A 56567-nucleotide genomic window follows, 5' to 3' on the forward strand; every position below is an offset into this window, starting at 1 on the left:
GATCCTGCCAATCAGTGGAAATACGTGCAGCTCAAGCGAGCGCAGGGCTTTGGCGGCGTGTGCCTCAGTCCAACGGATATTGCCTGCCACCCATTTACGGGCGATCTCTTCAAAGGTATTACCGCTTTTCTTTGCCTGCTTCTCCTGCTGCTTTTTTACCCCCGGATCGTCACCTGCGCTGAGCACGGCGCGAGCCTCTTCACGTAGCTTACGGGCATTCGCCAGCGAAACGACAGGGTAAGCACCAAATGCCAGCTTTTTCTCTTTACCGCCGAAACGGTACTTGAGTTGCCAGAGTTTAGAGCCGTTGGGTTTAATCAACAGGTACAGGCCTTGAGCATCGGTAAGCTTGTAAGGTTTATCGAGAGGTTTTGCGTTGCGGATAGCGGTATCGGAGAGAGGCATGGTGGGGCTCCATAGTTTATCGAACCGACAGACCCCTAATTAAGCCCCCAAAAACTATGGATGTCAAAAGACCCGCTGGCATTCAATGATACCATCGGGTCTCTTTAACTTACTGATTTTTATATGTCCTCGGACTTACTGAGACATCCCAGGACAAAAATATGGTGCCCGGACTCGGAATCGAACCAAGGACACGGGGATTTTCAATCCCCTGCTCTACCGACTGAGCTATCCGGGCAACGGGGCGCATTAAACCGTAATCGCCTCGTTTCGTCAACGAAATTTCTTCAAATCAACGTAGACTGCACAATCTATCACCACTTTGTTGTTATTGCACGCAGAATCAGGCAAAAAACATCGCCCATGCGGCGGAAATCGGCATCGCCAGCAACAGCGCCGGGAGCATATTCACTACCGGAAACATTTTGATTCCACATACACGCAAGCCGGTCGCCACCAGCAGCAGTCCGCCTACAGCGCTAAAGTCGCCCATCATTGCCGGCGTGGTCAGCGGAAGAATGAGAGTGGCGCAGGCGGCAAGCGTTAACTGGATAATCAACATCGGCGCGCAAATCACCGAAACGGCGATGCCAAGCGAACAGGCGAAAATAATGGCAGTGAAAAAATCCAGAAAAGATTTAGCGATCAAAATGTTTGGATCGCCGGTCATCCCTTCATGCATCGCGCCGAAAATACCGGTACCGCTGGCGCAAAAAAGTACAATGATAGCGACGTAACTTTGAATAAATGACTCGTGTGTCGGCTTCTTACCCGATGCCATAAATAATTGTTGGATTTTCGCGACTGCGCCATTAATGCCTTTTTCCAGCAAACAAAACTCGCCGATAAGCGCGCCGACCAGCGTCGCCAGCACCATCACCGGAAGATTAGCGCATTTCATCACCAGCAGAATGCCAATTCCCAGAGAGCACAGACCAAAAATAGACGTCATTGAGACGCGAATCCGTTCTGGCAGACGCTGACTTAACAGCGCGCCAATAACGCCGCCGAATAAAATTGCGCCAGCGTTAATAAAAGGTCCAATTACCACAATGACTCCTGTTATTTGTCTTTCAAATTGCCTTATTATCACGCGATTAAGCTGTTAATAGCTTGATTATCTGTGACGTATAGAGCGCTGATTTTACCTTGCGCCGCCTGGTGAAAGGTGCCATGATTGCGCGAAATTTCTCCTGCCAGCATGGGGCTCGCTGGGATGAACATAGCGCCTTTATATTGTCTTCACTGTCGCCTGGCTGCGCGAGGTTTGCCCCTTTCTTTCCTTTTTTTTGTCGTCCCCGCTATGCGGTGAAGGCAGCGCACGCTCACTGCAGGACAACAGTAAAATCAGAAACAGTCTGTTTTTACTGATGTCTGGCGGTCGGAGCTGGTATCCAGTTTGACCCGGCATCTCGTTGGGCAAGGCATCGGCCTTGTCCGGGGTTACTCTACTCCCGAAACGGGTATTTGCGCTTATGAAATCAATGAATATTGCCGCCAGCGGTGAACTCATCCCCCGTCTCTCCACCCACCGAAACGTAGTGGCGCTGGACAGTACCGACTTTACCGATGTGGCCGCAGTCGTCATTACCACTGCCGACAGCCGTAGCGGTATTCTGGCGTTGCTTGAACGCACCGGTTTTCACTTGCCGGTGTTTATGCTTACGGATGAACCCGTCAGCGCGCCTGTCGGCGTTACGGCGGTAATAGGTGGGAGCGCGCAGGAATGGCTGGAGCTGGAAAACGCTGCCTGTCGCTACGAAGCGGAACTTCTGCCGCCCTTTTATGACACCCTGACCCAGTATGTCGACATGGGGAATAGTACCTTTGCTTGCCCGGGGCACCAGCATGGCGAGTTTTTTAGAAAACATCCCGCAGGCCGCCATTTTTATGACTTTTTTGGTGAAAACCTGTTTCGTGCGGATATGTGTAACGCCGATGTGAAACTTGGCGATCTGCTCATACATGAAGGTTCTGCCAAACACGCGCAGAAATTTGCGGCAAAAGTGTTTAATGCGGATAAAACCTACTTTGTGCTGAATGGAACTTCGGCGGCGAATAAAGTGGTCACCAACGCCCTGCTGACGCGCGGCGATCTGGTGCTGTTTGATCGTAATAATCACAAATCCAACCACCACGGTGCCCTGATTCAGGCCGGGGCGACGCCGGTCTATCTTGAAGCGGCGCGTAACCCGTTTGGTTTTATCGGTGGCATTGATGCGCACTGTTTTGATGAAACGTACCTGCGCGACCAGATTCGTGACGTGATGCCGGAAAGCGCCGATGCATCGCGTCCGTTCCGCCTGGCGATCATTCAGCTGGGTACCTATGACGGCACTATTTACAACGCCCGTCAGGTGGTGGATAAAATCGGGCATCTCTGCGATTACATTCTGTTTGACTCCGCGTGGGTAGGCTATGAGCAGTTTATCAATATGATGGCGGATACCTCGCCGTTGCGGCTGGAGCTTAATGAAAACGACCCAGGGATCTTTGTGACCCAATCGGTACATAAGCAACAGGCGGGGTTCTCACAAACCTCGCAGATCCACAAAAAAGATAACCATATTCGCGACCAGGCGCGTTTTTGCCCGCACAAACGCCTGAACAACGCCTTCATGTTGCACGCCTCGACCAGTCCGTTCTACCCGCTGTTTGCGGCGCTGGATATCAATGCCAAAATCCACGAAGGGGAGAGCGGTCGCCGCCTGTGGGCGGAGTGCGTTGCGCTGGGCATTGACGCGCGTAAAGCCATTCTCGCCCGTTGCAAACTGCTTCAGCCCTTTATTCCACTGGAGGTTGACGGCAAGCCGTGGCAGGCATATCCGACGGAGACCATTGCCAGCAATCGTCGTTTCTTCAGTTTTGAACCTGGGGCGAAATGGCATGGCTTTGAGGGTTATGCGGATGACCAGTATTTTGTCGACCCCTGTAAACTGTTACTGACCACGCCAGGTATTGATGCCGATAGTGGGCAGTACACCGAATTCGGCATCCCGGCGACCATTCTCGCCCACTATCTGCGTGAGAACGGTATTGTGCCTGAGAAGTGCGATCTCAACTCGATTCTATTCTTGCTGACACCCGCCGAGAGCGAAGAGAAACTGGCGCGGCTGGTCGCGATACTGGCGCAATTTGAACGACACATTGAAGACGATACGCCGCTTGCGGATGTATTGCCGACGGTTTTTCAGAAATACCCGGTGCGCTACCGCGATTACACCCTGCGTGAGCTATGTCAGGAGATGCACAACCTGTACGTTAGCTTTGACGTTAAGGATCTGCAAAAAGCGATGTTCCGCAAAGAAAGCCTGCCGCATGTGGCGATGAACCCACAGGACGCCAACAGCGCCTTTATTCGCGGCGATGTAGAGCTGGTGCGTATCAGCGAGGCGGGCGGGCGTATTGCTGCCGAGGGGGCATTGCCATACCCGCCGGGCGTACTGTGCGTGGTGCCGGGGGAGATTTGGGGCGGCGCGGCGCAGCGTTATTTTTTGGCGCTGGAAGAGGGCATCAATCTGTTGCCCGGTTTTTCGCCGGAATTGCAGGGGGTATATAGCGAGACCGATGCCGATGGAATTCAACGCTTGTACGGATATGTTTTAAAGTAACGTTGTCTGCAGGCCGGATAAGGCATTTACGCCTTATCCGGCCTGCGAAACAGGGCAAGAATTAATGTGCAACGGGTTGCGAACCTGCCGGAACGCGAACGTGTTTGTATTTGAACAAGGCTACGAACGCAAAGGCCAGCACCAGCGAGTAGCCTGCGAAGATGAGCCACACGGTCTGCCAGTCGGTAATGCCGTTTTGAGTGTAATACTCCACCACTTTACCGCTCACAATGCCGCCCAGGATACAGCCGAAGCCATTGGTCATCATCAGGAACATCCCCTGCGCGCTGGCGCGGATTTCCGGGCGTACTTCTTTTTCGACAAACACCGAGCCAGAAATGTTGAAGAAGTCGAAGGCGCAGCCGTACACAATCATCGACAGTACCAGCAGAACGGTACCGAACGGCGTCGGGTCGCCATAAGCGAACAGGCCGAAACGCAGCATCCACGCCACAATACTGATAAGCATAACGTTCTTAATACCATAACGGCTCAGGAAGAACGGAATGGTCAGGATGAATAACGTTTCAGAAATCTGCGAAATCGACATCATCACCGAGGCGTGCTGCACGATAAAGCTACTGGCGAATAGCGGATCTTTATCAAAGCTATGCAGGAAGGTGTTGCCAAACATGTTGGTGATCTGCAGTTCCGCGCCCAGCATCATGGAGAAGATGAAGAAAATCGCCATCCGCTTATTTTTAAACAGCGCAAAAGCGTCAAGGCCCAGCATTGATGTCCAGCTCTGGTTTTTCTGTTGGTTCGCCACCGGAATGTGCGGCAGGGTAAAGGTAAACAGTACCAGCAGAACGGAAAGCGTCGCGCCGATATAAAGCTGCATATGGCTCAGCTCGAAACCGGAGAAACTCACGCCCCACATCGCCAGAATAAAGCCAATGGTGCCCCAGATACGGATAGGCGGAAAGTCAGTCACAATATCCATGCCGGCAGACTGCAGGCGGTAATACGATATGGTATTGATCAAGCCCAACGTCGGCATATAGGCCAACGAGTTAAGCAGGATCACAAAGAACATCGCCCCAGGCGTAGTGACTTCCGCGGCCATGAATAGCGTGATGGCGCCGACAACATGACACAGGGCATAGACCCATTTCGCACTCAGCCATTTGTCAGCCACAATGCCTAGCAAGGTCGGCATAAAGACGGCGGCAATCCCCAGTGAACTATAAACTGCGCCAATAGATGCGCCGTCAAATTTTAAGGTGACGAACATATACGAGCCCAGGGTAGTGAGCCAGCTTCCCCACAGACAGAACTGCAGAAAAGAGAGTATTTTAAGCTGCAGCTTAAGATTCATGTTAATTTCCTCACACCTGAGAGCGGATGAATGTTTTAAAAGGCACATTTGCCGTTGTGATTTGGTGTGATTCTATCAATGAGAGGCGGGCTTTTTTTGTTACCTGTGACAAATATTTGCAAACAATTTCTGATTGCAAAGCAAAAGGGTGACGGAGTTAACACTTTTGTCTTTCCCGCCTCTGTCATTTGCCGGCCAGAGACGGGATGCGATGGTTTATCGGCGGCGATACGATCGCTGGGCGGAATTCACCTTATACAGATAGCGGCGCGACTCCGCAGATGGATGCCGGGTGGTTAATATCTGGTACACATCCCCCGGCGACATGCGGTTAATCATATTCGCAGCCTGAATCTTATCGTTCGAGAATACGCGTAATACGCTGCCTGCGCCGCCATTGTAGGCGGTAATGACCGCATAGCGCCGCGACGTCGGATTCTCAATACCGCTCAGATAGACATTATTTAACATCGCCAGATACGCTGTGCCGGTATCGATATTGCTGGCGGGGTCGAACAGGAAGTTACGACCTGGCGTGCCGGACTTACCCTGAGAACGGAAAACATCTTTCCCAGCGCTGTGTTGCACCACCTGCATCAGGCCCAGCGCATCCGCATGGCTGACCGCATACGGGTTAAACGAGGACTCCGTTTGCATAATCGCCAGAATCAGCGACTCGTCAACGCCGTATTTACGGGAGGCCTGGCGTACCATGCCAATGTATTTATGCGCGCGTTTATCAAGGTGGTTCGGCACCAGATTAATGGTGACGCTGTAAATAATACGCAGGCCGTTACTGCGGCTTTTGAGCCGCGTTTTCAGCAAGTAATCCGCGAATGTCGTGGCGCGGCCTTCCCAGCGAATAGGCTGACCGGTATTGTCGAGGACCTGACCATACAGGAAGGGTTCTTTAGAAATTTTTATGTCATCGACATCGGAGTAAAGATCGACGGAGGTTGGGTCGTCACCCATGAGCAACGTTTTAATAATGGCCCGGCGCAGATGTGCGGTAGGTTCCGTCCCTGCGATGGTTTCAACGGTAATGGTCCCATCATCAAAGTTGATGTGGCTGCGGGTCTGGAACTGATCGGTATATTTGACGTAGTCTTTCGGCCCGGCGATCAGGACTTCCTTATATCCCCACAGATTTTCAATATTGTTGGCAAATTGCCCCATCAAAATATCAAAGCCGTTGGTATCCTTGACCCAGGCTTCATTATACGTCTCGCCTTTTTTGGTCGAACTGGAGCAGGAGATGAGCAACGGCGCAATAACAGCAAGCGCGAGTAATTTTTTCATCATTCCGGGAGTGCATGTTGTGTTGTCGTTATGCCATGTTGCCGGGCAGCGGCGCTAAGGGCTTATCCGGCATAATTCACAGGCCGAATAAGCGCAGCGTCATTCAGCAACGGGCCTATTTTTTATCTTCCGGCGTATAACCTTCGATATGAACGTCTTTGCCTTCGAACAGGAAGCTCACCATCTCCTGTTCCAGCAGCTTACGGTGCTCGGCGTTCATCATGTTGAGCTTTTTCTCGTTAATCAACATGGTCTGCTTATGCTGCCACTGCGCCCACGCGTCCTTAGAGATCTCGTTATAGATACGTTTTCCCAGTTCGCCAGGGTAGAGCTGAAAATCTTGCCCTTCAGCGTCGCGTTGCAGGTAAGTACAAAAAATCGTTCTGCTCATAAGTCATCCTCTTCATCGACCGGGGCGTTAAACTGGCGCTCCGGTACGTAACTGCTGTAACAAGCGCTCCACGGGGGCCGCCAGTCCGACTGACGGCGGTTGCGCTAAGTTATACCAGAGCGCGCTGCCTTCATCCATGCAGGCGTCCAGTGACGACACGGGAAGCCACATAGGCACAATATCCAGGTGGAAATGGCTAAATGTATGGCGAAACGCATTAAGCTGGGTCAAATTATCAGCGTTAACATGCCGTTGCGCCAGCCATTCACGTAATTCATCTTCGCTGGCGAACTGCGGAAAGCAGTAGAGTCCGCCCCATAAACCGCTGGGAGGGCGCTGCGCCAGGAAAATCTCCTGATTATGCTGTAACAATAAAAAGTAACCCGTCCGCTCCGGCAACGTCTGTTTCGGTTTCTTGCCCGGATAGCGTGACCAGCTTTCATGCGCAGCGGCGATACAACCGTTTTGTAGCGGACACAGAGTGCACTTGGGCTTTGAACGCGTACAAACCATCGCGCCCAGATCCATCATCGCCTGATTAAAACGCTCCACGCCGCGTGCGGGCGTCACTTGCTCGCTCAACGTCCACAGCGTATTCTCCACCTCTTTTTTTCCAGGCCAGCCGCTAACAGCATAACAGCGAGCCAGCACACGTTTAACGTTTCCATCAAGAATCGGATAATGTTTACCTAACGCGAGGGAGAGAATTGCGCCGGCGGTTGAACGTCCGACGCCGGGTAGCGCGGCGATTTCGGCAAAAGTTTGCGGGAATTCTCCTCCGTGAAGCGTCGCTACCTGTTGCGCCGCTTTATGCAAATTACGCGCGCGGGCGTAATAGCCGAGCCCGGTCCATAAATGGAGCACTTCATCCAGCGGCGCATTCGCTAAATCCGTTACCGTCGGAAAGCGCGCCATAAATCGCTCAAAGTAAGGAATCACCGTCGTCACCTGCGTTTGTTGCAACATGACTTCCGAGAGCCATACTTTGTAAGGCGTCTTGTTAATTTGCCAGGGCAGCGTTTTCCGCCCGTATTTGTCGTACCAGTCCAGAACCTGGGCTGAAAATTGAGACGCTTGCATGGAAACTCATTCATTATTGCCGGGGGCAAGATTGCAGCACAGAGGCCGCAGGGTGTAAACCGGAACTTTCCGCAGTGCGCTTCATGCTTGCATCCGGCAACTAACTTTGGATAATGCCCGTTTTCAGAACTCAAACACAGCAGACTACACTTTTATGAAAAACGACGTCATTTCACCGGAATTTGATGAAAACGGTCGCCCGCTGCGCCGTATTCGTAGTTTTGTTCGTCGCCAGGGGCGACTGACAAAGGGGCAAGAGCACGCGCTGGAAAACTACTGGCCGGTGATGGGCGTCGAGTTCAGCGAAGCGCCGGTAGATTTCGCCACGTTGTTTGGTCGCGAAGCGCCGGTGACGCTGGAGATTGGTTTTGGCATGGGGGCGTCTCTCGTGGCGATGGCGAAAGCGCGCCCGGAGCAGAATTTCCTCGGCATTGAAGTGCATTCACCCGGTGTCGGCGCGTGTCTGGCGTCCGCTCATGAAGAGGGCGTTAAAAACCTGCGCGTCATGTGCCACGACGCGGTAGAAGTGTTGCATAAAATGATTCCTGACAATTCTTTATCGATGGTTCAGCTCTTTTTCCCTGACCCGTGGCATAAAGCGCGTCATAATAAACGCCGTATCGTTCAGGTGCCGTTTGCTGAACTGGTATTGAGCAAGCTGAAATTGGGCGGCGTTTTCCATATGGCGACCGACTGGGAAGCGTATGCGGAACACATGCTTGAAGTCATGTCTTCTATCGACGGGTACAAAAATCTGTCAGAGAGCAATGATTATGTACCGCGCCCGGAATCGCGCCCGGTAACGAAATTTGAACAACGTGGCCATCGTCTTGGTCATGGCGTATGGGACTTAATGTTCGAGAGGGTGAAATAATGGCAAAGAACCGTAGTCGTCGTCTGCGTAAAAAAATGCACATTGACGAATTCCAGGAATTAGGATTTTCGGTGGCATGGCGTTTTCCGGAAGGTACATCTGAAGAGCAGGTCGATAAGACTGTCGATGACTTTATTAATGACGTTATTGAGCCCAATAAACTGGCGTTTGACGGCAGCGGCTACCTGGCCTGGGAAGGGCTGATTTGTATGCAGGAAATCGGTAAATGTACCGAAGAACATCAGGCGATTGTGCGTAAGTGGCTGGAAGCGCGCAACCTTGAAGAAGTCCGAACCAGCGAACTTTTCGACGTTTGGTGGGACTAATGAGTACAGGGTCGGCAAATGCCGGCCCGCTTTGTCTTGAGGGAAAGTTATGATGCGCAAAACGCTGCTGGCGGCAGTGCTAACGTTGACGGCGATGGCCGCTCATGCAGATTACAAATGCAGCGTCACGCCGCGTGACGATGTGATCCTGAGTCCACAAACGGTGCAGGTGAAAGGTGAAAACGGCAACCTGATGATCACGCCGGACGGCAATGTGATGTACAACGGTAAGCAGTACACCCTTAGCGCCGCGCAGCGCGAGCAGGCGAAAGATTACCAGGCGGAACTGCGAAGCGCGCTGCCGTGGATTGATGAGGGCGCCCGATCGCGCGTCGAAAAAGGCCGCGTGGCGCTGGATAAAATCATCGCTAAAGAGGTAGGCGAAAGCAGCAACATGCGTAGCCGTCTGACGAAGCTTGATGCGCAATTAAAAGCGCAAATGAACCGTATTATCGAACATCGTACGGACGGCCTGACGTTCCACTATAAGGCTATCGACCAGGTGCGTGCCGACGGTCAGCAGTTGGTGAATCAGGCGATGGGCGGTATTTTGCAGGACAGCATTAACGAAATGGGCGCCAAAGCGGTGCTTAAAGGCGGCGGCAATCCTTTACAGGGTGTGATGGGCAGCCTCGGCGGTTTGCAAACCGCTATCCAGAACGAATGGAAAAACCAGGAGAAAGATTTCCAGCAGTTTGGCAAAGATGTCTGTAGCCGCGTAGTGACCTTAGAAGATAGCCGCAAAGCGCTGGTTGGCAGCCTGAAGTAATCTTTCCTTTTTAAACAATGGCGTAGATCGTATCTGCGCCTTTTTATTCTGTTTTTTCCTGTATTTTGTTATCCATCTCTAAAAAAATACTCTCTGTCGGATGTATATCTCTGGTTAATTGTATGGCGTCACATTATTCGTCTGCAATATAGGGATAATGCGACCAGTTGACATAACTGGAGATATAACATGGAGTTTTTCAGGAAAACGGCATTAGCTGCTCTGGTAATGGGTTTCAGCGGCGCAGCGTTCGCTTTACCGAATATCACCATCTTAGCGACCGGCGGAACGATCGCTGGTGGCGGTGATTCAGCAACAAAATCAAATTATACGGCAGGTAAAGTCGGCGTCGAAAATCTGGTGGATGCCGTTCCTCAATTGAAGGACATTGCGGTAGTGAAAGGCGAGCAGGTCGTTAACATTGGCTCGCAGGATATGAACGATGAAGTCTGGCTCACGCTGGCGAAAAAAATCAATACCGAGTGCGACAGCACCGACGGTTTCGTGATCACCCACGGTACTGATACGATGGAAGAGACCGCTTATTTCCTCGATCTGACTGTGAAATGCAATAAACCGGTGGTACTGGTCGGCGCGATGCGTCCTTCCACGTCAATGAGCGCAGATGGCCCGTTCAACCTCTATAATGCGGTAGTAACAGCGGCTGATAAACAGTCTGCCAATCGCGGCGTGCTGGTGGTAATGAATGATACCGTCATGGACGGACGCGACGTCACTAAGACCAATACGACTGACGTGGCGACGTTTAAAGCGGTTAACTACGGCCCGCTGGGTTATATCCACAACGGTAAAATTGACTACCAGCGTACGCCAGAGCGTAAACATACCACCTCCACCCCGTTCGACGTGTCGAAGCTGACCGCATTGCCGAAAGTCGGTATCGTTTATAACTATGCGAATGCGTCCGATCTGCCGGCAAAAGCGCTGGTAGACGCGGGTTATGACGGGATCGTGAGCGCAGGCGTGGGTAACGGCAACCTGTATAAAACGGTCTTTGATACCCTGGCGACCGCCGCGCACAACGGTACGGTAGTGGTGCGTTCTTCACGTGTGCCGACTGGCGCAACCACGCAGGATGCGGAAGTTGACGATGCAAAATACGGCTTTGTCGCCTCCGGCACGCTGAACCCGCAAAAAGCGCGTGTCTTACTGCAACTGGCGTTAACCCAGACTAAAGATCCAAAACAGATCCAGACGATGTTTAATCAGTATTAAAGATAATGCCCCGGTCGGAAGGCCGGGGCTATCTTTGGAAGACCTCTCGCACAACCAACACTATTACCTTGCTAATTATCATCCTGGTTATGATAATCGTGGGCGTCATGTTTCTGGACGGGAGGTCCACAAGTGGTTCGACAATGGATTGCTGGCGCAGCGCTGTTTGTCCTGATTTCAGGCTATAGTTGGGCAGAGGTTGCTCAACCCTCCGATAACATCTTAAAAGAACAGTTTAGTAAGCAGTACCACGGCATACTTAAACTGGATTCCATTACCTTAAAAAATCTTGATTCGACGGGCAATCAGGCCACCTGGTCTGCCGAAGGGGATATTTCTTCCCGTGAAGATATGTATACCGGCGTTGGTATGGCGGCGGATTATTATTTTGTTGAAAAAACCTGGACCAAAGATCGTCCCGTTAAATTTTCTGCCATGTTAACCAGCAAAGGGACGCCAGCCTCTGGCTGGACGGTGAGCTATTACTCATTACAAATGGCAGCCAGCGATCAGGGCCGGGCTATTGACGACATTAAAACGAATGATAAATACCTGATCGTCAACAGTGATGACTTTAACTATCGGTTTGGCAACATTGAAGCCTCCTGGCGTGCGCAGAAAGCGTCGATCCCCGGTCTTGAAGAACAACTCTCTGCCCTGGATAAGAAAATAGCGGCAGCTAAAAAAGAAGCGGACGCGTATTGGGGAAAAGGCGCTGATGGGAAACCGTTGACCCGCGCCGAGGCGTTTAAAAAGACGTTAAAAGAGCGCGATGATTATGTAAAAGCCAACGATAGCAGCGTATATGCCGAGAAATACGAAAAAGAGGTCTATCAACCGGCATTAGACGCGTGCCGTAAGCAGAGTGAGCCGTGCAATGAAGCGGCTATTCAGCAGAAAAGAGATTTAGACATACACGAGCAACGGCGGCAGGTATTTTTGAAATCAGAAGAGCTGCGTCGAAAAGCGCAGAATGACTGGATAACGTTAGAGAAAGGACAATATCCGCTGAATATAGCGGTACAGAAACTTCAGATGCAACAGAGTGATATCCGCATGAAAATCATGGATATTAATGACGGTTACGAGCGCTGGAAAAAAGATACGGACGATTTACGTCGTAAAGGGGTTATTAAATAATGTGCTTGCCGGCGGCGCATTAACCGCCACAGGTTGGTAAGCGTCGCGCCATCAGGTATTTTACCCGCTGGCGCGACAGGCTTATTCCTTGTTATTCCGCGAGAAACAACTCAAGAAGAGAGTTTAAAAATAGTTTACCGTGCCGGGTAATCTGCCAGTATTGCTCGCATTCGGTCAGGTAGCCCTGGGCAATAGCCTCGTCGATTGGCTGACGAATAACCGCTTCCGTAAGCCCGGTGTAGTCGACAAATTCGGCGCGAGGCGCGCGCTCCAGCAACCGAAAACGATTCATAAAGAACTCAAAGGGTTTATCGTCATCACTCACGTCACGCTGGCTTTCCAGGTAACGTCCCTGCATATAACCGCGTGGGTGACGGGTTTTGGTGGTGCGCAGGATCCTGCCGCCCGGGAAGGTGACTTTACCGTGGGCGCCGCAGCCAATACCCAGATAGTCGCCAAAGCGCCAGTAGTTCAGATTATGCTGGCACTGATAACCGGGTTTGGCATAGGCCGACGTTTCGTATTGCTGATAGCCCGCGGCGGTTAATAACTGGTGGCCCTGCTCAAAGATATCCCACAGAGCGTCATCGTCCGGTAAAACCGGCGGACGCGAACCGAACAGAGTGTTGGGTTCAATCGTCAATTGATACCATGAGAGATGCGGCGGATTAAGCGCAATCGCCTGTCGCAAATCGTTCAGCGCCTCTTCCAGCGTTTGGTCCGGCAATCCATGCATCAAGTCGAGGTTAAAGCTGCGTAGCCCAAGCCCATTTGCCAGTCTTGCTGCCCGCATCGCCTCTTGTGGACCGTGAATACGGCCAAGACGTTTCAGCTTAGGCTCACTAAAGCTTTGCACGCCAATGGAGATCCGGTTTACGCCAGCGCGCTGATAGTCGATGAAGCGGTCGGCTTCGACCGTGCCGGGGTTCGCTTCCATGGTAATTTCCGCATCCGCCGCCAGATTCAGGCGCGTACGCACGCCGTCCAGCAGCGTTTGCATCGCCGGTCCGGAAAGCAGGCTTGGCGTACCGCCGCCAATAAAAATGGTCTTTACTTCACGCCCTTGCGCCCAGGCGACGTCGGCATCCAGATCGCTTAACAGATGCTGGACGTAGTCGTCATGCGGTACCTCGCCCTTCAACGCATGGGAATTGAAGTCGCAATATGGACATTTTTGTACACACCAGGGAATATGAATATAAAGACTGAGCGGCGGTAGTTTAGCCATTGCGTAACGCATCCAGCAGCAGCTTGAGCGCTTGTCCACGGTGGGAAATCGCGCTTTTTTCTTCACGGGTCAGTTCTGCGGCGGTTTTGCCTTCAGACGGTACGAAGAAAATGGGATCATAGCCAAATCCGCCATTTCCGGCCGCCTGCCGAGTAATGACGCCTGGCCAGCTACCGTGACAGACTATCGGTGTGGGATCTTCGGCATGACGCAAATAAACCAGCACACAATGGAATCGCGCCTGGCGTTTGTCGTCCGGAACATCTCGTAGAGTATGCAGCAGTTTTTCCAGATTTTGCTGATCTGTCGCGTTTTCGCCAGAATAGCGCGCGGAATAGATACCCGGCGCGCCGCCTAAAACGTCAACGGCCAGACCGGAGTCATCGGCAATGGCGGGCAGACCGGTCATTTTAGCGGCATGGCGGGCTTTGAGAATCGCGTTTTCAATAAACGTCAGGCCGGTTTCTTCCGCGGAATCGACGCCCAGTTCCGTTTGCGCTACCACATCAAGCCCAAAATCGCTTAACAGCGACGCGAGCTCGCGCACTTTACCGGCGTTGCCGGTTGCGAGAACAATTTTTTGCATGGAATACCTACTCAGTTAACGCCGCAATTTCCGGCGGGATCTGTTGCGGGTGAATAATTTTTACCTGTTTGTGACGGCCCAGCTCGCCTTTTTCGATGACGATCTGACTTTTCGCCACGCGAAACTGCTTACCGAGAAACTTGATCAGATGGCTGTTTGCCTGACCGTCAACCGGCGGGGCGGTAATGGCGACTTTCACCTCGTCGCCATGTAAGCCCACAATACTGTCGCGGCTGGCTTTCGGCTGAATATAAAGCCGTAACACCAGACCGTCTTCGCAGCGAGTCACAGCACTCATAGCGCCATCCACAGCCCCGGCAGCAACATGTTGCCTGTCGCTTGTAAGACTTCAGCGATCCCCATATTAACGACATACAGCAGCAGCACCAGAACCATTGGCGAGAAGTCGATGCCGCCCATCGCAGGCAGTATACGGCGAATCGGGCTGAGCAGCGGCTCGGCAAGCTGAATCAATACATATTCAATCGGGCTACGACCCTGGCTCACCCAGCTCATGATAGCCATGACCAGCAGCACCCAGAAGATCAGCAGGCCGATTGTTTTAAGTAAGATAAGCACCGCGGCAATCCAGATAATCGCCTGAAACGTAATTACCTTAAACAGCACTATCGCCTTAATAACGCTAAGAATAAACGCCACCAGCAGGGAAGCGCTGTCGATCGGCCCCATTGGCGGGATAATACGACGCAGCGGTCCGATGATGGGCTGCGTAATTTTCACCACGAACTGGGAGAAAGGGTTGTAAAAGTCACAGCGGGCCCACTGCATCCACACGCGCAATAATAGCACCATGGTATACAGCTCAATTACCGTTGAGAGCAGGAAGGTCAACGTATTCATGGCGTTCCTCAGTTTTCCTTAATTTTTTGTGTAATCACGAGCACCAAAGATAGCGGTGCCGATGCGCACCATTGTGCTACCTGCCGCAATCGCGGCTTCCATATCGTCGCTCATACCCAGAGATAAGGTATCAACGTCAGGGTAGCGCGCTTTCAGCCCGGCAAATGCTACAGCCATTTGACGTGCGACTTCAAACTGCCTTACATAATCTGACTCTGGCGCCGGGATCGCCATCAGTCCGCGAAGCCGCAGGCGCGGCAGTGTAGCCACCGCAGCGGCCAGCTCATCCAGTTCCGCCAGCGGAATGCCTGATTTGCTGTTTTCATCGCTGATATTAATTTGGATCAGAACATTTAGCGCTGGCAGATTATCCGGACGCTGTTCGCTCAGGCGCGAGGCGATACGCAGGCGATCGATGGTATGACACCAGTCAAAATGCTCGGCCACCAGCCGACTTTTGTTGGACTGTAAAGGGCCTATAAAGTGCCAGTGCAGGCCTTCCACTTTCGCTTCCTGAAAGTGGCGGATTTTTTCCACCCCCTCTTGTACATAATTTTCACCAAATGCCCGTTGTCCGGCGGCAATGGCTTCTGCGATGTCGCTCGCAGGTTTGGTTTTACTCACTGCAAGCAACGTAACTTCTTCTGAAGAGCGGCCGCAACGCGTTGCCGCGGCGGAGATTTTGTCCCGGATGTGTGCCAGGTTATGCGCGATATCGTTCATTTTCCGAGGATGTTTATATGAATATGGAAGAAATTGTGACGCTTAGTGTAAAGCATAACGTCTCGGATCTACACCTGTGTAACGCCTGGCCTGCGCGATGGCGCAAACAAGGACGCATGGAGATCGCGCCTTTTACCGCGCCAGATGTCGACAGGCTTCTGCTTGATTGGCTTAATGACGCGCAACAATATCAGTGGCGAACGCACGGCCAGCTTGATTTCGCCGTCTCGCTGGCCAGCACGCGGCGCCTGCGCGCCAGTGCGTTCACACATCAACAGGGAACGTCGCTGGCGCTACGGCTATTGCCCGAGCGTTGTCCTGATCTGGCGGAAATCCAGACGCCGCCGATAGTACCCGCACTGCTTGCCAGCGAGAACGGACTGATTCTGGTCACTGGCGCTACTGGCTGCGGGAAGTCCACCACGCTGGCGGCGATGGTGGGATATCTTAATCAACATGCCGATAAACATATCCTGACGCTGGAAGATCCTATTGAGTACCGTTACACCAGCAAGCGTTGCCTGATACAGCAGCGGGAAATCGGCCAGCATTGCGCCACTTTTGCCGCCGGGCTGCGCGCGGCGTTGCGTGAAGATCCCGATGTCATTTTGCTGGGAGAGCTGCGTGACAGCGAGACCATTCGCCTGGCGCTGACGGCGGCGGAAACGGGGCATCTGGTACTGGCAACCCTGCATACTCGCGGTGCGGCGCAGGCGGTGGAAAGATTAGTGGATAGTTTTCCGGCGCAGGAAAAAGAACCGATACGCAGTCAACTGGCGGGTAGTCTGCGCGCCGTACTATCGCAAAAACTGGAGGTCGACAGGCAGGATGGGCGCGTGGCGTTGTTTGAATTACTGATTAATACGCCAGCCACAGGGAATTTGATCCGTGAAGGCAAACACCATCAGTTGGCCCACGTGATACAAACCGGGCAGCAGCAGGGGATGATGACATTCGCCCAGAGCGCGCAATGGCGTCAGGCGCAGGGACGGCTGTAGCGAACATGGCGGCGTAGGGGGGGGTAAAGTGTTGACTGGCGCGGTGGATTGAACGGCATACAGGCTTGTATCCTGGCGAACCGGCGTTAAAATCGCAGCTTTGTTAAAACCACAGCGAAGCCATTTAACGATGTCATCACAACCGAATCAAAGCCTGATAGATGGCATTCGCTGTCTGCAATATCTGGTCTCCAGCGACCGTGCTATCGGATGTCGCGAGCTTGCCCGGCTGATGGATGTTAATACCACGCGCGTTAATCGCCTGTTAATGACGATGGCCTCTATTGGACTCACGATGCAGGATGAGCACCGACGCTATTTACCCGGGCCAGGCATTCATGCTTTGGCGGCGCAGGCGATTCGCGGTTCAGCGCTGTTCTCCCATGCGTTGCCTATCCTTGAGCGCCATGCGCCCAGAGACATCGTGGTGGCATTAGGCGTGCTATGGGAGGACCAGATTATCTATATTTATCACTCTACGCCGGGTTCGCAGGGAAGTCAGGCGCTGGCGGGGTTTCGCATGTGCCCGGCCTGGCAGTCGGTAACAGGAGTGGCGTTACTGGCGGCAGAAAGCGATGAGGCGCTAATGCAGCGTTTTACTCCGGAGCAGTGGCGTAATCTGGCGCCGCATGTGGCGCAGCAGCGCCAGCGGGGATACGTGCTGTGGCATCACGCTGATGGTGAAGTTTCTATGGCGCAACCGCTAGACAAGCACGCCGCAGCGCTGGCCTTTGCGGGAATGTGGCGGATTGATGAGGCGGAGGCGGCTGCACGTTTACAGGCGTTGAAGGCATTAAACCAGCTTATTGCCCACTAAGCCTGGCAACCGTGACCGCGTTATCCGCCTGCTGACAAAAACGGCTTTAATACCCCTGTTCAAAATAGCTTTCGAGGATAATCACGGCGGAGGCCGAGTCCACTTTGCCTTTGTTCAGCGCGCGATACCCACCTCGTTCAAACAGACCGGAGCGTGCTTCAACGGTGCTGAGTCGTTCATCGTGCAGCGTGACAGTTACCCCGAAACGCCCATGAATACGGTTGGCGAATTTACGTGCGCGCGCCGTCAGCGGTTGTTCAGTGCCATCCATATTAAGCGGTAGCCCGACAATAATTTCGTCTGGCTGCCACTCTTTCAGCAAACGTTCAATGAGCGTCCAGTCGGGCGTGCCGTCCTGTGCTTTGATTGCCGGAAGCGGACGGGCGGTGCCGGTAATGCGTTGTCCTATTGCAACGCCGATGCTTTTTGTGCCGAAGTCAAAGGCCAGTAAGGTGCCGCTCATCAGGCGTGCCCCGCAACGCCAGGCATGGTCAGAATATCAATGCCAATAAGTTTTGCCGCTTCGCGCCAGCGCTCGGCAATGGGCGTTTTGAACAAAATATTGAGATCGGCGGGCGCGGTAAGCCAGGCGTTATCAAGCAACTCTTGTTCAAGCTGGCCTTTATCCCAGGAGGCGTAGCCCAGCGCGACCAGCACATCGGAAGGCTGTTGTTGGGTTCCTAACGTTTCCAGCACATCGCGGGAGGTGGTAATCACGGTATTGTCTGAGATACGAATGCTGGAGGCGAAACGTGACGGCGGAGTATGGAGAATAAATCCGCGATCTTCCGCCAGCGGGCCGCCGAGCATCACGGCTTTATCAAGACGAATTGCCGAATCGCGCGGTTCCGGCGTAATTTTTAGTTTTTCCAGAATCCCTTCAATTTGCAGATTTTCCAAAGGCTTATTAACAATAATCCCCATAGCGCCGTCCTGGTTGTGCTCGCAAATATACACCACGGAACGGCGGAAAATCGGGTCCTGGAGCGCAGGCATGGCAATAAGAAAGTGATGCTGTAAATTCATTGTCAGAGGTTCTGTTTCCTGGTTCAAAAAAACGACAGCGTTCAGTATGTGGGGAAAGCGGACGGTTGTCACTCATATAAGCCGTCTTTTGCCAAAGGACGGCGGCCTTATCGGGCAATAGATTGCCGGATGGCGATGCTGATGCGCCGCCTTATCCGAGCGGGGCGGCGTGATTGCTCAGGCCCGGTAAGCGCACGCCACCGGGCAATAAACCTTTACTTCGCCAGACGCGCTTCGATGGCGTCCATCAACATCCCGGTGATAGAGATCGGGTATTCCGCTTCAATTTCACGCACGCAGGTTGGGCTGGTCACGTTAATTTCCGTTAAGCGGTCGCCGATAATATCCAGACCGACGAAAATAAGCCCTTTGGCTTTAAGCGTCGGCCCAACGCGGCGGGCGATTTCCCAGTCGCTTTCGCTCAGCGGACGGGGTTCGCCGCGACCACCAGCCGCCAGGTTGCCGCGGGTTTCGCCGCCCTGCGGAATACGCGCCAGGCAGTAAGGCACCGGCTCGCCGTCGACGACCAGTACGCGCTTATCGCCATCTTTGATCGCGGGCAAATAGTTCTGCGCCATGCAGTAGCGGTTGCCCAGCTCGGTCAGCGTTTCGGCAATAACGCCTATGTTAGGATCGCCTTCCTTAACGCGGAAAATGGACGCGCCGCCCATACCGTCCAGCGGTTTCATAATGATATCGCCGTGCTTTTCCCAAAACGCTTTGAGCTGCGCTTTATTGCGCGTTACCAGCGTTTCCGGCGTCAGATCGGCAAACCAGGCAGTATACAGTTTTTCATTACAGTCGCGCAGGCTTTGCGGTTTGTTGACGATAAGCGTCCCTTCCTCTTCAGCGCGTTCCAGAATATAGGTCGCATAAATAAACTCGGTATCAAACGGCGGATCTTTACGCATCAGGATAACGTCGAGGTCGGCGAGTTTAATCTCCTGCTCGCTGCCGAACTCGTACCATTTATCGTAATTTTGCTCCACGCTCAACGTTCGCGTGCGGGCGCGGGCTTCGCCGTTAATCAGATAAAGGTCGGCCATCTCCATATAATGAAGTTCATAACCACGACGTTGGGCTTCCAGCAGCATAGCGAAACTGGTGTCTTTCTTGATGTTGATGTGTGCGATGGGGTCCATCACGATGCCGAGCTTGATCATTATTTTCTCCGTTAACGCTTCATCCTAAGTCGCCAAAACGCACCTGTAGCGCGGTAATGGCGGTGAGCGCGGTTGTCTCAGTACGCAGAACGCGAGGTCCTAACAGAATATCAGTAAACTGATAGCGCGCGGTCATCGCGATTTCGTCCGCCGACAGCCCGCCTTCCGGGCCGATCAGCAGTCGGACGCGTTCAACCGGCAGCGGCAGAGTGTTGATGCTGGCATGGGCGCGCGGATGAAGATTGAGCTTCAGCCCGGAATCTTGCTCGGCGCACCAGGCTTCCAGCGCCATCGGCGGGCGAATTTCCGGCACCCGGTTACGCCCGCATTGTTCGCAGGCGGCGATGGCGATCTTTTGCCACTGCTGGCGCTTTTTGTTCAGACGTTCATTATCCAGTTTAACGCCGCAGCGCTCAGAGAACAGTGGCGTAATGAGGCTTACACCTAGTTCGATCGATTTCTGGATAGTAAATTCCATTTTTTCACCGCGCGACATCACCTGGCCCAGATGGATATGTAGCGGCGATTCACGATCGTCGATTTCGCCTTTCATCACTTGCACTTCAACGCTTTTCTTAGTGGCGCTAATGATTTCAGCATCGAATACCTGATTGCTGCCGTCAAACAGCTGTAACGCTTGTCCCGCTCCCATGCGCAGTACACGACCAATATGGTTGGCCGCATCTTCGCATAACGAAATCTGCGTACCGGACGTCAACAATTCAGGGTGATAAATGCGGGGAATACGCATAATAAAAAAATCCGCGTCATGGCCCCGGCGTTTGGCTATCCAGGGCATGGGTTAACAAGAATCCCGCTAGTGTAGGTTAGCTCTTTCGCGCCTGGCAAGCGCGTTGCACATAGGGATTATGATTACCCTGGACCTTCGCGATACGCGCATCGCGCTCGCACTCCCAGGCGGTAACGGGGTACTGCTTATCCCAGACGTTAAAAAGCTGCGTTTGTTGGCGGGAAAGTTTCAGTTGGTATTGGTCGCGCATATAAAAATAAGTGCGGGCGATTGCGCCACGGGCGCGGGCGGGCGGCTCGGCGATTTTCGCTTTAAAATCCACTTTCATGGCGCATTGCCCGTACTGACCTTCGCCGCCGTTCCACTGGCTATACATAAAGTTGCCGCGATCGCCATTCACTTCGCCAATCGCGGGTTGCAGGTTATGCATATCGCTTTCCATTTTGCGGTAGACAGGGTCTTTAGCGCAGTTTTTTCGCCCGCCGTCCTGCCAGCACTGGCGCTGATGACCGAATTGCCAGGCGGGGACAACGTGCTCCCACTCAATGCGTCTGGCGCGATTCTCGTTTTTACGCACCTTATAGCCGCAGGACTCCAGGTCTACGACGCCTTTTTTACCCTGCCAGCGGATTTGGCACCCGCAGTAAAAGCTGCCGGGCGCGTCAGCATTGACTTTGACGCTCGCCGCTTTGGCCTGAGAAAAATTGTTAATGCCATCGGCCAGGGCCTGGTCTGAAAACGCTGCGGCCAGCAACGCAGCGGCAAAAGAAAAATTACGGTACATTGCACACTCCATAGCAAAACGAGCCCGCAACGTAACGAAAGTTGTGTCTGTATGCAATCAGTCCGCTCAAGAAAGTTCCCGGACGTTTCGGGAAACTACCCGGCGACCAGTGGTTCGCCGCAGTGAACGCAACGATAAACCGCTTCGCCGCGTACTACCCGATTATGACGGCGGACGGTGAGTTGATGTTGCTGGCATTGGCAATGGTAGGGAAAGGTATTGCGCCGTACGGATTGCAGCGCAAATTGATGAGTACGTCTGGCCGGAACGCCCAGCACGCTTTCCATCATCCACTTCCATTCCTTGCCATGCGGAGCCTTGCGTCCGAAGTGCTTCCACACCAACAGATGCGCCAGTTCATGCGGCACGACCTCTGCAATAAATGTGTCGATGTTTTCCAGCAGTAACACCGGGTTGAGGCGGATTTCGTAGCTCTCCAGCCAGGCGGTGCCCGCCGAGGTGCCGCGTTGCGTATACACCAGTTTCGGCTCCGGATAATGTCTATCGAGCTTGAGGTTCGCTTGGGCGAGATTTTCCCGCAGACGGCGCATCACGGCCTGCTGGATAGCGATAGGGAGACGAGGGGTTTTCATAGCGGCAGAGAATAGTGCGACGGAAGAGGGACTGCAAGAAAAACGCTTCCTCCTGTGGCAGGAGGAAGCGTGGAGGGATTAGTCGTGGGCGCCGATTTCGCGCAGTTTACGACCTTTCATCAGGTTACGTTCAATGTGTTCCAGCGAAACGTGTTTGGTTTCCGGCACCAGCCACAGGGTCAGCAGGATAAACAGTACGTTCAGGCCAGCGTAGACCCAGAAAGTGTTGGCGTTACCCAGATTGTTCAGCATGGTCAGGAACGTTGCGCCGACGATCATATTGGCGATCCAGTTGGTCGCGGTGGAGCAGGTGATGCCGAAATCGCGGCCTTTCAGCGGCTGGATTTCGGAGCACAGTACCCAAATCAGCGGACCAGCGCTCATCGCAAATCCAATGATGAACATCAGCAGCATAGCGATAGCGAAGTATTGCGCAGACGGCGAATGGATGCCGATGTGCATCATCGTACCCAGAATCCCCATACCAATCGCCATGACCAGGAAGCCCAGCGTCAGGGTCGGCTTGCGGCCCCAGCGGTCAACCAGGCCGATAGCGATGAAGGTTGCCAGTACGTTAGTCAGACCAACAATAACGGTGCCCCACATCTGCTCCGTGGTATTCGTGTACCCCGCCAGTTCGAAGATTTTCGGCGCGTAATACATGATGACGTTCATCCCGGTAAATTGCTGCATGACCTGCAACAAAATGCCAAGAAACACGGCGCGGCGGAAGTTGCTGTTCTCTTTGAACAGCGCCCAACCGCTCTGTTTAACCTGCAAACTTTCGCGAATTTCATCGAGCTCACGTTTTGCTTCCGCACTGGTGTCACGCAGGCGCAACAGGACGCGTTCAGCATCATGGAAACGGCGTTTTGCCGCAAACCAGCGCGGGCTGTCCGGCAGGAAGAAGACGCCGATCAGCAGCAGAATGGCCGGGATGATGATCACGCCGAGCATCCAGCGCCATGCGCCGCTGTAGCTGAACGCGGTATCGGACAGATAAGCGCCCAGAATCCCGATGGTGATCATGAGTTGGTACATTGAGATCATACTGCCGCGAATTTTTTCCGGCGCGATCTCGGACAGGTACAACGGTGCAGTGTAGGAAGCGACGCCGACGGCCAGACCCAGCAGCACGCGAGAAAGAATCAGGACTTCAACGTTAGGCGCCGCAGCGGAGAACAGCGAACCGGCGACGAACAGGATAGCGCCGATCATCAGGCTTTTTTTACGACCCAGCTTAAAGGAGAGCCAGCCGCTGCCGACAGCGCCAACGGCCGCGCCAAACATCATGGAGCTGACCACCCATTCCTGAGTGTGTGCGGTAATCTGAAACTCGTCGGTAATGAAGGGTAAAGCACCGGCGATAACGCCGATATCCAGGCCAAAAAGTAATCCTGCCAGGGCTGCAAGAAAGCAGACAAAAAATGTCATGGCCTTGTTGGAACGCCCTTGTTTTTTATTGTCAGGCATTATGCCCTCCGGTTGGGTTAGCAATTTTATCGATGTTAAGAGTAGGTGAGTACGCCGTAAAAAGATGTGAGGCTAATCACAATGGTGTAATCGTTTACACTACTATTTATCGCAGTGATTATTTAATCATATGAAAAATAATAGTTTTAATAATCTTATAACCATATCAATCGCCTGGTATTCAGACAAAGTTGAAAAACTATGTAATATTTTCATCGCAGAATTAGCATACCGATAGTGATGTGGTCAGTTCTTAATGAAAATGAATGTAACCGCTTTCATGGTGACTGAAACTGAATGATAAAAAGTGTAGTCGAAGAAACGAAAGGGGAGAGTGGATTGTGCTGCGCATCACAAAAAGGTCAGTATAAATACACGCTGGAATATCTGATAACGTTGCGTGTATCAGTAATGATAAAGGCCAGCAGGGCGCTGACCTTTATAAGTACGGTATGGTTTACCTGACTGAAAAACAGCGTCAGGCGCGGGCGATTATTTCAGACCGGCAGCGTCGCGCAGCAGTTGCGCTTTGTCGGTTTTTTCCCATGGGAAGTTTTCGCGACCGAAGTGGCCGTAAGCCGCGGTTTCTTTGTAGATCGGGTGCAGCAGATCCAGCATCTGAATCAAACCGTACGGGCGCAGGTCGAAGAATTCGCGCACCAGCAGAATCAACTGTTCAGCAGGCACTTTTTCAGTACCGAACGTTTCCACCATGATGGACGTTGGCTCCGCTACGCCGATAGCGTAGGAGACCTGGATTTCACAGCGATCCGCCAGACCTGCCGCCACGATGTTTTTCGCGACATAACGCGCAGCGTAAGCTGCAGAACGGTCAACTTTAGACGGATCTTTACCGGAGAAGGCACCGCCGCCGTGACGCGCCATACCGCCGTAGGTATCAACGATGATCTTACGACCGGTCAGACCACAATCGCCCATCGGGCCGCCGATAACAAAACGACCGGTTGGGTTGATAAAAAACTTAGTGGACGTATTTAACCATTCAGACGGCAGAATGGGTTTGATGATCTCTTCCATCACCGCTTCTTGCAGCGATTTTTGGTCGATATCTTCTGCGTGCTGTGTAGAGAGAACCACGGCGTCGATACCGACGATTTTGCCGTCGTCATACTGGAAAGTGACCTGGCTTTTTGCATCCGGACGCAACCATGGCAGGGTGCCATTTTTACGCACTTCAGCCTGACGCTGTACCAGACGGTGCGCGTAGGTGATTGGCGCAGGCATCAGTACGTCGGTTTCATTTGTCGCGTAGCCAAACATCAGGCCCTGGTCGCCCGCGCCTTGTTCCAGCGGGTCTGCGCGGTCAACGCCCTGGTTGATATCCGGAGACTGTTTGCCAATTGCGCTCAGTACCGCGCAAGAGTTGGCGTCAAAGCCCATGTCGGAATGCACATAGCCAATTTCGCGCACCGTATTACGGGTAATCTCTTCGATATCGACCCAGGCGCTGGTGGTGATCTCACCGCCAACTAAAACCATGCCGGTTTTAACGTAGGTTTCACAGGCGACGCGTGCTTTCGGATCCTGTTGCAGGATAGCGTCCAACACGGCATCAGAGATTTGGTCGGCGATTTTGTCAGGATGCCCTTCTGATACGGACTCAGACGTAAAAAGGTGTTTTGCCATATTTAATTTCACCTAAGGAGAATTTAGTTAGCTCAAACTGTTGTGCGGAATAGTCAAGGTAGAAGATTCTACCATGAGTCTGAAGGTCACTGACACTGGCAGTCTGAGTGTTAATCAGTATGGATGGATTAACATCTGGACGGCTATTTTAGGTCACTTCTTCGCTCAATTTCCAGCTTTTTTTGAAGGCCGTCGCATTGTCGGTCAAAATCAGGCGGTAAACCTTTCTGACGATGCTGACATTATGCGCATTTATGCTTTGCTTTTTTTCTGTGTTCTGGGTATAAAACGCGGCGCGCGGCTCATACAAAAGCACACGACGTTTTCTTCGTGTCGCCACTTCCAGCCGGGTTAAAACGTTGCTTTGGCTTGTGGGTTCGTCTTACGAGGCGGCCGTGGAGGTGATACGAGATAATGAACCGTTGTATTCTGCTGAATCTGTCGCATCGTTCTGGTGCGCGCATGTCCCCCGCAATCTGCATCTCTGCTTTGCATACCTGCCGATGTTATACCCATCTCGGCGCTTCTCAGGATTCCAGAGCCGGCAATGGCGCTGAAGACTGAACAAGGGCGCTCTTGTTAACGCAAGAGTTTTCTCGTGGTTTCGCCGAACCGTTATCTGTGAGTTCGGTTACGTGTTTACAATGATATGAAAAAGAAACCGGTCGCGCAGGCGGAGCATCAGCGCTATCTGCTGGAAAATCCGCTTGTCTATGGGTTGTTATCGCGTCTTCGGATTGCGATAGTAGTCAACTGTTTTACACTTGCTAATAAAAATTGAGGTTCGCTATGTCTGACGACATATCTATGGGTTCGCCTTCGTCAGCAGGCGAACAGGGTGTACTACGCTCCATGCAGGAGGTTGCAATGAGCTCCCAGGAAGCCAGCAAGATGCTGCGCACTTACAATATTGCCTGGTGGGGCAATAACTACTACGACGTCAACGAGCTGGGCCATATTAGCGTATGCCCCGATCCCGACGTACCGGAAGCGCGTGTCGATCTTGCCAAACTGGTGAAAGCGCGCGAAGCGCAAGGCCAGCGTCTGCCGGCGCTGTTCTGCTTCCCGCAGATCCTGCAACACCGTTTGCGTTCAATTAACGCGGCGTTTAAGCGTGCGCGTGAATCTTACGGTTATAACGGCGACTACTTCCTCGTTTACCCGATTAAGGTCAATCAGCATCGCCGCGTGATCGAGTCCCTTATCCATTCCGGTGAACCGTTGGGGCTGGAAGCGGGGTCAAAAGCGGAACTGATGGCGGTGCTGGCGCATGCCGGCATGACCCGTAGCGTGATCGTCTGTAATGGTTATAAAGACCGTGAATACATTCGGCTGGCGCTGATTGGCGAGAAGATGGGCCATAAGGTTTATCTGGTCATCGAAAAGATGTCTGAAATCGCGATTGTGCTGGAAGAAGCCGAACGCCTGAACGTGGTTCCTCGTCTGGGCGTGCGTGCGCGTCTGGCCTCTCAGGGGTCCGGTAAGTGGCAATCCTCCGGCGGCGAAAAATCAAAATTCGGCCTGGCGGCGACCCAGGTGCTGCAACTGGTGGAGACCCTGCGTGACGCCGGGCGTCTGGACAGTCTGCAATTGTTGCACTTCCACCTGGGATCGCAGATGGCGAACATTCGCGATATCGCGACCGGCGTGCGCGAGTCCGCGCGTTTCTATGTTGAGCTGCATAAGCTGGGCGTGAATATCCAGTGCTTCGACGTGGGCGGCGGTCTGGGCGTGGATTATGAAGGTACCCGCTCGCAGTCCGACTGTTCCGTGAACTATGGCCTGAACGAATATGCCAATAACATCATCTGGGCGATTGGCGATGCCTGCGAAGAGCATGGTTTACCGCATCCGACGGTGATTACCGAGTCTGGGCGCGCCGTCACTGCGCACCATACGGTACTGGTCTCTAACATTATCGGCGTGGAGCGTAACGAATACACGGATCCGACTGCCCCTGCTGAAGATGCGCCGCGCGCGCTGCAAAATCTGTGGGAAACCTGGCAGGAGATGCATAAGCCTGGCACCCGCCGCTCGCTGCGTGAATGGCTGCATGATAGCCAAATGGATCTGCACGATATTCATATCGGCTACTCTTCCGGTGCGTTCAGTTTGCAGGAGCGCGCCTGGGCGGAGCAACTTTATCTCAGCATGTGCCATGAAGTGCAGAAGCAACTGGACCCGCAAAACCGTGCGCATCGTCCGATTATCGACGAACTGCAAGAGCGGATGGCGGACAAAATGTACGTCAACTTCTCGCTGTTCCAGTCGATGCCGGACGCGTGGGGAATCGATCAGCTCTTCCCGGTGCTGCCGCTGGAAGGGTTAGATCAGGTACCGGAACGTCGTGCCGTGCTGCTGGATATTACCTGTGATTCCGATGGCGCTATCGACCACTATATCGATGGCGACGGTATCGCCACGACGATGCCGATGCCGGAATACGATCCAGAGAATCCGCCAATGCTCGGCTTCTTTATGGTCGGCGCCTATCAGGAGATCCTCGGTAACATGCACAACCTGTTTGGCGATACTGAAGCGGTTGACGTGTTTGTCTTCCCGGATGGTAGCGTCGAGGTTGAGCTGTCGGACGAAGGCGATACCGTTGCGGATATGCTGCAATATGTGCAACTGGATCCGAAAACGCTGTTAACGCATTTCCGTGACCAGGTAAAACAGACGGATCTGGACGATGCGTTGCAGCAGCAGTTCCTTGAGGAATTTGAAGCGGGACTGTACGGTTATACTTATCTTGAAGACGAGTAGTCGTTGATGCCCGGTGGCGCTGCGCTTACCGGGCCTACGAATGCAGGCTGGATAAGGTAAAGCCGCCACCCGGCAGAATGCTATACTCACTTGAACCCGTATGAATTAACGGCGATAATTCGCCGCAATAGCGATTTACAAATCAATCCCTTCCTCGTCGGGTTTAACGACGCGGAGGGGATTTTTTTTCATCTGTTTTAATGCAACGACTCTAAAAGAGGTCAGGACATGAGCACCTTAGGTCATCAGTACGATAACTCACTGGTTTCTAATGCGTTTGGTTTTTTACGTCTGCCAATGAACTTCCAGCCGTATGACAGCGATGCCGACTGGGTGATCACTGGCGTACCGTTTGATATGGCAACGTCCGGTCGCGCTGGCGGTCGTCATGGCCCGGCGGCGATCCGTCAGGTGTCGACCAACCTCGCCTGGGAACATCACCGTTTCCCGTGGAATTTTGACATGCGCGAGCGCCTGAACGTCGTGGACTGCGGCGATTTAGTGTATGCGTTTGGCGATGCCCGTGAAATGAGCGAAAAATTACAGGCGCACGCTGAAAAACTGCTGTCTGCAGGCAAGCGTATGCTCTCTTTCGGCGGCGACCACTTCGTCACGCTGCCGCTGCTGCGCGCCCACGCGAAACATTTTGGCAAAATGGCGCTGGTACATTTTGACGCGCATACCGATACCTACGCGAACGGCTGCGAATTCGATCACGGCACGATGTTCTACACCGCGCCGAAAGAAGGCCTGATCGATCCGCATCATTCGGTACAGATCGGTATTCGCACTGAGTTTGACAAAGACAATGGCTTTACCGTGCTGGATGCCTGCCAGGTCAACGATCGCGGCGTGGATGATATTCTCGCTCAGGTGAAACAGATCGTCGGCGATATGCCGGTCTATCTGACCTTTGATATCGACTGTCTGGACCCGGCGTTTGCGCCTGGCACCGGTACGCCGGTGATCGGCGGTTTGACCTCCGATCGCGCCATTAAGCTGGTACGCGGTCTGAAAGATCTGAACATTGTCGGTATGGATGTAGTGGAAGTCGCGCCGGCTTACGATCAGTCAGAGATCACCGCTCTGGCGGCCGCGACGCTGGCATTAGAAATGCTCTATATCCAGGCGGCGAAGAAGGGCGAGTAAGTTGTTTTGCCGGATGGCACTGCGCTTATCCGGCCTACGCTTACCGGGCCTGTGTAGGCCGGATAAGGCGTTCACGCCGCCATCCGGCACTGTTCGGGGATTATTTAATCCCGTCCGCGCTCATACGATCGCGCACATGCTGTGCGCGTGCGGCGGACGCCGGGTGATCGTCGAACATCGAGCTTTGACGACCCGCTTCCAGTTTTGCCAGTTTCTCAAAGCTGGTGGCGAGTCCTGCCGGACTGATACCGCGTTTGCGCAACAGATCGTAAGAATAATCATCCGCTTCGGACTCCTGACGCTGGGAGAACTGCGAGTTCACCAGTTTTTCGCCAAGATCGCCAAGCTGTGATTGCGACAGGCTGCCGACAACGCCTCCTGCCGATGCCGCCGCAACACGAACGGCGTTAGTGCCTAACGCGACCTGCATCCCTTTCTTTACATGACCCAGCGCGACATGGCCCATTTCATGGCCGATCACGGCTTCAACTTCGTTGTCGGTCATCATATCCATCAGTCCACTGTAGACGCGGATACAACCGTTCGCCATGGCAAACGCGTTGACGTCTTTCGTCTCGTAAACCTTATAGTTCACCGGCTGGCCGTTAATGTTATCCCCCAGCGCGGCGGCAATTTTTGCCAGTCGTTTAGTGTATTCGCTGCTCGCCGGCGCGATTTTCGCTTTGCTGTCGAGCTCTTGACAGGATTGATCGCTCAGCGCTTTTACCTGCGCATCGCTTAACGTATAAGCCTGAAAAGCTTCAGCGCCCGAAGAAAGCAGTCCATTAGAGTCCATATTCTGGCAACCGGTCAGCACCGTTGCCATGCCCAAAGCAAGCAGTAAAGCGCGAATTTTCATTTTTCTCTTCCATACGAATCAATATTATTTTGAAATGCGCCCGTTGCAGATGAATTAGCGCCTGGGTTAAGTATAAAGAAAAGCGTGGCAGGCAAGTTAGCTAATTGCGCAACATGCGAGCACGATCCGGAGATTTCTGAAGCGGTAAAAGGATGTTCCATGTACATGACGCGCGGCTTGGGGTAAATTGTTGGCAAATTTTCCGGCGTAGCCCAAAACGCGCTGTCGTCAAGTCGTTACGGGCATGGCCTTTCAACATCCGATCTGGAGTCAAAATGTCCTCACGTAAAGAGCTTGCCAATGCTATTCGTGCGCTGAGCATGGACGCAGTACAGAAAGCCAAATCCGGTCACCCGGGTGCCCCGATGGGTATGGCTGACATTGCCGAAGTCCTGTGGCGTGATTTCCTGAACCACAACCCGACCAACCCGTCCTGGGCCGACCGCGACCGCTTTGTGCTGTCCAATGGCCACGGCTCAATGCTGATTTACAGCCTGCTGCACCTCACCGGCTATGACCTGCCGATGTCCGAACTGCAGAATTTTCGTCAGCTACATTCAAAAACCCCTGGTCACCCGGAAGTGGGCTACACCGCTGGTGTTGAAACCACTACTGGCCCGCTGGGTCAGGGTATTGCCAACGCCGTCGGGATGGCGATTGCCGAGAAAACTCTGGCGGCGCAGTTTAACCGTCCTGGCCACGACATCGTTGACCACTTCACCTATGTCTTTATGGGCGACGGCTGCATGATGGAAGGCATTTCTCACGAAGTGTGCTCTCTGGCTGGTACTCTGAAACTGGGCAAACTGATCGCGTTCTATGATGACAACGGTATCTCTATCGATGGTCACGTTGAAGGCTGGTTCACCGATGACACCGCGAAACGTTTTGAAGCCTACGGCTGGCACGTTATCCGTGGCATTGACGGTCACGATGCCGACGCTATTAAACGCGCCACGGAAGAAGCTCGCGCCGTGACTGACAAACCGTCCCTGCTGATGTGCAAAACCATCATCGGTTTCGGTTCGCCGAACAAACAGGGTACCCACGATTCCCACGGCGCGCCGCTGGGCGACGCGGAAATCGCGCTGACCCGCGAACAGTTGGGCTGGAAATACGCGCCGTTCGAAATCCCGTCTGAAATCTACGCCCAGTGGGATGCGAAAGAAGCCGGCCAGGCGAAAGAGTCTGCATGGAATGAGAAGTTCGCGGCTTATGAGAAAGCCTTCCCGCAGGAAGCTGCTGAATTCACCCGTCGTATGAAAGGCGACATGCCGGCTGACTTCGATGCGAAAGCGAATGAATTCATCGCTAAACTGCAGGCTAACCCGTCCAAGATCGCCAGCCGCAAAGCGTCCCAGAATGCCATCGAAGCCTTCGGTCCGCTGTTGCCGGAATTCCTCGGCGGCTCTGCAGACCTGGCACCGTCTAACCTGACCCTGTGGTCCGGTTCGAAAGCGATTAACGAAGATGCCGCAGGTAACTACATTCATTACGGTGTGCGCGAATTCGGTATGACCGCTATCGCCAACGGTATCGCCCTGCACGGCGGTTTCCTGCCGTACACCTCCACCTTCCTGATGTTCGTCGAATATGCCCGTAACGCAGTGCGTATGGCAGCGCTGATGAAACAACGTCAGGTGATGGTGTACACCCACGACTCCATCGGTCTGGGCGAAGATGGCCCGACGCACCAGCCGGTCGAGCAGGTGGCAAGCCTGCGCGTAACGCCGAACATGTCCACATGGCGTCCGTGCGACCAGGTGGAATCCGCGGTGGCGTGGAAATATGGCGTAGAGCGTCAGGATGGCCCAACCGCGCTGATTCTATCCCGTCAGAACCTGGCGCAGCAGGAACGTACTGAAGAGCAACTGGCGAATATCGCCCGCGGTGGTTACGTACTGAAAGATTGTGCGGGCCAGCCGCAGATTATCTTCATTGCGACCGGTTCTGAGGTTGAGCTGGCGGTTGCCGCTTACGAAAAACTGACTGCCGAAGGCGTGAAGGCGCGCGTGGTTTCCATGCCGTCCACCGACGCATTCGACAAGCAGGATGCGGCTTACCGTGAATCCGTGTTGCCGAAGGCGGTCTCTGCGCGTGTGGCGATTGAAGCGGGTATCGCTGACTACTGGTTCAAATACGTCGGCCTGAACGGCGCTATTGTCGGGATGACCACCTTCGGTGAATCCGCCCCGGCAGAGCTGCTGTTTGAAGAGTTTGGCTTCACGGTGGACAACGTGATCGCCAAAGCGAAAGCGCTGCTGTAATCCTTAATACGGCATAAAACGGGTCGCTTCGGCGACCCGTTTTTTATTCCCCCTTTGACAACCTGCCGTTTTCCAGCCGTACCACCCGTGAAAAATGACGCCGGGTAAACGCAGTGTCATGGCTAATCGCCACGACGCTGGTTCCCCGTGCCCGGCATGTCGCCAGCCAGTGTTCAAATACGGTTAGCCAGTGGGCGTCAAAATCCCGGCTGGGTTCATCCAGCAATAGCACAGGCGGCGCCATCGCCTCCAGACTGGCGACCGCCACCATCCGGCGCTGCGCGGCGTGCAGATCAAGCGGGTGCGCCTCGGCGACGTCCGTTAGCTGGCATAACCGCAGCGCGGCCTGCGTGCGCCGTGAAATTTCCTCCGCCGATAAGCGTTGTAGTTTCAGCCCAAAAGCGACCTCTTGCGCGACATTGCTGTGGAAAATCTGGTTTTCCGCTTCCTGAAAGAGTACGCCGATAGCGGCGGCGCGTTGACGATTTTTAAGCTGCGAAATCGGCTCTCCATTAAGTGTTACCGAGCCGGAAGTGGGGGAAAGCAGGCCGGCCATAATCCGTAACAGCGTTGATTTTCCCGCGCCGTTATCGCCGGTCAACGCCAGCCATTCGCCGTCCTGAAGTTCAAGCGAGATAGCGTGCAGACAGTCAGCTGCGGCATTCGGCCAGCGATAAGCGACCTGATTTAACGTCAACATAATGGGGTTAGCGCTCCGTCGCGCAATTGCCATACCCGCTGGCATCGCGTCAGAAAAGGAAAATGATTACGCTCAAAAAGCACAATGAGAGAATGACGTTCCAGCGCCCACTGTTGTAACCGTTCCAGCAGCGTCCCGGTGGCCGCTGACGTCAGCCGACTGAAGGCTTCATCAAGAACTAATAGCCTGGGCTGCATGGCAAGCGCGCTGGCAATCACTACCCGCTGCGTTTCGCCGCCGGAGAGCGTGCCGGGATGGCGATGGCGTAACGACTGGCAGTTTGTCAGGGTCAGCGCCTCGTCAATGCGCCGTAGAATCTCCGCTTCATGGAGGCCGAGATTCTCCGGGCCAAACGCCACCTCTTCCTCTACGCTAAAGGTACAGCCGGAAAACTGTAAATATGGCGATTGCTGCACCAACTGGATGGTGGGCGACTGTTCTACCAGCGGGAGCCGCCCGATAGGGACGCCAAGCAGTAGGCCTGTGCCGTCAATATCGCCGGGAAGATAATCCGGATACCAGCCAGCCATCAGTTGCGCCAGCGTACTTTTTCCGCTGCCGTTATCGCCGACTATCGCCACTATTCCGGGTGTTGAATAGTGGAAATCAAAACATGCCGGCGGGCGTGTCGCATCGGACGGAAGATAACGAAACTGCTCTAACGTAACCATATCCATACTCCCGCTTCCGCCAGTATTAGCAGTACCATGCCATACCGCGCAACCCGTTGTAACACGCTATCTTTCGGCGCCCACAGCGTGGTTCGGGCACGATGCAGCCGAAACCCCCGCATATCCAACGCCGCGCCGCGTATTGTCAGATCGTTAAGCGCATTTTGCGTAAGCGGCACGATCAGCGCAGGCATTGCCCGTAGCCGCTGATACCAGCCTTCATCCAGCGGTACGCCACGCGCGCGCTGGGCTTCATGAACGATCGTCAGTTGTCGTTTGAGCTGTTCGACGACCAGCAACGGGCCAGCGAACAGGTAAGCGATGCCGGGGGGCAGACGTGAAGCGAACAGGGCGCGAATAAACCGCTGAACCGGCACATACTGCATCCATAGCTGCGACGTCGACACGATCGCCAGCAGACGTAGCCATAGCGTAACGGCATATACCCAGCGCTGCGGATCGCGAGGCTGTCCGCTTATCCATTCCGTTAGCCAACCGCCATGTACCAGCCATAGCCCAAACCCTAAAGACAGCATCAGCCAGGCGACATACTTCGCCCGCCGCCGCGTTGATTTCAGCGCCAGCAGACAGAGGAAGGCCGCCGCGCTATAAACCGGGAGCACGGTCTGCGCAGGGAGTAGCAGCGTGGTGCAGGCCGCCAGCGCCCATAAGGTTAACGAGGTAAACGGATGCATTTAGCGTACGGCTGACATCGCAGGAAAATGCCGTGTCGTACGTAACGGTAGCTGACGCAGCAGCACCCAAACGATGATCGCCGTCAGAATTTTATCGACCAGATTAGCGCCTATGACGGTAATCGCGACCGACTCCACCAGGTTTTGGCCCATTGAATGCATCCAGGCGACGAATAAATCAGCGCCGCTACCGGTAACGCCGCCAAAAAGCGCGGTACGAAGCGGTACGGCGACCAGCGTCACCGCTAACGTAATGACGACGCCGCTGACGATCACTTTGGGCAGGGTACGAAACCAGCCTGCGCGCGCCAGCCACCCGGCGACCAGACCGATAACCATCGCTACCGGGGCAAACGCGGCAGCGATAGGATCGGTAAGCAGCCCCCACAGCAAGTTGGTCAGAAGCCCAGTCAACATGCCGATGAACGGCCCTAACAGTACCGCACTAATTAAGGTGCCGATCGAGTCGAGAAAAATAGGCAGCTTCAACATGCTAATAAGCTGTCCGCCAATCATATTGATGGCAATAGCGATGACAATCAGCACCAGAGACTGGCTGGAAAACGGGCGACGCGCCATAAAGTACCTCTTAAAGAGTCGTCAATTAACGGGAAGAAATATGCAGTTCGTCATAACCGGAAATGGCGCACGGTTGACGGCTGAACGTCAGCGCTGGCAGCTCGCCGATAACCAGTTCCAGCGTGGTACGCACGGTACACCCTGACATCATATGGCCGCCGAGCATGGCCCCGTAGGGATCTGATACCGCGAGATGCAGATGCTCGCCGGTCAATTCAAGCGTGCCGTTTAGCGAGATAACTTCAAACGTGCCGGTGAGCGATGTGGTCGCTTCTTGCCCGGCATAACGCAGCGCAACGTCGGTCAGACTGCCGGTACACCCTGCAATCCAGGCGGCATGTAATTGGTTCTGTTGCACAAAGGCGCGTAATTGGGAAAACACTTCCTGGCCGGGAAGCAGACGAAGCGCGTAAAAGCGCGCTGTAGAGGCATTGTGGTGAGATACAGTCATCGTTACAGGACTCCGAGACTCGGACGTGGCGCTGATAATATAGACGCTGGCGACAGCGCTTTCTGATATAAATCAGTATTTGTGACGCGACGATGAAAAGATCTGACGGATGTACTGGTGATTCTTAAATATGGAATAAATTGCAGCGTAAGCGGCCATGAAATGTGATGCAGGTCAGATAACTGTCTTCTTCGACTGGACAAACATTCCTTTTATTCCCCGTTTCGCTTATTCTAGCTGAAGCGTTTCAGTTAATTAAATGTTCGACAATTAACCAATCAGTCGCAGTTTGCGACAGGTGAGGTTTTACTCGACGATGAGCTGCATTACTCTGTCAGCCTCATCTGAATCGGGATAGCCTTGCAGGAGACCTATGACCGTACGCATAGCGATTAATGGCTTTGGTCGCATCGGGCGTAACGTGGTTCGTGCTTTGTATGAATCCGGACGTCGGGCGGAAATTACCGTGGTGGCCATCAACGAGCTGGCGGATGCCGCAGGCATGGCGCATTTGTTGAAATACGATACCAGCCACGGGCGTTTTGCATGGGAGGTTCGCCACGAGCGCGAGCAGCTTTTTGTCGGTGACGATGTCATTCGTATTCTGCATGAACGAACGCTGGCGGATCTGCCGTGGCGCGAACTGGGCGTGGATGTTGTGTTGGATTGTACGGGCGTATATGGCAACCGGGAGCATGGCGAGGCGCATATTGCCGCTGGCGCGAAGAAAGTGCTCTTTTCTCATCCGGGCAGCAACGATCTTGACGCCACCGTCGTTTTTGGCGTGAACCAGAACCAACTGCGTGCGGAACATCGTATTGTCTCAAACGCGTCCTGTACCACGAATTGCATAATTCCCGTCATTAAATTGTTGGATGATGCTTACGGCATCGAGTCTGGTACCGTCACGACGATCCACTCCGCGATGAACGATCAGCAGGTGATCGATGCGTATCACTCCGATCTGCGGCGCACGCGCGCGGCCAGCCAGTCGATTATCCCGGTAGATACAAAACTGGCGGCAGGCATTACGCGTATATTCCCGCAGTTTAACGACCGTTTTGAGGCGATTGCCGTGCGCGTTCCAACCATTAATGTGACGGCGATCGATTTAAGCGTAACGGTGAAAAAACCAGTAAAAGCCCGTGAAGTCAACCAGTTGCTGCAAAAAGCAGCACAAGGTGCATTTCATGGTATAGTTGACTATACGGAATCACCGTTGGTCTCGATAGATTTTAACCACGACCCGCACAGCGCCATTGTTGATGGCACGCAAACCCGGGTCAGTGGTGCCCACCTGATCAAGACGCTGGTCTGGTGCGATAATGAATGGGGCTTTGCTAACCGGATGCTCGACACCACGTTAGCGATGGCCGCAGTTGGTTTCAGACTCGACGCGTCAGCGTCGACAAAACTTTAAGCATCATTGAGAGGATTCACCATGTCTGTAATTAAGATGACCGATCTGGATCTGGCCGGGAAACGCGTTTTTATCCGTGCGGATCTGAACGTACCTGTTAAAGAAGGGAAAGTGACCAGCGACGCGCGTATCCGCGCCTCTCTGCCGACCATCGAACTGGCTCTGAAACAGGGCGCGAAAGTGATGGTAACTTCCCACCTGGGTCGTCCTACCGAAGGCGAGTACAACGAAGAATTCTCTCTGCTGCCGGTTGTTAACTACCTGAAAGACAAACTGTCTAACCCGGTTCGCCTGGTCAAAGATTACCTGGACGGCGTTGACGTGGCCGAAGGTGAGCTGGTGGTTCTGGAAAACGTTCGCTTTAACAAAGGCGAAAAGAAAGACGACGAAGCGCTGTCTAAAAAATATGCCGCCCTGTGTGACGTATTCGTGATGGACGCCTTTGGTACTGCGCACCGCGCGCAGGCTTCTACCCACGGTATCGGCAAATTTGCTGACGTTGCGTGCGCAGGCCCGCTGCTGGCCGCTGAACTGGATGCTCTGGGTAAAGCGCTGAAAGAACCGGCTCGTCCGATGGTGGCTATCGTTGGTGGTTCTAAAGTATCTACCAAACTGACCGTTCTGGATTCCCTGTCTAAAATCGCTGACCAGCTGATTGTCGGCGGCGGTATCGCCAATACCTTCGTTGCCGCTCAGGGCCACAGCGTCGGTAAATCCCTGTACGAAGCTGACCTGGTTGACGAAGCAAAACGTCTGCTGACCACCTGCGATATCCCGGTTCCGACCGATGTTCGCGTTGCCACCGAGTTCTCCGAAACCGCACCGGCGACTCTGAAATCCGTTAACGACGTGAAAGAAGACGAGCAGATCCTGGATATCGGCGATGCTTCCGCTCAGCAGTTGGCTGACATCCTGAAAAATGCGAAAACCATTCTGTGGAACGGCCCGGTTGGCGTGTTCGAATTCCCGAACTTCCGCAAAGGTACTGAAATCGTTGCTAACGCTATCGCAGACAGCGAAGCGTTCTCTATCGCAGGCGGCGGTGACACCCTGGCGGCAATCGACCTGTTCGGCATTGCTGACAAAATTTCCTACATTTCTACTGGCGGCGGCGCATTCCTCGAATTCGTGGAAGGTAAAGTTCTGCCAGCCGTAGCGATGCTCGAAGAGCGCGCTAAGAAGTAATCGTTACGGGCAGGGATTCCTGCCCGTTGATTTATTGCCGATCTGACATTCAGGGCGGCCCGTGTTTTTTCCCAAAGCCCGACGATACAGGACAACGAAACATGTCTAAAATTTTTGATTTCGTAAAACCAGGCGTGATCACTGGTGATGACGTACAGAAAGTGTTCCAGGTAGCAAAAGAAAACAATTTTGCTCTGCCGGCAGTTAACTGCGTGGGCACTGATTCCATCAACGCTGTTCTGGAAACCGCTGCAAAAGTTAAAGCGCCGGTCATCGTTCAGTTCTCCAACGGCGGCGCTTCCTTCATCGCGGGTAAAGGCGTGAAAACTGACGTACCTCAGGGCGCGGCAATCCTGGGCGCTATCTCTGGCGCGCATCACGTTCACCAGATGGCTGAACATTATGGCGTTCCGGTTATCCTGCACACTGACCACTGCGCGAAGAAACTGCTGCCGTGGATCGACGGTCTGCTGGACGCGGGTGAAAAACACTTTGCGGCTACCGGTAAACCGCTGTTCTCTTCTCACATGATTGACCTGTCTGAAGAGTCTCTGCACGAAAACATCGAAATCTGCTCCAAATACCTGGCGCGCATGTCCAAAATTGGCATGACTCTGGAAATCGAACTGGGTTGCACCGGTGGTGAAGAAGACGGCGTGGACAACAGCCACATGGACGCTTCTGCCCTGTACACCCAGCCGGAAGACGTTGATTACGCGTACACTGAGCTGAGCAAAATCAGCCCGCGTTTCACCATTGCCGCTTCCTTCGGTAACGTACACGGCGTTTACAAGCCGGGTAACGTGGTTCTGACCCCGACCATTCTGCGTGATTCTCAGGACTATGTTTCTAAGAAACATAACCTGCCGCACAACAGCCTGAACTTCGTTTTCCACGGTGGTTCCGGTTCTACTGCTCAGGAAATCAAAGACTCCGTAAGCTACGGCGTAGTGAAAATGAACATCGATACCGATACCCAATGGGCAACCTGGGAAGGTGTTCTGAACTACTACAAAGAAAACGAAGCGTATCTGCAAGGTCAGCTGGGCAACCCGAAAGGCGAAGATCAGCCGAACAAGAAATACTATGACCCGCGCGTATGGCTGCGTGCTGGCCAGACTTCGATGATCGCTCGTCTGGAAAAAGCATTTAAAGAACTGAATGCGATTGACGTTCTGTAATATAGTCTGCTGATTGAAATGGCTTCCCTCGGGAAGCCATTTTTTTATCGTCATTCCCGGAGAGCGGCGTTAGTGCTTTCATCCGGCCAACTCACAATGTACCTGCCTTTTTTGGTTTTGAGATGATGCCGAAAAATGGCATATTCCTCTGTTTTTGTTTACCTTTAAAAAGTTCTTTTCGTGAGAATGATCTCATTTGCTTGTTTTGCTATGACCAAGGAATATTGAATGGAAGATTTGAATGTTGTCGACAGCATAAATGGTGCGGGCACCTGGCTGGTACGCAACCAGGCGTTATTGCTCAGCTATGCTGTGAATATTGTTGCGGCTATCGCTATTATCATCATCGGGTTGATTGTAGCGCGCGTGATCTCCAATACGGTAAATCGTCTAATGCGTGCGCGTCATATTGATGCGACTGTGGCCGACTTTCTTTCTGCGCTGGTGCGCTATGGGGTTATCGCTTTTACGCTGATTGCGGCGTTGGGTCGCGTGGGAGTTCAAACCGCCTCGGTTATTGCCGTACTGGGCGCCGCCGGTTTAGCCGTTGGCCTGGCATTACAGGGATCACTCTCTAACCTTGCGGCTGGGGTATTGCTGGTTATGTTCCGTCCGTTCCGCGCCGGTGAGTATGTCGATTTGGGCGGCGTTGCCGGTACGGTACTGAACGTGCAAATCTTTTCCACGACAATGCGCGCGGTAGACGGCAAAATTATTGTGATTCCGAATGGCAAAATTATCGCGGGAAATATCATCAACTATTCTCGTGAGCCGGTTCGTCGTAACGAATTCATTATTGGGGTGGCCTACGATTCGGATATCGATCAGGTAAAACAGCTGCTAACGACGATTATCGAGTCCGACGATCGTATTTTAAAAGATCGCGAAATGACGGTGCGTTTGAATGAGCTGGGCGCCTCATCGATTAATTTTGTGGTGCGTGTCTGGAGTAAAAGCAGCGACCTGCAAAATGTCTACTGGGACGTGCTGGAACGTATTAAACGTGAATTCGACGCCGCTGGTATTAGCTTCCCGTACCCGCAGATGGACGTCAATTTTAAACGCGTGAAAGATAACGCCGCGGAGTAATTTTTCTCCCGCGCTGCCTGCCGGCGCTGCGCTTATCCGCCTTCAGTATTCTCTGGTTATTGAGCGGATAAGCGTAGCCGCCATCCGTTATTCAGTCTCTTCATTAGCTTTTCTTATTAGTGATTAAAATTATCAATTTCCGCTAATAATATTCCCGCGCTATAGTCTGCCTTTAAGAAAAACAGCTCAGGGTAGTTAACGTGATATCTTATTATTTTCAAGGGTTTGCCCTTGGCGCCGCCATGATCCTTCCGCTTGGCCCGCAAAATGCGTTTGTGATGAATCAGGGAATCCGTCGCCAGTACCACCTCATGATAGCGCTGCTTTGCGCGTTAAGTGATTTAGTCCTGATTAGCGCCGGTATTTTTGGCGGTAGCGCGTTGCTGATGCAGTCGCCGTGGCTGCTGGCGCTGGTCACATGGGGCGGGGTCGCGTTCTTGTTATGGTACGGTTTTGGCGCGCTGAAAACGGCAATGAGCAGTAATCTGGAGCTGGCCAGCGCCGAGGTTATGAAGCAGGGGCGCTGGAAAATTATTGCTACGATGCTGGCGGTAACGTGGCTGAATCCGCACGTTTATCTGGATACGTTTGTCGTGTTGGGCAGTCTCGGCGGACAACTGGCTATGGAGCCAAAGCGCTGGTTCGCCCTCGGCACGATTAGCGCGTCGTTCTTATGGTTTTTTGGGTTAGCGCTACTGGCGGCCTGGCTTGCGCCTCGACTGCGTACGGCGAAAGCTCAACGTATTATCAACATCCTGGTTGGGGTGGTGATGTGGCTTATCGCCTTCCAACTGGCGCGGGAAGGCGTCGCGCATATGCACGCGCTTTTCAACTAAGCGTTGTCTGATGGACAACAGGCCGATATCCGCTAAGCTTGCCTGCATGCGCCCTGTATATCAGGACAATGACTGCAATATGGAGGAGAGACTGTGAAGTTCAAAGTGATGGCCCTGGCGGCATTAGTGGGTTTAAGTGCAATGTCGGCGCAGGCAAGCGAATTGCCGGAAGGCCCGCACATCGTGACTTCCGGTACGGCAAGCGTCGATGCTGTGCCTGATATCGCCACCTTAGCGATTGAAGTGAACGTCGCGGCGAAGGATGCGGCGACGGCGAAGAAGCAGGCCGATGAGCGCGTGGCGCAATATCTTTCCTTCCTTGAGCAAAATCAGATTGCGAAAAAAGACATTAGCGCGGCGAATCTGCGCACGCAGCCGGATTATGATTACCAAAACGGTAAAAGCATTCTGAAAGGGTATCGCGCGGTGCGAACCGTTGAAGTGACGCTGCGTCAGTTAGATAAACTCAATTCGCTGCTGGACGGCGCGCTGAAGGCGGGTCTGAACGAGATTCGTTCGGTATCGCTGGGCGTGGCGCAACCGGACGCCTATAAAGACAAGGCCCGCAAAGCCGCCATTGATGACGCGATTCATCAGGCGCAAGCGCTGGCAGCCGGTTTTAACAGCAAATTGGGGCCGGTTTACAGCGTTCGTTACCATGTCTCTAATTATCAGCCGAGTCCGGTGGTGCGAATGATGAAAGCCGCAGATGCTGCGCCGGTATCCGCGCAGGAAACTTACGAGCAGCCGACCATTCAGTTCGACGATCAGGTCGATGTGGTATTCCAGCTTGAACCTGGAACAGGGCAGACGTCGACAACGGCCGCCAGCACGCAGTAATCTCGCCCGGCCTGGGCGCTTCCAGGCCGCGTTTTCTCCCGGTGTTCTCGTTTTTTGCTCCGTATTACGCAATGAAATGAAGATTTGCTAATACGGTGAGCGTTTTGAATCGCCTTGTCGCCAGCAAAAAATAGCCAATGGCGCGTCGTTTTTTGCCGCCTGAACGCAATGATTTTGTGATGAATTTCAAAGAAGTGGCGGGAGAATAATGGGTCATGCAGGCCGGATAAGACGTTCACGCCGCCATCCGGCATTCATAGAGAGGCTAATCCTGACGCAGCACCTTGTGCCCGTACTCCAGTAGCGCGTCGGTCACTTTGCGCATCATCCGGCTTTCCGGGGCAAAGCGGTGCCAGTAAAGCATCCGGCGTTGTAACAAACCAGGCGTTAAGTTGATCAACTCGCCGCTTTCCAGCTCTTTCTCAATCTGCAGGTGAGGGATCATGCAGCAGGTCGTGCCCTGACGCGCAAGCTGTACAAACGCTTCGGATGAATTAACGATATGGCACGGCACGCTGCCGGGCGGTAGATCGAAATTCTGTTGCAAAAAGGCCTGATGCATATCATCCAGATGGTCGAACGCGACGGCGGGCGCTTTCAGCAGCGACGACCGGGTAACGCCATTGGGGAAATAGCGCTCGGCAAAAGGCTTTGACGCGACAAACAGATAGTCGAGCGCGCCCAGTTTGTCCACCAGGCAACTGGGCAGCGCCTGATGCTGAATACTCACCGCGCCCACCACCTCGCCGCGACGCAGACGTTCTTGCGTGCGCGTTTCATCTTCCACCTGTAAATTGAGACGGATAGGGGAGTCCGCCAGCACCGGTGCCAGCGCCGGAAGCAGCCAGGTCGCCAGACTGTCGGCGTTAACCGCCAGCGACAGCAGCAGCGGCGTAGAGCCGGTTTGTTCATCGCCCAGCCACTCTTCTTCCAGCAGTTCAACCTGACGCAGCAGAGCCAGTAATTTTTGCCCTTGCTCCGTGGGGCGAGGAGGAACGGTACGCACCAACAAAGGTTGTCCGAACATATTCTCAAGCTGTTTTATGCGCTGTGAGACGGCGGATTGTGTGATGCACAGCTTCTGGGCGGCGCGCTCGAATCCTCGTTCACGTATAACGGCATCCAGCGCCTGTAGTGTTCTGTAGTCCGGACGTTTCATTGTTGTGTCATGCTCCTGTTATTTTTTTCCGCACTATGACATAAATTTGCTGTCGGTACAGATGAAATCCGTAGCCTGTGTACGGACACGGAGATTTTTCCCGACAATGTTCTATAATGCGGCTGTATTTTCACACCACAGGCGAAACGATCTATGACGCAGGATGAACTGAAAAAAGCGGTAGGATGGGCGGCACTTCAGTATGTACAGCCCGGCACCATTGTGGGAGTTGGTACAGGCTCAACGGCCGCACACTTTATTGATGCGCTGGGCACAATGAAAGGCCAGATTGAAGGCGCGGTCTCCAGCTCGGACGCCTCGACTGAAAAACTCAAAGGCCTCGGTATTCATGTGTTTGATCTCAACGAAGTGGATAGTCTGGGCATCTATGTCGACGGCGCGGATGAAATCAACGGTCATATGCAGATGATCAAAGGCGGCGGCGCGGCATTAACCCGTGAGAAAATTATTGCTTCCGTGGCGGAGAAATTTATCTGTATTGCGGATGCCTCTAAACAGGTGGATATTCTTGGCAAATTCCCGTTGCCGGTCGAAGTGATTCCGATGGCGCGCAGCGCGGTCGCTCGTCAACTGGTGAAGCTGGGCGGGCGTCCGGAGTACCGTCAGAACGTGGTCACGGATAACGGCAACGTGATTCTGGATGTTTATGGGATGGAAATCCTTGATCCCATCGCGCTGGAAAACGCCATTAACGCGATTCCGGGCGTCGTGACCGTAGGGTTGTTCGCCAACCGTGGCGCCGATGTCGCACTGATCGGCACGCCGGACGGGGTGAAAACCATCGTAAAATGATCCCGCCAGGCGTATTTCCTGCCGCGTAAAAAATTCGGTCAGGGCAAATTTGGTGACATGTATCACGTTTAATCGTTTGCCCTGCCGATCCCTCCAAAGAAAAAGTTATTCCCGGTATTTTCATCTGCTATTTCCCGTTGTATGCGATTCCTTCACGACGCTGGCGTAAACGTTCATATTGCCGTGAAAATTTTTTTTGATATGTTGAAGGACGGATGCAAATCCACACACAACATCAGATGGCAAAAAAAGACAGGATCGGGGAAATGGCAAAGGTATCGCTGGAGAAAGATAAAATTAAATTTCTGCTGGTTGAAGGGGTGCATCAAAAGGCGCTGGAAAGCCTTCGTGCGGCAGGTTACACCAACATTGAATATCACAAGGGCGCGCTGGACGCTGAACAGTTGAAAGCGTCCATCCGCGATGCCCACTTCATCGGTCTGCGATCCCGTACTCATCTGACAGAAGAAGTGATTAACGCCGCAGAGAAGCTGGTGGCGATTGGCTGTTTTTGCATCGGCACCAACCAGGTGAATTTAAATGCGGCGGCAAAACGCGGTATTCCGGTCTTTAACGCGCCATTCTCGAATACCCGTTCCGTGGCGGAGCTGGTGATTGGCGAGCTGTTGCTGCTGCTGCGCGGCGTGCCGGAAGCGAACGCCAAAGCGCACCGCGGCGTATGGAATAAACTGGCGGCGGGATCGTTCGAAGCGCGCGGTAAAAAGCTTGGCATTATCGGTTACGGCCATATCGGAACGCAGTTGGGCATTCTGGCGGAATCGCTGGGGATGCATGTCTATTTCTATGATATTGAAAATAAACTGCCGCTCGGTAATGCAACTCAGGTGCAGCACCTGTCTGAATTGCTGAATATGAGCGATGTGGTCAGTCTGCACGTACCTGAAAACGCCTCCACCAAAAACATGATGGGCGCAAAAGAGATTGCCCTGATGAAGCCGGGTTCGCTGCTGATTAACGCCGCGCGCGGTACGGTGGTGGATATCCCGGCTTTGTGCGACGCGCTGGCGACGAAACATCTGGCGGGGGCGGCTATCGATGTCTTCCCGACGGAACCGGCCACTAATAGCGATCCGTTTACCTCTCCGCTGTGCGAATTCGATAACGTGATCCTGACGCCGCATATCGGCGGCTCGACGCAGGAGGCGCAAGAAAACATCGGTCTGGAAGTCGCAGGAAAACTGATTAAGTACTCGGATAACGGCTCGACGCTGTCCGCCGTGAACTTCCCGGAAGTGTCGCTGCCGCTGCACGGCGGTCGTCGCCTGATGCACATCCACGAAAACCGCCCGGGCGTATTGACCGCGCTTAACCAGATCTTTGCCGAGCAGGGCGTTAACATTGCCGCGCAGTATCTGCAAACCTCCGCCCGAATGGGGTATGTGGTAATTGATATAGAAGCCGATGGCGATGTGGCGGAGAAAGCGCTGCTGGCGATGAAGGCGATTCCGGGCACCATTCGCGCCCGTCTGCTGTACTAATTTCCTCTAAATGGGCAGGAGATGACCTGCCCATCCTTTCTCTGGTTTCCCTGCCTCAACATCTCTTCGTGTAACGCATACATTCTGTTTTCGAGCCTTGCCGCAATTGGTAATTAAAGGCAGCGTTGCGTGTTGTACAGCAATAAAAGGAATTTACGATAAGGGCTCAGCATAGCGCTGAAACGGGAAAGCCCCTGGCGAAGCAGGGGCTCTAAAAAGGAAAGGGACGATGATGAGATACGTCATCATGCTGCTGATCCTGTTAATCATCGCTACGCCAGCATATTAACAGAGAGTACGCAGGAGGGAGGTTCGCCTCCCTCGCCCTTCACCGAGAAATTTAGGTCAAAAAAACGACGCTGTCAATCGACAAAACACGGCTACCACTCCCAAATTTTTGACGGCGTCACCACCGCAGGCAGCGGGATATCCCACTCTTCAACCGGCAGCTTTTCTACTAACTGGCAATCATGCGCGTAGCCCACGGGCTGGATCTTATGCTGCTGCCAGTTTTGCAACGTACGGTCATAAAATCCGCCGCCCATGCCTAAACGCTGCCCGTCTTCGTCAAACGCGACTAACGGCGTTACCAGCACATCCAGCTTTGCCAGCGGCAATACGTCGCGGACATCAAGCCGTGGCTCCTGGATCTTTAAGCGGTTGGTCACCAGCGCACTCTGCGGATGATAGTGCAGGAACAGGAGGTTGCCAGGGCTGAAGGGATGAAGAACCGGAAGGTAGACGCGCTTGCCCGCTTGCCATAGCTGTTCTATCAGCGGCTGGGTGTCGAGTTCGCCATCAAAGGAGAGAAACACGGCGACAGTGTGCGCCATCACGACGGGAGGAAAGCTGAGCATTCGGGCGGCGGCCTGTTGACCAAAGCGGCGTTGCTGCTCTGGCGTTAGCGCACGGCGACGTTGCCGAATCATTCGGCGGATTTCTTGTCGTGATAAAGAGAGTTCGGGAAGTTGCGTCATGGCTGTTGCCAGTCAGAAGGGGAATCTCCGAGATGCCGCCGCAGGCTGTAACCCTTGAACCCTTGGTTCAAGGTGAATGTGTCGTCACAGTTTTAAGGCTTCTCGGACGAACCGAGCATGCTCACCAACCGCGGAGCGCCACATTCTTGTGGTATGAAATATCGGCTCAGGGGACTGGCCCGCTTGCAAACATCTCAGAGAAATTCTGTTTTCACAATCACTTTACCATAGTAAAGCGAAAAGTGTTATTCAAAGTTTTGGCCCGTTTTTTCGGTTATGCGACCTTGATCAAGCAACGCCTGTTCGATGGTCTGTTGTAGCATCCGAATACGTTGTTCCATGCTCGCCGCGTAATCGCGGGTCTTCGCTTTTTCCTGAGTTAACTCATAGCTGATATTCAATGCGGCAATGAAAACCAACTGCTCAGTATTTGTGACTCTAGTGCGAACTTTCAGATCTTGCAACCGCTGATTCAGATCGTCCGCAGCCTGATTCAACGCATCCCTTTGGTCAGGCGGGCAATTCACTCGCAGTGAACGGCCAAATATTTGGATATCGACGGGTTGTGCAGACATGCCACCTTCCTGCTGATTGACTGCGCTGCCTTCGTCTCCAGACCCAGGGTCCGCGAAGGGGCGACACTATAGCTACCCTGGTGTGAAGATACAAGCCCTATTCTGGTTCACCAGGGTCCAAAGTGGTAGCATATCATGAATATCCTCCCTTTGATGACGAATGCTTATGTCTATACAGAACGAAATGCCTGGTTACAACGAAATGAACCGGTTTTTGAATCAACAAGGGGCCGGTCTGACCCCGGCTGAAATGCATGGTTTAATCAGCGGGATGATTTGCGGCGGCAACAACGACAGCTCATGGCAGCCGCTGCTTCACGACCTGACGAACGAAGGTCTGGCCTTCGGGCATGAGCTTGCTCAGGCGCTGCGCAAAATGCACGCGGCGACCAGCGACGCGCTGGAAGACGACGGCTTTCTTTTTCAGCTTTATCTGCCTGAAGGCGACGATGTCAGCGTATTCGATCGCGCAGATGCATTAGCCGGGTGGGTTAACCACTTTTTGCTTGGCCTCGGCGTAACGCAGCCTAAACTTGATAAAGTCACCGGCGAAACGGGTGAAGCGATTGACGACCTGCGTAATATTGCGCAGCTTGGTTATGATGAGAGCGAAGATCAGGAAGAGCTGGAGATGTCGCTCGAAGAGATCATCGAATATGTCCGTGTTGCGGCGCTGTTATGTCATGACACTTTCACGCGCCAACAGCCGACCGCGCCGGAAGTGCGTAAACCGACGCTACACTAAGAAAAAACGAAATGGAGGCCATGTCATGACTCAGCAGGAATACCAACGCCGTCGCCAGGCATTACTGGCACAAATGCAGCCCGGCAGCGCCGCGCTGATCTTTGCCGCGCCGGAGGCGACGCGCAGCGCAGACAGTGAATATCCGTATCGCCAGAGTAGCGACTTCTGGTATTTCACCGGTTTTAACGAACCGGAAGCCGTGCTGGTACTGATTAAGAGTGATGACACCCACAACCACAGCGTTTTGTTCAACCGCGTTCGCGACCTGACGGCGGAAATCTGGTTTGGTCGCCGTTTAGGACAGGATGCCGCGCCGGAAAAACTGGGCGTTGACCGGGCGCTGGCGTTTAGCGAAATCAACCAGCAACTCTTTCAGTTGCTTAATGGTCTGGATGTGGTGTACCACGCGCAGGGCGAATATGCGTATGCCGACGAGATTGTTCTGGCTGCGCTGGAGAAGCTGCGTAAAGGCTCCCGCCAGAATCTGACCGCGCCGGCCACCATGACTGACTGGCGACCGATCGTCCATGAGATGCGCCTGTTCAAATCGCCGGAAGAGATTGCTGTCCTGCGCCGCGCCGGGGAAATTAGCGCGCTGGCGCATATCCGCGCGATGGAAAAATGCCGTCCGGGGATGTTTGAGTATCAGCTGGAAGGTGAAATTCACCACGAATTTAATCGCCACGGCGCGCGCTATCCCTCCTATAACACCATTGTCGGCAGCGGCGAAAATGGCTGTATCCTGCATTACACTGAAAACGAAAGTGAAATGCGCGACGGCGATTTAGTGCTTATCGACGCAGGCTGTGAATATAAAGGTTACGCGGGCGATATCACGCGTACTTTCCCGGTGAACGGGAAATTCACGCCAGCTCAGCGTGAAATTTATGACATCGTTCTGGAATCGCTGGAGACCAGCCTGCGACTGTTCCGTCCTGGCACCTCTATTCAGGAGGTGACCGGCGAAGTCGTGCGCATCATGATAACCGGGCTGGTGAAGCTGGGGATTTTGCAAGGAGAGGTTGATCAACTGATTGCCGAAAATGCGCATCGTCCTTTCTTTATGCATGGCTTGAGCCACTGGCTGGGGCTGGATGTTCATGATGTCGGCGTTTATGGGCCGGATCGCTCCCGCATCCTGGAGCCGGGCATGGTGCTGACCGTAGAGCCAGGCCTCTATATCGCGCCGGATGCCGACGTGCCGGAAGCGTATCGCGGCATTGGCGTTCGAATTGAAGATGACATTGTCATTACCGAAATCGGTAATGACAACCTGACCGCTGGCGTTGTGAAGAAGGCGGATGACATTGAGGCATTAATGGCGGCGGCGCGGCAGCAATGAGCGTCATTATCGTTGGCGGCGGCATGGCAGGCGCGACGCTGGCGCTGGCCATCTCTCAATTCAGTCATGGGACGTTGCCGGTACATCTGATTGAAGCGAAAGCGTCTGAAGCCGACGGTCATCCCGGCTTTGACGCCAGAGCGATTGCGCTGGCGGCGGGCACTTGCCAGCAACTGGCGCGAATTGGCGTTTGGCAGACGATTTCCGATTGCGCAACGGCAATCAACACCGTACACGTCAGCGATCGCGGTCATGCCGGATTTGTGACTCTCGACGCGCAGGATTACAGCCTGGCAGCGTTGGGTCACGTTGCGGAGCTGCATGATATCGGGCTGCGTCTGTTTGCGCTCTTGCGTAAAGCGCCGGGCGTTACGCTGCATTGCCCGGAGCGCGTAGCCAGCGTGTCGCGTACCCAGCAGCAGGTTAACGTCACTCTGGAAAACGGCAATGTGATAGCTGGCAGCGTTCTGGTGGCGGCTGACGGTACCCACTCCGCGCTGGCGTCAGCCTGCGGCGTTGACTGGCATCAGGAGCCTTACGAACAGTTAGCGGTGATAGCGAATGTCGCGACCGCTATCCCGCATCAGGGACGCGCCTTTGAACGTTTTACCCCCAATGGCCCGCTGGCGATGTTGCCGATGTCGCATGGCCGATGTTCGCTGGTTTGGTGTCACCCGCTCGACCAGCGCGATGAGGTGCTGAGCTGGTCCGACGCGCAGTTCTGTCACGCATTGCAGGCCGCGTTCGGCTGGCGGCTGGGGCGAATTACTCAGGCGGGGAAGCGCAGCGCGTATCCGCTTGCCCTTACTACGGCGGCAAAAGTGTTTACTCACCGGACTGTCGTGGTCGGCAATGCGGCGCAGACGTTGCATCCTATCGCCGGACAAGGGTTTAATCTCGGTCTGCGCGATGTCATGAGCCTGGCGGAAACGCTGGTCACAGCACAGGACGCGGGCGAGGATATTGGCGCCTGGCACGTGTTATCGCGCTATCAGCAGCGTCGTCAGGTTGACCGGGATACGACGATTGGCGTAACGAACGGTCTGGTCCATCTGTTTGCAAATCGTTGGGCGCCGCTGGTTATTGGGCGCAATATCGGTTTAATGGCGATGGAATTATTACCACCTGCGCGCGATGCGCTGGCACAGCGGACCTTAGGTTGGGTTGCGCGTTAAGCCGATCTGTAGGCCGGATAAGGCGTTTACGCCGCCATCCGGCATCGTGTTCGTAAAAATACCGGATGGCAGCTTCGCCTTATCCGGCCTACGGTTTTGATTGTTCCGGTTTCCAGGAGTAAATAGTGCAAAGTGTTGATGTAGCAATAGTTGGCGGAGGCATGGTGGGACTGGCTGTCGCCTGCGGCTTGCAGGGGAGCGGCTTGCGCGTTGCGGTACTGGATCACGTTGTCCCCCAGCCGTTGGCGAACGATGCGCCGCCTCAGCTTCGGGTGTCGGCGATTAATGCCGCCAGCGAAAAACTGCTTACCCGTCTTGGCGTATGGTCAAACATTGTGGCGCGACGGGCAAGTTGCTACCACGGTATGGAAGTCTGGGATAAAGACAGCTTTGGCCGTATTACGTTTGATGACGCAAGCATGGGATATAGCCATCTGGGGCATATTGTTGAAAACAGCGTCATTCACTACGCACTGTGGCAAAAAGCACAGCAAGCGGCGGATATCACCTTAATGGCGCCAGCGGAGTTAAAGCAGGTCGCCTGGGGGGAGAACGACGCCTTCCTGACGTTAAAAGACGGCGCGATGTTAACCGCGCGTCTGGTGATTGCCGCGGATGGTGCCAACTCCTGGCTGCGTAACAAAGCGGATATCCCCTTAACCTTCTGGGACTACCGTCACCATGCGCTGGTAGCGACTATCCGCACCGAAGAGCCGCACGGCGCGGTTGCTCGTCAGGTGTTTCATGGTGAAGGTATTCTGGCGTTTTTGCCGTTAAGCGATCCGCATCTGTGTTCCATTGTCTGGTCGCTTTCTCCGCAGGATGCGGAGCGTATGCAACAGAGCGGCGGCGAGGCGTTTAACCAGGCGTTGACTATCGCCTTCGATAATCGGCTGGGCTTATGCCGCCTGGAAAGCGAACGGCAGGTTTTTCCGCTGACGGGCCGCTATGCTCGCCAGTTTGCCGCGCATCGTCTGGCGTTGGTCGGCGATGCCGCGCACACCATCCATCCGCTGGCAGGGCAAGGCGTCAACCTCGGCTTTATGGACGCGGCCGAACTGGTGGACGATCTGCGCCGGCTTCAGCGCCAGGGCAAAGACATTGGTCAACATCTTTATCTTCGTCGTTATGAGCGTAGCCGTAAACATAGCGCGGCGATGATGCTTGCCGGGATGCAAGGGTTTCGTGACCTGTTTGCCGGCGAAAACCCGGCAAAAAAATTGCTGCGCGACATCGGACTGAAACTGGCGGACACGCTCCCTGGCGTCAAACCCCAACTGCTTCGCCAGGCGATGGGGCTAAACGACCTTCCGCAATGGCTTCGTTAAGCGTCTGACTGCACGCCGGCAAGAGTTTGAAACCCGTCACACTTTGCTTTCCCGGCTATCGCGCCGGGGGGCCTTCCTCGTTTGAAATAATCTAATTTCACCGCTTATTTCGCATTATATTTTCTAATGCCACTATTTTTGGCGAACGCGATTTTCGACATTTTTTCCGCATTTAATATTAATTTATGTTGTGGTAAATCGTATCAGCTTCCTTTTTATGGCGGTTATTTAGCGTAATAGTGGTTTTTTGTGCTGATGAGATTTTAGCGTTTTTTAGTCATAAGCTAATGTGATGGTAAATTCAACCTTATGGTTTAGCGCCTGGTTCGGTGGTAAGTTCAGGAGCAAGAGAACGTTTGCGTCGGCGCAGGAAAAAGGGCGTCGATGCCAGGTTTCGTGGCGAAGATTTCCCATGAAAATGGTTGTTAGCCCCCGCTAATTCAACGAGGAAAAGATGGCCCAACAGACGCCTTTGTACGAACAACACACGCTATGCGGCGCCCGCATGGTCGATTTTCATGGCTGGATGATGCCCCTGCATTACGGCTCTCAGCTTGATGAACACCACGCTGTGCGCACCGATGCCGGGATGTTTGATGTATCGCATATGACCATTGTCGATCTTCATGGCAGCCGCACCCGGGAGTTCTTGCGTTATCTGCTGGCAAACGACGTCGCGAAGCTAACGAAGACGGGTAAAGCCCTCTACTCCGGTATGCTTAACGCATCGGGCGGCGTGATTGATGACCTTATCGTCTACTACTTCACTGAAGATTTCTTCCGTCTCGTTGTTAACTCCGCCACCCGCGAAAAAGACCTCTCCTGGATTACCCAACACGCTGAACCTTATGCCATCGACATCACCGTTCGTAACGACCTGTCGCTGATTGCGGTACAGGGGCCGAATGCGCAGGAAAAAGCAGCAACGCTGTTTACTGACGAACAGCGCCATGCAGTAGAAGGTATGAAGCCGTTCTTCGGCGTTCAGGCGGGTGATCTGTTTATCGCCACCACCGGTTATACCGGCGAAGCGGGCTATGAAATCGCCATGCCGAATGAAAAAGCGGCGGATTTCTGGCGTGCGCTGGTGGAGGCGGGCGTGAAGCCGTGCGGTCTTGGCGCGCGCGACACGCTGCGTCTGGAAGCAGGCATGAACCTGTACGGTCAGGAGATGGATGAAGGTATCTCTCCGCTGGCGGCCAATATGGGATGGACTATCGCCTGGGAACCTGCTGACCGCGACTTTATTGGCCGTGAGGCGCTGGAGATGCAGCGTGAAAAAGGCCATGAGCAGCTTGTCGGTCTGGTGATGACCGAGAAAGGCGTATTGCGTAATGAACTGCCGGTGCGTTTTACCGATGCGCAGGGCAATCAGCAAGAAGGCATTATCACCAGCGGGACGTTTTCCCCAACGTTGGGCTATAGCATTGCGCTGGCGCGCGTTCCGGCGGGCATCGGCGAGACGGCGATTGTACAAATTCGTAACCGTGAAATGCCGGTAAAAGTGACTAAACCTGTTTTTGTGCGTAACGGCAAAGCCGTCGCGTGATTCATCCTTTTTTGGAGATTAATTGATGAGCAACGTACCCGCAGAACTGAAATACAGCAAAGAACACGAATGGCTGCGTAAAGAAGCGGATGGCACTTACACCGTTGGCATTACTGAACACGCTCAGGAGCTGTTGGGCGATATGGTTTTTGTTGATCTGCCGGAAGTCGGCGCGACCGTAAGCGCGGGCGACGACTGCGCCGTGGCGGAGTCCGTAAAAGCGGCGTCCGACATTTATGCGCCGGTAAGCGGCGAGATCGTGGCGGTAAACGATGCGCTGAGCGACTCCCCGGAGCTGGTGAACAGCGAACCGTATGCCGGTGGCTGGATCTTTAAAATCAAAGCCAGCGATGAAAGCGAACTTGAATCGCTGCTGGATGCCACTGCGTATGAAGCATTGTTAGAAGACGAATAATGTTGTGCCGGATGGCGCTAATGCTTATCCGGCCTACTCACTGCAACGCGAATGATTTTGCGTATTCGTTTTCGCACGCGTAGGCCCGGTAAGCGTCAGCGCCACCGGGCAACTGAGTTAGAGACAATCACGATTCACTGCACGTTTCAGGAACCATCGCCCATGACACAGACGTTAAGCCAGCTTGAAAACCGCGGCGCTTTCATTGAACGCCACATCGGACCGGACGCCGCACAGCAGCAAGAGATGCTGAATGCGGTTGGCGCCGAGTCGTTAAACGCGCTGACAGCTCAGATTGTGCCGAAAGACATTCAGCTCGCGACTCCGCCGCAGGTTGGCGAGGCGGCAACCGAATATGCCGCACTGGCGGAATTAAAAGCCATCGCCGGGCGTAACAAGCGCTTCACGTCCTACATTGGCATGGGCTACACCGCCGTGCAGCTACCGCCGGTTATCCTGCGCAACATGCTGGAAAATCCAGGCTGGTATACCGCCTACACTCCTTATCAGCCGGAAGTCTCTCAGGGGCGTCTGGAAGCGCTGCTCAACTTCCAACAGGTGACGCTGGATCTGACCGGACTGGACATGGCTTCCGCCTCTCTGTTGGATGAAGCGACCGCCGCCGCTGAAGCGATGGCGATGGCAAAGCGCGTCAGCAAACTGAAAAATGCCAACCGTTTCTTTGTCGCCTCTGATGTTCATCCGCAAACACTGGACGTCGTGCGTACTCGCGCCGAAACCTTTGGTTTTGACGTCATTGTGGATGACGCGGCGAAAGCACTGGATCACCAGGATGTGTTTGGCGTGCTGTTACAACAGGTAGGTACCACGGGCGAAATTCACGATTACAGCGCGCTGATTAGCGAACTCAAAGCCCGTAAAGTGATTGTCAGCGTCGCCGCCGACTTTATGGCGCTGGTGCTGCTGACGGCTCCGGGCAAACAGGGCGCGGACATTGTTTTCGGCTCTGCGCAACGCTTCGGCGTACCGATGGGGTACGGTGGCCCGCACGCGGCGTTCTTTGCCGCCAAAGACGAATTTAAACGCTCTATGCCAGGCCGTATTATCGGCGTCTCAAAAGATGCGGCGGGCAATACCGCACTGCGCATGGCGATGCAGACTCGCGAGCAGCATATCCGTCGTGAGAAAGCGAACTCCAATATTTGTACCTCGCAGGTACTGCTGGCTAACATCGCCAGTCTGTATGCCGTTTATCATGGTCCGGTTGGCCTGAAACGCATCGCTAATCGTATCCACCGCCTGACTGATATTCTGGCGGCCGGTCTGCAACAGAAAGGTCTGAAGCTGCGTCATGCGCATTACTTTGACACGCTGTGTGTTGAAGTGGCTGATAAAGCTGCGGTACTGGCGCGTGCGGAAGCGGCAGAGATCAACCTGCGCAGCGATATTCATAACGCGGTTGGTATTACGCTCGATGAAACCACCACCCGTGAGAATGTGGCACAGTTGTTCAATGTTTTGCTGGGCGACAGTCACGGTCTGAACATTGAAACACTGGATAAGGACGTGGCGCTTGATAGCCGCTCCATTCAGCAAAGTATGCTGCGCGACGATGCGATTCTGACGCATCCGGTATTTAACCGTTACCACAGCGAAACCGAGATGATGCGCTATATGCACTCGCTGGAGCGTAAAGATCTGGCGCTGAACCAGGCGATGATCCCGCTGGGTTCCTGCACCATGAAGCTGAACGCCGCTGCCGAGATGATTCCTATCACCTGGCCGGAATTCGCTGAACTGCATCCGTTCTGCCCGCCGGAGCAGGCGGAAGGATATCATCAGATGATTAGCCAGCTTTCTGACTGGCTGGTGAAACTCACCGGGTACGACGCCGTCTGTATGCAGCCTAACTCCGGCGCACAGGGGGAATACGCGGGGCTGCTGGCGATTCGTCACTATCACGAAAGCCGCAACGAAGGGCATCGCGATATCTGCCTGATCCCGGCCTCTGCTCACGGCACTAACCCTGCTTCTGCACATATGGCGGGAATGCAGGTGGTGGTGGTCGCCTGTGATAAGAACGGCAACATCGACCTGGACGATCTGCGGGCAAAAGCAGAACAATATGCTGCGAACCTTTCTTGCATCATGGTGACCTATCCGTCTACGCACGGCGTCTATGAAGAAACGATCCGTGACGTGTGTGACATCGTTCATCATTTCGGTGGTCAGGTTTACCTTGACGGCGCGAACATGAACGCCCAGGTCGGCATCACCTCACCGGGCTTTATTGGCGCGGACGTTTCGCATCTTAACCTGCATAAAACTTTCTGCATTCCGCACGGCGGCGGTGGCCCAGGCATGGGACCGATCGGCGTGAAAGCGCATCTGGCACCATTCGTACCGGGTCATAGCGTGGTGCAAATTGAAGGGATGCTCACCCGTCAGGGCGCGGTGTCTGCGGCGCCGTTCGGCAGCGCCTCCATTTTGCCGATTAGTTGGATGTACATCCGCATGATGGGCGCAGAAGGCCTGAAGCAGGCAAGTCAGGTCGCGATTCTTAACGCTAACTACATTGCCAGCCGTCTGAAAGACGCGTACCCGGTACTGTATACCGGTCGCGATGGCCGAGTGGCGCACGAATGTATTCTTGATATTCGCCCATTGAAAGAAGAAACCGGCATCAGCGAGCTGGATATTGCCAAGCGTCTGATCGACTATGGTTTCCATGCGCCGACGATGTCGTTCCCGGTCGCGGGCACGCTGATGGTAGAGCCGACGGAATCTGAAGGTAAGGCCGAGCTGGATCGCTTTATCAATGCGATGCTGGCGATTCGCGCGGAAATCGATCGCGTGAAAGCCGGTGAGTGGCCGCTGGAAGATAACCCGCTGGTGAACTCGCCGCACACCCAGAATGAGCTGGTAAGCGAGTGGAATCACGGTTATAGCCGCGAAATCGCTGTCTTCCCGGCAGGTGTGGCGAACAAATACTGGCCGACGGTGAAACGTCTGGATGATGTTTATGGCGACCGTAACCTGTTCTGCTCCTGCGTACCGATGAGCGACTACCAGTAATTCGGCATTAACAATCTGTAGGCCGGGTAAGGCGCAGCCGCCACCCGGCCATATTTACTACAGATTCTCGCCGTTGCTGGCGATCACCTCTTTGTACCAGTTGAAGCTTTTCTTACGCGAACGCGACATATCGCCCGTACCGTCATCGTGCTTGTTCACGTAGATGA

Annotated in this window: 58 protein-coding genes, 1 tRNA gene and 1 other RNA gene (1 of these 60 running past the window's edge); 29 read left to right on the forward strand and 31 right to left on the reverse strand. The window is 53.8% G+C overall.

Features of this window, described 5'->3' with window-relative positions:
* The 3 genes from ACLD4K_RS14840 to ACLD4K_RS14850 all read right to left on the reverse strand — a co-directional run.
* On the reverse strand, positions 1-405 hold a 405-nt coding region (locus tag ACLD4K_RS14840), incomplete at its 3' end, for an Arm DNA-binding domain-containing protein (RefSeq protein WP_411012071.1).
* Between the two features lie 162 nt (positions 406-567).
* A tRNA-Phe gene (locus tag ACLD4K_RS14845) sits at positions 568-643 on the reverse strand.
* A gap of 105 nt (positions 644-748) precedes the next feature.
* Positions 749-1456 (reverse strand): DUF554 domain-containing protein, encoded by a 708-nt coding sequence (locus ACLD4K_RS14850; protein ID WP_411012072.1) that lies wholly within the window; start codon positions 1454-1456, stop codon positions 749-751.
* 424 nt (positions 1457-1880) lie between these two features.
* Here ACLD4K_RS14850 and ACLD4K_RS14855 point away from each other — a divergent pair, with 424 nt between their 5' ends.
* The gene (locus ACLD4K_RS14855) at positions 1881-4016 is read left to right on the forward strand and encodes an ornithine decarboxylase (protein ID WP_411012073.1); all 2136 of its coding nucleotides are present in this window, start codon (positions 1881-1883) and stop codon (positions 4014-4016) included.
* 61 nt (positions 4017-4077) lie between these two features.
* On the opposite strand, the gene ACLD4K_RS14860 is transcribed toward ACLD4K_RS14855, so the two are convergent.
* The 4 genes from ACLD4K_RS14860 to mutY all read right to left on the reverse strand — a co-directional run bounded on the left by ACLD4K_RS14860 (position 4078) and on the right by mutY (position 8104).
* Complete coding sequence (locus ACLD4K_RS14860) at positions 4078-5334, reverse strand: nucleoside permease (RefSeq protein WP_001049803.1); 1257 nt, start codon at positions 5332-5334, stop codon at positions 4078-4080.
* 216 nt (positions 5335-5550) lie between these two features.
* Positions 5551-6636 (reverse strand): membrane-bound lytic murein transglycosylase MltC, encoded by a 1086-nt coding sequence (mltC, locus tag ACLD4K_RS14865; RefSeq protein ID WP_183059942.1) that lies wholly within the window; start codon positions 6634-6636, stop codon positions 5551-5553.
* Positions 6637-6748: 112 nt separating this feature from the next.
* Complete coding sequence (locus ACLD4K_RS14870; protein WP_000091706.1) at positions 6749-7024, reverse strand: oxidative damage protection protein; 276 nt, start codon at positions 7022-7024, stop codon at positions 6749-6751.
* Between the two features lie 27 nt (positions 7025-7051).
* Entirely contained in the window at positions 7052-8104 is a 1053-nt protein-coding gene (mutY, locus tag ACLD4K_RS14875) for an A/G-specific adenine glycosylase (RefSeq protein ID WP_001148959.1), read from the reverse strand.
* A gap of 154 nt (positions 8105-8258) precedes the next feature.
* On the opposite strand from mutY, the gene trmB reads away from it, so the two are divergent.
* The 5 genes from trmB to ACLD4K_RS14900 all read left to right on the forward strand — a co-directional run bounded on the left by trmB (position 8259) and on the right by ACLD4K_RS14900 (position 12449).
* Positions 8259-8978 (forward strand): tRNA (guanosine(46)-N7)-methyltransferase TrmB, encoded by a 720-nt coding sequence (gene trmB, locus ACLD4K_RS14880; RefSeq protein ID WP_183059941.1) that lies wholly within the window; start codon positions 8259-8261, stop codon positions 8976-8978.
* Positions 8978-9304, forward strand: coding sequence for a YggL family protein (locus ACLD4K_RS14885; RefSeq protein WP_001107574.1), 327 nt, complete (start codon positions 8978-8980; stop codon positions 9302-9304). The genes trmB and ACLD4K_RS14885 overlap by 1 nt, the downstream gene beginning before the upstream one ends.
* 49 nt (positions 9305-9353) lie before the next feature.
* Positions 9354-10073, forward strand: a complete 720-nt coding sequence (locus ACLD4K_RS14890) for a DUF2884 domain-containing protein (RefSeq protein WP_411012074.1) — start codon at positions 9354-9356, stop codon at positions 10071-10073.
* 189 nt (positions 10074-10262) lie between these two features.
* The gene (gene ansB, locus ACLD4K_RS14895) at positions 10263-11309 is read left to right on the forward strand and encodes an L-asparaginase 2 (RefSeq protein ID WP_000394189.1); all 1047 of its coding nucleotides are present in this window, start codon (positions 10263-10265) and stop codon (positions 11307-11309) included.
* Positions 11310-11441: 132 nt separating this feature from the next.
* Positions 11442-12449, forward strand: a complete 1008-nt coding sequence (locus ACLD4K_RS14900) for a DUF1202 family protein (RefSeq protein ID WP_411012075.1) — start codon at positions 11442-11444, stop codon at positions 12447-12449.
* A gap of 91 nt (positions 12450-12540) precedes the next feature.
* Here the strand turns inward: ACLD4K_RS14900 and hemW are convergent, their stop codons facing one another.
* From hemW to ACLD4K_RS14925, 5 genes are read right to left on the reverse strand one after another with little or no spacing between them, the layout of a single operon-like run.
* On the reverse strand, positions 12541-13677 hold the full coding sequence (gene hemW / locus ACLD4K_RS14905) for a radical SAM family heme chaperone HemW (protein WP_064043143.1): 1137 nt from the start codon (positions 13675-13677) through the stop codon (positions 12541-12543).
* Positions 13670-14263, reverse strand: a complete 594-nt coding sequence (locus ACLD4K_RS14910) for an XTP/dITP diphosphatase (protein ID WP_411012076.1) — start codon at positions 14261-14263, stop codon at positions 13670-13672. Before ACLD4K_RS14910 ends, hemW begins: the two co-directional genes overlap by 8 nt.
* Positions 14264-14270: 7 nt before the next feature.
* The gene (gene yggU / locus ACLD4K_RS14915; protein WP_001277203.1) at positions 14271-14561 is read right to left on the reverse strand and encodes a DUF167 family protein YggU; all 291 of its coding nucleotides are present in this window, start codon (positions 14559-14561) and stop codon (positions 14271-14273) included.
* Positions 14558-15124 (reverse strand): YggT family protein, encoded by a 567-nt coding sequence (locus ACLD4K_RS14920; RefSeq protein WP_001094848.1) that lies wholly within the window; start codon positions 15122-15124, stop codon positions 14558-14560. The genes yggU and ACLD4K_RS14920 overlap by 4 nt, the downstream gene beginning before the upstream one ends.
* 18 nt (positions 15125-15142) lie before the next feature.
* A complete protein-coding gene (locus ACLD4K_RS14925; RefSeq protein ID WP_000997790.1) occupies positions 15143-15847 on the reverse strand; it encodes a YggS family pyridoxal phosphate-dependent enzyme in 705 nt (234 codons plus the stop codon).
* A gap of 17 nt (positions 15848-15864) precedes the next feature.
* Here ACLD4K_RS14925 and ACLD4K_RS14930 point away from each other — a divergent pair, with 17 nt between their 5' ends.
* Positions 15865-16845: a type IV pilus twitching motility protein PilT gene (locus ACLD4K_RS14930; RefSeq protein WP_411012077.1), complete on the forward strand. Its 981-nt coding sequence runs from the start codon at positions 15865-15867 to the stop codon at positions 16843-16845.
* 130 nt (positions 16846-16975) lie between these two features.
* Positions 16976-17662, forward strand: a complete 687-nt coding sequence (locus ACLD4K_RS14935; RefSeq protein ID WP_411012078.1) for an IclR family transcriptional regulator — start codon at positions 16976-16978, stop codon at positions 17660-17662.
* A 46-nt stretch (positions 17663-17708) separates the two neighbouring features.
* On the opposite strand, the gene ruvX is transcribed toward ACLD4K_RS14935, so the two are convergent.
* The 8 genes from ruvX to metK all read right to left on the reverse strand — a co-directional run bounded on the left by ruvX (position 17709) and on the right by metK (position 25099).
* The gene (gene ruvX, locus ACLD4K_RS14940) at positions 17709-18125 is read right to left on the reverse strand and encodes a Holliday junction resolvase RuvX (protein WP_000017096.1); all 417 of its coding nucleotides are present in this window, start codon (positions 18123-18125) and stop codon (positions 17709-17711) included.
* Positions 18125-18688, reverse strand: a complete 564-nt coding sequence (locus tag ACLD4K_RS14945) for a YqgE/AlgH family protein (protein ID WP_001053171.1) — start codon at positions 18686-18688, stop codon at positions 18125-18127. Before ACLD4K_RS14945 ends, ruvX begins: the two co-directional genes overlap by 1 nt.
* 215 nt (positions 18689-18903) lie before the next feature.
* Entirely contained in the window at positions 18904-19851 is a 948-nt protein-coding gene (gshB, locus tag ACLD4K_RS14950; protein ID WP_000593248.1) for a glutathione synthase, read from the reverse strand.
* A gap of 19 nt (positions 19852-19870) precedes the next feature.
* On the reverse strand, positions 19871-20602 hold the full coding sequence (gene rsmE, locus ACLD4K_RS14955) for a 16S rRNA (uracil(1498)-N(3))-methyltransferase (protein WP_058331719.1): 732 nt from the start codon (positions 20600-20602) through the stop codon (positions 19871-19873).
* Positions 20603-20678: 76 nt separating this feature from the next.
* Entirely contained in the window at positions 20679-21386 is a 708-nt protein-coding gene (gene endA / locus ACLD4K_RS14960) for a deoxyribonuclease I (protein ID WP_000286114.1), read from the reverse strand.
* Between the two features lie 95 nt (positions 21387-21481).
* The gene (locus tag ACLD4K_RS14965) at positions 21482-21979 is read right to left on the reverse strand and encodes a SprT family zinc-dependent metalloprotease (protein WP_000856775.1); all 498 of its coding nucleotides are present in this window, start codon (positions 21977-21979) and stop codon (positions 21482-21484) included.
* A 78-nt stretch (positions 21980-22057) separates the two neighbouring features.
* On the reverse strand, positions 22058-23452 hold the full coding sequence (gene galP, locus ACLD4K_RS14970) for a galactose/proton symporter (protein ID WP_183059934.1): 1395 nt from the start codon (positions 23450-23452) through the stop codon (positions 22058-22060).
* Positions 23453-23944: 492 nt separating this feature from the next.
* Positions 23945-25099 carry a methionine adenosyltransferase gene (gene metK / locus ACLD4K_RS14975; RefSeq protein ID WP_001062140.1) on the reverse strand — a complete coding sequence of 385 codons (1155 nt, stop codon included), beginning with the start codon at positions 25097-25099 and terminating at the stop codon, positions 23945-23947.
* A gap of 73 nt (positions 25100-25172) precedes the next feature.
* Between metK and ACLD4K_RS14980 the strand changes: the two genes are divergently transcribed.
* The 5 genes from ACLD4K_RS14980 to speB all read left to right on the forward strand — a co-directional run bounded on the left by ACLD4K_RS14980 (position 25173) and on the right by speB (position 29014).
* Complete coding sequence (locus tag ACLD4K_RS14980) at positions 25173-25454, forward strand: hypothetical protein (RefSeq protein WP_183059933.1); 282 nt, start codon at positions 25173-25175, stop codon at positions 25452-25454.
* 59 nt (positions 25455-25513) lie between these two features.
* On the forward strand, positions 25514-25663 hold the full coding sequence (locus ACLD4K_RS14985) for a hypothetical protein (protein ID WP_001751809.1): 150 nt from the start codon (positions 25514-25516) through the stop codon (positions 25661-25663).
* A gap of 85 nt (positions 25664-25748) precedes the next feature.
* Entirely contained in the window at positions 25749-25880 is a 132-nt protein-coding gene (gene yqgB / locus ACLD4K_RS14990; RefSeq protein WP_000729109.1) for an acid stress response protein YqgB, read from the forward strand.
* Positions 25881-25888: 8 nt separating this feature from the next.
* A complete protein-coding gene (speA, locus tag ACLD4K_RS14995; RefSeq protein ID WP_001278462.1) occupies positions 25889-27865 on the forward strand; it encodes a biosynthetic arginine decarboxylase in 1977 nt (658 codons plus the stop codon).
* A gap of 228 nt (positions 27866-28093) precedes the next feature.
* On the forward strand, positions 28094-29014 hold the full coding sequence (gene speB / locus ACLD4K_RS15000; protein ID WP_000105550.1) for an agmatinase: 921 nt from the start codon (positions 28094-28096) through the stop codon (positions 29012-29014).
* A 100-nt stretch (positions 29015-29114) separates the two neighbouring features.
* Here speB and ACLD4K_RS15005 read toward each other — a convergent pair whose 3' ends face one another.
* On the reverse strand, positions 29115-29873 hold the full coding sequence (locus tag ACLD4K_RS15005) for a M48 family metallopeptidase (protein ID WP_000701830.1): 759 nt from the start codon (positions 29871-29873) through the stop codon (positions 29115-29117).
* Between the two features lie 275 nt (positions 29874-30148).
* Between ACLD4K_RS15005 and tkt the strand changes: the two genes are divergently transcribed.
* A complete protein-coding gene (gene tkt / locus ACLD4K_RS15010; RefSeq protein WP_000098651.1) occupies positions 30149-32140 on the forward strand; it encodes a transketolase in 1992 nt (663 codons plus the stop codon).
* 43 nt (positions 32141-32183) lie between these two features.
* Here tkt and ACLD4K_RS15015 read toward each other — a convergent pair whose 3' ends face one another.
* The 5 genes from ACLD4K_RS15015 to ACLD4K_RS15035 are packed head-to-tail and all read right to left on the reverse strand — an operon-like array spanning position 32184 to position 35236.
* On the reverse strand, positions 32184-32840 hold the full coding sequence (locus tag ACLD4K_RS15015) for an ABC transporter ATP-binding protein (RefSeq protein ID WP_411012079.1): 657 nt from the start codon (positions 32838-32840) through the stop codon (positions 32184-32186).
* Positions 32834-33511, reverse strand: coding sequence for an ATP-binding cassette domain-containing protein (locus ACLD4K_RS15020; RefSeq protein WP_411012080.1), 678 nt, complete (start codon positions 33509-33511; stop codon positions 32834-32836). Before ACLD4K_RS15020 ends, ACLD4K_RS15015 begins: the two co-directional genes overlap by 7 nt.
* Positions 33499-34206, reverse strand: coding sequence for an energy-coupling factor transporter transmembrane component T (locus ACLD4K_RS15025; RefSeq protein ID WP_000553271.1), 708 nt, complete (start codon positions 34204-34206; stop codon positions 33499-33501). Before ACLD4K_RS15025 ends, ACLD4K_RS15020 begins: the two co-directional genes overlap by 13 nt.
* The gene (locus ACLD4K_RS15030; RefSeq protein WP_000124001.1) at positions 34207-34785 is read right to left on the reverse strand and encodes an ECF transporter S component; all 579 of its coding nucleotides are present in this window, start codon (positions 34783-34785) and stop codon (positions 34207-34209) included.
* A 25-nt stretch (positions 34786-34810) separates the two neighbouring features.
* A complete protein-coding gene (locus tag ACLD4K_RS15035) occupies positions 34811-35236 on the reverse strand; it encodes a PPC domain-containing DNA-binding protein (protein WP_411012081.1) in 426 nt (141 codons plus the stop codon).
* Between the two features lie 373 nt (positions 35237-35609).
* Here ACLD4K_RS15035 and epd point away from each other — a divergent pair, with 373 nt between their 5' ends.
* From epd to ACLD4K_RS15065, 6 genes are all read left to right on the forward strand, one after another.
* Positions 35610-36656, forward strand: a complete 1047-nt coding sequence (gene epd / locus ACLD4K_RS15040; protein WP_411012082.1) for an erythrose-4-phosphate dehydrogenase — start codon at positions 35610-35612, stop codon at positions 36654-36656.
* A gap of 21 nt (positions 36657-36677) precedes the next feature.
* Positions 36678-37841 (forward strand): phosphoglycerate kinase, encoded by a 1164-nt coding sequence (gene pgk / locus ACLD4K_RS15045; protein ID WP_411012083.1) that lies wholly within the window; start codon positions 36678-36680, stop codon positions 37839-37841.
* 101 nt (positions 37842-37942) lie between these two features.
* Positions 37943-39022 carry a class II fructose-bisphosphate aldolase gene (fbaA, locus tag ACLD4K_RS15050; RefSeq protein WP_000034386.1) on the forward strand — a complete coding sequence of 360 codons (1080 nt, stop codon included), beginning with the start codon at positions 37943-37945 and terminating at the stop codon, positions 39020-39022.
* A 228-nt stretch (positions 39023-39250) separates the two neighbouring features.
* The gene (locus ACLD4K_RS15055; RefSeq protein ID WP_000389833.1) at positions 39251-40111 is read left to right on the forward strand and encodes a small-conductance mechanosensitive channel MscS; all 861 of its coding nucleotides are present in this window, start codon (positions 39251-39253) and stop codon (positions 40109-40111) included.
* A 200-nt stretch (positions 40112-40311) separates the two neighbouring features.
* Entirely contained in the window at positions 40312-40947 is a 636-nt protein-coding gene (argO, locus tag ACLD4K_RS15060; RefSeq protein WP_000626863.1) for an arginine exporter ArgO, read from the forward strand.
* Between the two features lie 93 nt (positions 40948-41040).
* A complete protein-coding gene (locus tag ACLD4K_RS15065; protein ID WP_000669854.1) occupies positions 41041-41787 on the forward strand; it encodes an oxidative stress defense protein in 747 nt (248 codons plus the stop codon).
* A gap of 265 nt (positions 41788-42052) precedes the next feature.
* Here ACLD4K_RS15065 and argP read toward each other — a convergent pair whose 3' ends face one another.
* Positions 42053-42946 carry a DNA-binding transcriptional regulator ArgP gene (gene argP, locus ACLD4K_RS15070; protein WP_000828345.1) on the reverse strand — a complete coding sequence of 298 codons (894 nt, stop codon included), beginning with the start codon at positions 42944-42946 and terminating at the stop codon, positions 42053-42055.
* Between the two features lie 153 nt (positions 42947-43099).
* Between argP and rpiA the strand changes: the two genes are divergently transcribed.
* Positions 43100-43759: a ribose-5-phosphate isomerase RpiA gene (rpiA, locus tag ACLD4K_RS15075; RefSeq protein WP_000189741.1), complete on the forward strand. Its 660-nt coding sequence runs from the start codon at positions 43100-43102 to the stop codon at positions 43757-43759.
* Positions 43760-44025: 266 nt separating this feature from the next.
* Complete coding sequence (gene serA / locus ACLD4K_RS15080) at positions 44026-45258, forward strand: phosphoglycerate dehydrogenase (protein ID WP_001151631.1); 1233 nt, start codon at positions 44026-44028, stop codon at positions 45256-45258.
* 380 nt (positions 45259-45638) lie between these two features.
* Here serA and ACLD4K_RS15085 read toward each other — a convergent pair whose 3' ends face one another.
* From ACLD4K_RS15085 to zapA, 3 genes are all read right to left on the reverse strand, one after another.
* Entirely contained in the window at positions 45639-46235 is a 597-nt protein-coding gene (locus ACLD4K_RS15085; RefSeq protein ID WP_001519554.1) for a 5-formyltetrahydrofolate cyclo-ligase, read from the reverse strand.
* A 20-nt stretch (positions 46236-46255) separates the two neighbouring features.
* Positions 46256-46439, reverse strand: a non-coding RNA gene (gene ssrS / locus ACLD4K_RS15090) — 6S RNA.
* A 41-nt stretch (positions 46440-46480) separates the two neighbouring features.
* Positions 46481-46810 carry a cell division protein ZapA gene (gene zapA, locus ACLD4K_RS15095; RefSeq protein WP_001276011.1) on the reverse strand — a complete coding sequence of 110 codons (330 nt, stop codon included), beginning with the start codon at positions 46808-46810 and terminating at the stop codon, positions 46481-46483.
* A 166-nt stretch (positions 46811-46976) separates the two neighbouring features.
* Here zapA and ACLD4K_RS15100 point away from each other — a divergent pair, with 166 nt between their 5' ends.
* The 7 genes from ACLD4K_RS15100 (at position 46977) to gcvP (ending at position 56400) form a co-directional block, all read left to right on the forward strand.
* Positions 46977-47555: a YecA family protein gene (locus ACLD4K_RS15100; protein ID WP_000027236.1), complete on the forward strand. Its 579-nt coding sequence runs from the start codon at positions 46977-46979 to the stop codon at positions 47553-47555.
* A gap of 25 nt (positions 47556-47580) precedes the next feature.
* A complete protein-coding gene (pepP, locus tag ACLD4K_RS15105; RefSeq protein WP_411012084.1) occupies positions 47581-48897 on the forward strand; it encodes a Xaa-Pro aminopeptidase in 1317 nt (438 codons plus the stop codon).
* On the forward strand, positions 48894-50072 hold the full coding sequence (gene ubiH / locus ACLD4K_RS15110) for a 2-octaprenyl-6-methoxyphenyl hydroxylase (protein WP_411012085.1): 1179 nt from the start codon (positions 48894-48896) through the stop codon (positions 50070-50072). Before pepP ends, ubiH begins: the two co-directional genes overlap by 4 nt.
* Positions 50073-50197: 125 nt before the next feature.
* Positions 50198-51400, forward strand: a complete 1203-nt coding sequence (gene ubiI / locus ACLD4K_RS15115; RefSeq protein WP_411012086.1) for an FAD-dependent 2-octaprenylphenol hydroxylase — start codon at positions 50198-50200, stop codon at positions 51398-51400.
* A 454-nt stretch (positions 51401-51854) separates the two neighbouring features.
* A complete protein-coding gene (gcvT, locus tag ACLD4K_RS15120; RefSeq protein ID WP_411012087.1) occupies positions 51855-52949 on the forward strand; it encodes a glycine cleavage system aminomethyltransferase GcvT in 1095 nt (364 codons plus the stop codon).
* A gap of 25 nt (positions 52950-52974) precedes the next feature.
* Complete coding sequence (gene gcvH / locus ACLD4K_RS15125) at positions 52975-53364, forward strand: glycine cleavage system protein GcvH (RefSeq protein ID WP_001295377.1); 390 nt, start codon at positions 52975-52977, stop codon at positions 53362-53364.
* Between the two features lie 162 nt (positions 53365-53526).
* On the forward strand, positions 53527-56400 hold the full coding sequence (gene gcvP / locus ACLD4K_RS15130) for an aminomethyl-transferring glycine dehydrogenase (protein ID WP_411012088.1): 2874 nt from the start codon (positions 53527-53529) through the stop codon (positions 56398-56400).
* A gap of 57 nt (positions 56401-56457) precedes the next feature.
* Here gcvP and bglA read toward each other — a convergent pair whose 3' ends face one another.
* Positions 56458-56567 carry the end of a 6-phospho-beta-glucosidase BglA gene (bglA, locus tag ACLD4K_RS15135; RefSeq protein WP_411012089.1) on the reverse strand. 1324 nt of this gene lie beyond the right edge of the window, so the window shows 110 of its 1434 coding nt (coding positions 1325-1434); its start codon lies off the right edge, out of view — the gene reads right to left on this strand; its stop codon occupies positions 56458-56460.

Origin of the sequence: Salmonella sp. 741265055_HSA, assembly GCF_046569525.1 — a bacterium.
In the GTDB taxonomy this organism is placed as follows: domain Bacteria; phylum Pseudomonadota; class Gammaproteobacteria; order Enterobacterales; family Enterobacteriaceae; genus Salmonella; species Salmonella enterica.

Excerpts from the sequence above, each read along its gene's own strand:
- ACLD4K_RS14935 (WP_411012078.1), top strand. The coding sequence starts at position 16,976 with ATGTCATCACAACCGAATCAAAGCCTGATAGATGGCATTCGCTGTCTG.
- pepP (WP_411012084.1), top strand. The coding sequence starts at position 47,581 with ATGACTCAGCAGGAATACCAACGCCGTCGCCAGGCATTACTGGCACAA.
- ACLD4K_RS14860 (WP_001049803.1), bottom strand. The coding sequence starts at position 5,334 with ATGAATCTTAAGCTGCAGCTTAAAATACTCTCTTTTCTGCAGTTCTGT.
- metK (WP_001062140.1), bottom strand. The coding sequence starts at position 25,099 with ATGGCAAAACACCTTTTTACGTCTGAGTCCGTATCAGAAGGGCATCCT.
- ACLD4K_RS15005 (WP_000701830.1), bottom strand. The coding sequence starts at position 29,873 with ATGAAAATTCGCGCTTTACTGCTTGCTTTGGGCATGGCAACGGTGCTG.
- mltC (WP_183059942.1), bottom strand. The coding sequence starts at position 6,636 with ATGATGAAAAAATTACTCGCGCTTGCTGTTATTGCGCCGTTGCTCATC.
- ACLD4K_RS15085 (WP_001519554.1), bottom strand. The coding sequence starts at position 46,235 with ATGACGCAACTTCCCGAACTCTCTTTATCACGACAAGAAATCCGCCGA.
- ACLD4K_RS15100 (WP_000027236.1), top strand. The coding sequence starts at position 46,977 with ATGTCTATACAGAACGAAATGCCTGGTTACAACGAAATGAACCGGTTT.
- ACLD4K_RS15025 (WP_000553271.1), bottom strand. The coding sequence starts at position 34,206 with ATGCATCCGTTTACCTCGTTAACCTTATGGGCGCTGGCGGCCTGCACC.
- ACLD4K_RS14870 (WP_000091706.1), bottom strand. The coding sequence starts at position 7,024 with ATGAGCAGAACGATTTTTTGTACTTACCTGCAACGCGACGCTGAAGGG.
- trmB (WP_183059941.1), top strand. The coding sequence starts at position 8,259 with ATGAAAAACGACGTCATTTCACCGGAATTTGATGAAAACGGTCGCCCG.
- ACLD4K_RS15030 (WP_000124001.1), bottom strand. The coding sequence starts at position 34,785 with ATGGCGCGTCGCCCGTTTTCCAGCCAGTCTCTGGTGCTGATTGTCATC.
- serA (WP_001151631.1), top strand. The coding sequence starts at position 44,026 with ATGGCAAAGGTATCGCTGGAGAAAGATAAAATTAAATTTCTGCTGGTT.
- speB (WP_000105550.1), top strand. The coding sequence starts at position 28,094 with ATGAGCACCTTAGGTCATCAGTACGATAACTCACTGGTTTCTAATGCG.
- ACLD4K_RS15055 (WP_000389833.1), top strand. The coding sequence starts at position 39,251 with ATGGAAGATTTGAATGTTGTCGACAGCATAAATGGTGCGGGCACCTGG.
- fbaA (WP_000034386.1), top strand. The coding sequence starts at position 37,943 with ATGTCTAAAATTTTTGATTTCGTAAAACCAGGCGTGATCACTGGTGAT.
- ACLD4K_RS14920 (WP_001094848.1), bottom strand. The coding sequence starts at position 15,124 with ATGAATACGTTGACCTTCCTGCTCTCAACGGTAATTGAGCTGTATACC.
- rsmE (WP_058331719.1), bottom strand. The coding sequence starts at position 20,602 with ATGCGTATTCCCCGCATTTATCACCCTGAATTGTTGACGTCCGGTACG.
- ACLD4K_RS14885 (WP_001107574.1), top strand. The coding sequence starts at position 8,978 with ATGGCAAAGAACCGTAGTCGTCGTCTGCGTAAAAAAATGCACATTGAC.
- rpiA (WP_000189741.1), top strand. The coding sequence starts at position 43,100 with ATGACGCAGGATGAACTGAAAAAAGCGGTAGGATGGGCGGCACTTCAG.
- zapA (WP_001276011.1), bottom strand. The coding sequence starts at position 46,810 with ATGTCTGCACAACCCGTCGATATCCAAATATTTGGCCGTTCACTGCGA.
- speA (WP_001278462.1), top strand. The coding sequence starts at position 25,889 with ATGTCTGACGACATATCTATGGGTTCGCCTTCGTCAGCAGGCGAACAG.
- mutY (WP_001148959.1), bottom strand. The coding sequence starts at position 8,104 with ATGCAAGCGTCTCAATTTTCAGCCCAGGTTCTGGACTGGTACGACAAA.
- ruvX (WP_000017096.1), bottom strand. The coding sequence starts at position 18,125 with ATGAGCGGCACCTTACTGGCCTTTGACTTCGGCACAAAAAGCATCGGC.
- yggU (WP_001277203.1), bottom strand. The coding sequence starts at position 14,561 with ATGAGTGCTGTGACTCGCTGCGAAGACGGTCTGGTGTTACGGCTTTAT.
- ACLD4K_RS14930 (WP_411012077.1), top strand. The coding sequence starts at position 15,865 with ATGAATATGGAAGAAATTGTGACGCTTAGTGTAAAGCATAACGTCTCG.
- gcvT (WP_411012087.1), top strand. The coding sequence starts at position 51,855 with ATGGCCCAACAGACGCCTTTGTACGAACAACACACGCTATGCGGCGCC.
- ubiH (WP_411012085.1), top strand. The coding sequence starts at position 48,894 with ATGAGCGTCATTATCGTTGGCGGCGGCATGGCAGGCGCGACGCTGGCG.
- gshB (WP_000593248.1), bottom strand. The coding sequence starts at position 19,851 with ATGATCAAGCTCGGCATCGTGATGGACCCCATCGCACACATCAACATC.
- hemW (WP_064043143.1), bottom strand. The coding sequence starts at position 13,677 with ATGGCTAAACTACCGCCGCTCAGTCTTTATATTCATATTCCCTGGTGT.
- ACLD4K_RS14985 (WP_001751809.1), top strand. The coding sequence starts at position 25,514 with ATGAACCGTTGTATTCTGCTGAATCTGTCGCATCGTTCTGGTGCGCGC.
- yqgB (WP_000729109.1), top strand. The coding sequence starts at position 25,749 with ATGAAAAAGAAACCGGTCGCGCAGGCGGAGCATCAGCGCTATCTGCTG.
- gcvH (WP_001295377.1), top strand. The coding sequence starts at position 52,975 with ATGAGCAACGTACCCGCAGAACTGAAATACAGCAAAGAACACGAATGG.
- ACLD4K_RS14890 (WP_411012074.1), top strand. The coding sequence starts at position 9,354 with ATGATGCGCAAAACGCTGCTGGCGGCAGTGCTAACGTTGACGGCGATG.
- ansB (WP_000394189.1), top strand. The coding sequence starts at position 10,263 with ATGGAGTTTTTCAGGAAAACGGCATTAGCTGCTCTGGTAATGGGTTTC.
- ACLD4K_RS14980 (WP_183059933.1), top strand. The coding sequence starts at position 25,173 with ATGAGTCTGAAGGTCACTGACACTGGCAGTCTGAGTGTTAATCAGTAT.
- gcvP (WP_411012088.1), top strand. The coding sequence starts at position 53,527 with ATGACACAGACGTTAAGCCAGCTTGAAAACCGCGGCGCTTTCATTGAA.
- ACLD4K_RS14945 (WP_001053171.1), bottom strand. The coding sequence starts at position 18,688 with ATGAATTTACAGCATCACTTTCTTATTGCCATGCCTGCGCTCCAGGAC.
- endA (WP_000286114.1), bottom strand. The coding sequence starts at position 21,386 with ATGTACCGTAATTTTTCTTTTGCCGCTGCGTTGCTGGCCGCAGCGTTT.
- pgk (WP_411012083.1), top strand. The coding sequence starts at position 36,678 with ATGTCTGTAATTAAGATGACCGATCTGGATCTGGCCGGGAAACGCGTT.
- ACLD4K_RS14925 (WP_000997790.1), bottom strand. The coding sequence starts at position 15,847 with ATGAACGATATCGCGCATAACCTGGCACACATCCGGGACAAAATCTCC.
- tkt (WP_000098651.1), top strand. The coding sequence starts at position 30,149 with ATGTCCTCACGTAAAGAGCTTGCCAATGCTATTCGTGCGCTGAGCATG.
- ACLD4K_RS14855 (WP_411012073.1), top strand. The coding sequence starts at position 1,881 with ATGAAATCAATGAATATTGCCGCCAGCGGTGAACTCATCCCCCGTCTC.
- argP (WP_000828345.1), bottom strand. The coding sequence starts at position 42,946 with ATGAAACGTCCGGACTACAGAACACTACAGGCGCTGGATGCCGTTATA.
- ACLD4K_RS14965 (WP_000856775.1), bottom strand. The coding sequence starts at position 21,979 with ATGAAAACCCCTCGTCTCCCTATCGCTATCCAGCAGGCCGTGATGCGC.
- ACLD4K_RS15035 (WP_411012081.1), bottom strand. The coding sequence starts at position 35,236 with ATGACTGTATCTCACCACAATGCCTCTACAGCGCGCTTTTACGCGCTT.
- ACLD4K_RS14910 (WP_411012076.1), bottom strand. The coding sequence starts at position 14,263 with ATGCAAAAAATTGTTCTCGCAACCGGCAACGCCGGTAAAGTGCGCGAG.
- ACLD4K_RS15015 (WP_411012079.1), bottom strand. The coding sequence starts at position 32,840 with ATGTTGACGTTAAATCAGGTCGCTTATCGCTGGCCGAATGCCGCAGCT.
- epd (WP_411012082.1), top strand. The coding sequence starts at position 35,610 with ATGACCGTACGCATAGCGATTAATGGCTTTGGTCGCATCGGGCGTAAC.
- galP (WP_183059934.1), bottom strand. The coding sequence starts at position 23,452 with ATGCCTGACAATAAAAAACAAGGGCGTTCCAACAAGGCCATGACATTT.
- ACLD4K_RS15020 (WP_411012080.1), bottom strand. The coding sequence starts at position 33,511 with ATGGTTACGTTAGAGCAGTTTCGTTATCTTCCGTCCGATGCGACACGC.